This is a genomic window from Actinomadura formosensis NBRC 14204, from assembly GCF_001552155.1.
GTDB classification, from domain to species: Bacteria; Actinomycetota; Actinomycetes; order Streptosporangiales; family Streptosporangiaceae; genus Spirillospora; species Spirillospora formosensis.
Genome location: NZ_BCQQ01000009.1, coordinates 1 through 57,671, shown reverse-complemented (window position 1 = coordinate 57,671; position 57,671 = coordinate 1). Strand labels below are relative to the sequence as shown.

Below are 57,671 nucleotides of genomic sequence, written 5' to 3'. Positions count from 1 at the left end.
GATCAAGCACCTGGAGGACACCGGCCCGCAGCGGCGGCACATCATGATGGGGCAACGAAGCAGGGGCGGACGTGAAAAGCCCCCGGCCCGCGCACTCCGCACGGTACGGGGGCTCTTTCTCGTCTGGGTCAGGTCAGGTCGAGGGTGCCGCCCTTGATCCGGTCCGCGAACGCCTGCCATGCGGCCGGCTCGAAGATCAGCTTCGGCCCGTCCGGATCCTTGGAGTCCCGAACCGCCACCGCCGCCGCCAAGTCCGCCACCTCGACGCACGCACCCCCGGTGTCCGTACTGCGGCTGCTCTTCTGCCACTCAGCAGCGAAGATTGGCAGCATGGGCGCTACCTCGACGCACTGGTCCCCGGTATCAGTGCTGTAGCTGCTCTTCTGCCACCCTGACGGCACCAACATAACCTCAACGCACTGTCCGCCAGTGTCAGCGCTGTGGCTGCTCTTGCGCCATTGCACAGCCCACGGGTGCTGTGTGTTCATAGGCTCTCCAAGATCGTCCGGAGGAGGCTCAGGGAGTCCTCGGCTGTCATCGCCGAAGCCCTGATCAAATCGAAACGTACCCCATACTTCCGGACAGCCATAGGGTGATCGACGATCTGGCCACCTATGTGACCCTCGACGCGCACAGCACCCGGCTCCTCCTGGAAACCCAGGATTGTGAATGCACCAGGCAATCCCTCGTAGGCGCCCTTGGTGGTCGGGACAATCTGGATTGTGATGTCGGGCAGTTCCGCTAGCTCGATGAGGTGCTGGATCTGCTTTTTCATCACGTCCAGGTTTCCGATCGGACGACGGATGGCGCCCTCATCGAAGATTGCGACCACGTGGGGCGGGTTCTCCCGCCCAAGGATCTCCTGTCGCTCCATCCGAGTTGCAACGAGCTGCTCGACCGCGTCGGCTGTCTTCCCCAGCTTGAGCACCTCGCGTGCGTACTCGGGCGTCTGGAACAGCCCGGTGATGACCATGGTCTCGAAGATGTAGACCACCTCGGCCTCTCGTTCCCGCGCGATGAAGTCAGGGAAGCCCGGGGGCAGGACGGCGAGGCGGCCGAAGTCCTGGATCCACTCCCAGATGCGGTAGAAGGACCCGTTCGTCGTGAAGAAGGTGTCGCACGCCATGGCGAACTCGTCGGAAGGTGCGGAATTGCCCGATTCGATCTGTCCGATCCACTGCGGGGTGAATCCGAGCCTCTTGCTCAGCTGTGGCCGGGACAAATCGGACGCTTCGCGATAAGCCCGTAGTTCCGTACCGAAGTACTCGGCCGGCGAGGACGGGACACCGGGGTCGCGGGGGCGACGGGGCATGGGGAGCCTCCAAGATACGAAAGCGATGCGACTTGCCGATCGCATGCGGGGGGGGTTTCTTTCGCCTGACTTCTTGCTCTTACAGAAGATAACCCGATCACAGGAAGATTGGGGGCGGTAACGGAGAGAAATCACACCGAAAGTTCGTACTGATCATGGACACGCCCGCCAATCCCGCTGACCAGGCGTTGACTCGACTCCGCGAGGACTTCCCGGGTCACCGAATCTGGCGTACCACACGCCACGACGGAAGGCCCGGTTTCTGGGTTGCCGCTATGCGCTCCCCAAAGGCCGGTGTAGAGCCGACCGTTGTACGCAACACCGCAGAAGAACTCCGTAAGGCGCTCACCGACGAACTCCGTCGCGCGTCCAAGCGAAGGAAGTCGGACCCCAGTAAGTGGGTGCGTTGGTAAATGAAGCGGGTCGAACCGAAGAACCTGAACGCCGGTGCCCCGATTTCCCCCGTTACGGTCCACCTTGACCGACTTGCGCAAGAAGTCATCCGTGAAGGATGGAAGGCCGTCCCGCGCTACGACGGCCCGTTCCCGCTCCTCCGGGTCTTCGGCCCGGCCGTGCCGGACTTCGGCGAGAGCATCACGTCCGTCCCCGGAACGACACCCGACATCTGGTTGTACCGGTCGAGCACCGGCGAGGACCTCGCCCCGCACACTGAGCCCGTCCGCGCGGCCGAGCGGATCACCCGGATCCTCACCCCGTACGTGACGGCCGCCCTCGCGGCCCAGACGCACCAGCGGGGAACGACCGGCGCACCACGGCTCACTCCCCCGCCCGACTCGGCCCGGCCTTTCGCGACGGAAATCACCGAGTCGCAGGAGCGCTCCGGCGTCCTCTGCTGGTGGGGTGCCTGCACCGGGCAGTGGTGGGCGCTCATCCCCGGCGGGACGCAGCAGGAGATCATCAACGCATCTGACCCGGAAGCCCTGCTCGGGGACCGGACGCCGCGTGTCCGGAGACGGGCACGGGGGCCGGCGCACCGTTTCTGTTTCGGGGTGGTGAGAACCATGGTCACCACGGCGATCAATGGCGGAATGGGCCGGATGTCCAAACGCGCGGGCGTCAGTCCGGAAGTGGCCTTGGCGAAAGTCTCATATTGCGCAACAGAATGCCTTTATCCTGCTGCCCCACGCGAGTTACGGTTCTCGCGAAGGACGACGCGGGAGGACCCTGCATGGGGTGGCAGGTCGGCCGTGTGATGTCAGCCGTGCTGCTGGGGCAGATCGCCCTGCTGGCCATGGCCGGTGGTACCGCCGAGGCCGCGCCCACCCCCGATCCCACCGCGGACGGCAGCACCCTGTACTGCCTGAAATCCGAGAACGCACGTCCGCTTGTGGACGCCGCCGTCAAACTGGAGGCCGCCCGCAAGGCGGCGGACGGCGATCACCTCGTCCTGACGAGCGGGACCCCCGGGGAGGGCCTCACCGTGGCGCAGTGGCAGCGCAGTGATCCGGCGGGGTTCAGGCGCGCCTGCGCGGCGCTCACCGCCGAAAGGAAACTGCCTTCGCCCCGGTCCGTGTCCCCGCAGTGGTGGACCACCGGGTTCACGACGTTCCTCGGCCTGGTCTCCGCCGCCTTCGGCGCGATGCTCACGGTCGGGGTGAACAGGCTCGGGGCCGGGCACGCCGCCGCGGAACGGGCGGCCGCCGATCTGCACGCGGCGGCGACCTCCTACGCACGCGCCTGCCGGGCCTGCCTGCACGCCTGGCGCACCCGGCAGGGACGCGAGAAGGAACCGGCCATGGACGAGCCCCTGAGCGTGCTCACGGCGGAACTGCGGCGCACCGCGAACCGGTACCGGAAGTGGTGGCTGCCCAAGAGCCTGGGTGAGGACGTCGCGAAACTGGACGCGGACATCAGGCGAATGCGCTGGCCCGAACAGGCCGATCAGCGCGGCACGGCGGTGGACGAACTCCTCGCCCGGCTGGACAAGGCGCAGGAAGAGGCGCTGAAGATCGCCGCGGCCCTCGAACGTCCCCGGCGGCTCGGCAAGACCATGCGGCGTCCGGCATGACCGAGCCGGACGGGCGCGTCAATCCGCTCAGGCGACCGGAGAACCGGTTCCATGCCGCCCCCGCGCTGCAGTGCACGTGCGGAGGCGACTGCCAGAAGTGCCACATCGCCGTCGACAACACGGAACCGTGCTACGAGATCTTCCAGGAGGTCATGAAGGACCTGGGCACGCTCCAGGAGGCCGGCCTGTTCGCCGTGGCCCACGGGCCGTCGCGATGCGGCAAGACCTCGCTCCTCAACCGCTGCGCCACCAGCGCGGCGCGCGCGCTGAACGCGCAGGGGGTACAGGCGCGCGAGATCTCGCTCGCCCATGTCGGGCAGAGCCCGGACCTGACGACCAAGCAGCGCGTCGTCATGGTGGGCCGGCGGCTCGCCATCGAGGCCGCCAAGACCCAGGACGTGTTCGACTCCGGCCGGTACACCGCGCCCGCGGACAGCGGCGACGAGCCGCCGACGCTGGAGGAGTACATGCGCGCCGTCGGCGACGCCGTCCTGGACGGGCACGTCCTCATCGTGCGGACGCCGCGCGCCGAGCAGGCCACCGAGGTGGCCCAGTACTGGTCGGGCACCTCCAGAAAGCTCCTGATCTTCGCCGAGACCACGGCGGTGAACCTGCCGCACATTCCCGAGCAGCCGGTGGGCGAGGCGCATCCGCTCCGCCTTAACCTCGGCATCCTCAAGCGCGGTGACGTGGCGGAGTTCGCCCGCTCCCGAATCCACGTCCCGGGGTGCGGGCGGACGTTCCCGGACCTCGATATCGGCGCGCTCGAAACCTTCTACGGAGACCCGCCAATGGTGACAATAGGAGCTGTACAGAAATTACTGTACAATATCTATGAGCACTATTTACACAACCCCTGGCCCGATGGAAATATAATCAGGGCGGAAGATCTGTGGCGGTATGTCCGGGAGAATCCAGAGGGGCAGGAGGGTTGACCGTCATGAACGCGCCCGAAGCGCAGCGTCAGCGCCCGATCGACGACAACCCCTTCCCCGACCGGGCGGCCGCCGAGACCCAGGGGCTGGACGACGAGGTCACCAGCATCGACACCGAGGCCGTCCATACGGCGGTCACGCTGCTGGACGGCTATTTCCGGCGGACGGCCGACAAGGGCGCCGCGCTCGCGGTCTCCGGTGAGCACGGCACCGGCAAGACGCACCTACTCTTTCAGCTGCTCCGCCGGGCCAAACGCCACGGCCCGGACGCCCGGTTCGTCTATGTGGACGCCCATAAAGGCACGTTTCACAATCTGTACCGCAACAACTTCCTCATGCAGTTCGACCGGGACGACATGACCGACCGGGTCCGCGAGTACTACGCGAACATCGTCGCCGACTCCCTGGAGAACACCGGTTTCCCCGCCGACATCACCGAACGCCTCCGCACCACCGATATCGACCCGCAGAAATTCGTCCGCCAGTTCAACCTCGCCGAAAGCACGTTCCTGGCGGACCTGAACGCCGGCCTCGCCCGGGTCACCCGGAACGAGGAGTTCGGCGCCGCGCTCGTCCTGCTGCTGAGGGCCGACCTCCGCGACGCCGTGTGGGAATGGCTGCGCGGCGAGCAGCCGAGCCCGCTGCTGGTCGAACGCGGCATCGAGAGCCGCATCACCAGCGACGCCCAGGCGCTGGAGGCGATGGGCGTGATCGCGCTGCTCTACCGCGGCCGCGCCCGGCACCTCGTGCTGACGTTCGACCAGTTGGACAAGGTGCTCCCCGGCCCCACCCCGCCCAGGCCCGACACGGTGACCGCGCTGCAGCGGCTGATCGAGCTGATGGCCGCCCAGGGCATCTTCCTCGTCCTGTCCGGCCTGCCGGAGTTCCTCGGCGGCATCGGCCGGCACGGGCAGGACCACGGGCTCAGCGCGGCGATCAGCACCGAGGGCCTGTCACCCGCGGAGGTGCGCTCCTACATCGAGAAGAACATCGCCCGCACCGGCTACCGCGAGCCGCTCGGGCCGTTCTCGCCGCAGATCGTCGAGTTCATCGCCGAACTCGCCGGGCACAGCGCCCGCAAGATGATCCAGATATGCCACGCCTGCTACCAGGAGTCGCTGACGAGCCGCGAGGTCACCAGCGACATGGTCCTGCGGGCGGCCCGCAGCCGGGTCGAGGCGGAGAGCGTCGTCCGCGACCGGATCACCGCGGAACTGCACAAGCAGGCCCGCGAGTACCACGTGGACCACCCGGTGAACGGGACCGGTGACGGGCCGCGCGCACCGTACTGGGTCCCGGCCGCCGACACCGGCTGCGCGCTGTTCCTGCAGAACTCGCTCGTCGTGCCCGAGGACACCACCGACGTGATCGCGCACGCCGACGCCGTCCGGGCCGCCGCGCCGGGGGCGCGCACCGCGCTGATCGTCAACGGCTTCCTGTCGGAACAGGCCAGGGATGCGGTGGGCGGGCACTTCACCGAACCGCCGCTGATCTACGCCGCGGAACGGTTCCCCGACGAGTTCTCCTGGCTGATGCGCCGCATGACCGAGCAGCTGGAGGCGTCCGGCGACGACCAGATGCGGGGCGTCCGGGCGAGCGTCAGCCGGCTCGCCGAGGCGCAGGGCACCACCCAGAACTTCCTGGAGATGCTGGCGTACCAGGTCGAATCGATGCGCAGCGCGTCCGAGCAGCAGTACGCCGACCTGTCCCGGCGGCTCCAGTCCCTCGGCCGCGACGAGGACCCCGCACCGCTGCCGGACGAGGTGGAGCAGATGTTCGCCGAGGTGCTGACCACCCTGAAGGAGATCACCGACGTGCGGACGGCGCTCGCCGGCATGTTCGGCGAACGCTCCCCGGGCGTCGCCTCCGGGCTGCTGCTCCGCCTGCAGAACAGCGGTGTCGTGCGGGCGGTGGGAGCCGCCACCCTGGCCGAAACGATGATCGGCGCCCTGCACGAAGCGGTACGGGACTGGTACCGGCGGCTGGACGGCCCGCCCACCGCCGAGCAGCATGCCGCCCTGGACGCCCTCTGCCGGAACTACGAGACCGTCATGGAGTACCTGCCGATCCAGGTGCTCGAAACACTGGCGCGCCAGACCTCGGACCCGCTGCCCGGGGGATCAGTCACGCGGCGGGATGCGCTGGGCCTTCCACAGACGGACCTGTACACGCTGCTGAGCGATCTTGCGTACCGGATCCGCCGGCACTTCGGTCCGGGCGGGCTCGGTCACCTCCCCTGACACCGCCGCACCCGGGAGCGTCCGCGGCACGGACACCGCCTCGGCCGTCCGCGCCCGGTGGGCGTGGAGGCCGTTGGCCGCCAGATACAGCAGGTTGACCACCAGGATGGCGGGGGCGACGACCGCGACGGTGCCACCGAAGACCGGCTCCAGCAGCAGCGCCAGGATGATCGCGGTGATGCCGTTCTGCTGCGCGAACGCCAGCAGCACCTTGTCCTGCACGGACTGCGAGCGCGTGAGCGGCAGGCTCACCAGCGCGTGCGCCGCGAACGCCGCCACGCCGAGCACCACCCCGGGCAGCGGTGAGACGCCCAGCGACAGCACGACGCCGAGCAGCACCGCGGCCAGCAGGAACGCCACGTCGATCGACCTGTCGAGGATCCGGTCCACGGCGTGCGGGCGCGACCGCAGCACCGGCCGGATGCTCAGCCCCACGAGCGCGACGGCCAGCACCCACATCCGCCACGTCCCGACCGCGAACACCGCCGCCAGCACCAGGCACGCGACGGGGAACTCCCACCGCGGCGCCGCCCTGCGCACCAGCCGGTGCAGCAGGACGGCCGCGGCCGCCACCCCGAGATTGCCCAGCAGATCGACGGTGAACATGGACCCGCTGAATTCGGGATGTGCGGACACCCCGCCGTCCCGGAACGGCAGGGCCAGCGCCGCGGCGTAGATGGTGAGCAGCGTCGTCACCGGATCATCGAAGGACGCCCAGGCCAGCAGCAGACCCCGGCCGCGGCGCGACAGCCGCGACGACTCGCCGAGAGCGCTCACCGACAGGGGGTCGATCTGCGCCACCGCGACGCCCAGCACCAGGAACGCCGGATTCCGGAACACCGCCAGCATCACCGCGGTGATCAGGACGGCCTTGAGGAACACGCCCACGGTGACGGCGAGGACGATGGTACGCAGATCGGAGCGCAGATGCCGCAGGTCGATGGCGCGGGTACTGCCGTACAGCCCGAGAGCCAACAAAAAGGCCACAAATGGGGAATAAAACGGTCCGCCCAAAATGTCGGTGACATGTCCGGATAACCGGCCGATGATCACACCCACCGCCACCATGCCGAGCATGAAGGCGAACCTTATGGCCATTTGCCCTGCTTCCTGGGTAAGGGAACCTGCGACGCCGTCGCCCCGCCATGATCATAAATCGGGGCCGGGCCGCGAGCAATCACCATTGAGTACGGAACATCTCGCCGGACAGTTCGGCGGCCAGATCACCGATCTTCTCATCGGCCTGGCTCACCCGCTTCTGATTAAGGGTGACCCCCACCAGATATTCGGTCGGGCCGAGCCGGTAATGGTAAATGGCCCCCTGCTCGACGTCGAGGACGATCCGCAGCATCCGGCCGCGCATCGCCAGGCGGGCGATCTGCCCGAGCTGCCGCGCGTACAGGCCGCACTCCCCCGCCAGCCGCCGGTAGTACGAGCGTCTGCTCTCCGGGTCGTCCTCCGGCAGCCAGGTCTCGACGACCCGCTCGTGCGACCAGAGATCCGTCTCCTCCACCACCCGTCCGTCCCGGACCAGGGCCATATAGATCAGCTCCGCGGGGTTCAGCAGCGCGGCCATCCGGTCCGTGCACGCGCTCTCGGCACCCCAGCGGTGCGGCGAGGACAGGCGCCCGGTGCCCGCCGCCGGCTCGTCCGTCCCCGCGTCCTCCGGCTCGGGGCTCAGGGTGAGCCAGCCACCGGGGTTCTGCCGGGGCAGCCCCATCCGGTCGCGCAGGGCGTTGCCGAGCTCACTGACGACGACGTCGGCGTCCCGGACGAGGGCCACCCGGGGAAGCGACGGGGGCGCCCCGCCCTCCTCCGCCGCGGCCACGCCGAACACGATCCCCAGCACATAGTTCTTCGGCGTGACGGCGATGGAGAAGAGCGCGCCCTGCTCGGTGTGCAGGACCATCCGGATGAGCCGTCCCGTCTCGGCCTCGCCCAGCTCCCGGTCCAGGGCGGTCATCATGAAGGCGAGCTGCTGCTCCGCCGCCTGGTACCTCGATCGCCGGTCCGCCGAGGCGTCCGGCGCGGCGGCGGCCAGTGCCGGGTCGTCCAGCACGTCCACGGCGAACTCGTAGACACCCCGGTTGTACTTGGCCAGGTGATGCGGCGCGCCCTCGCGCCGGATGCGTTCGCGGAACGCCGCCGCGGTCCAGTCGTCGACCGTCCGCTGCTCCGACCACAGATGCACGTCCGGGAGCGGCAACGAAGCTCCTTCCATATCGGTCTCCTTCTTGCCTCGCCTGTCAGATGAACGGCACGTCCAGATAGACCCGCGCCTGCCGGGGCCGCTCTCGCACCGGCCGGATCGCCCCGCCCTCCCGGAGGAGTTCACCGGCCGCGGCCGTGTACGGGTGGTCGCGGCCCAGGAACTCCAGCGCGTCCGCCCGCGCCGCCTCCGCGCGCAGCCTCGCGTCGTCGGCACGGCCGAGCTCGGCCAGCGCCCACGCCTGGTGCAGGGCGGCCACGATCGTCCACGGGTGCTGCTCGCCGAGCGTCTCGGCGAGGGCGTCGCCGGCGTCCTGGAGGATGCCCAGCGCCCGCTTCGCGGCACCGCCCGCCTCCAGCGTGAACACCCCCAGATCGACCCGGCACAGCTGGACGATCGGATGATCGGGGGCGTACACGGAGGCGAACTCGTCGCAGCACCGCTCGGCGCGCTTGACGGCCGCCCGGTACGCGCCCGTCATCGCCAGCTCCACGCCCAGGCTCAGCTCGGTGGCGAGCGCGCTCGGATGGTCGGCGCCCAGCAGCCCGCGCAGCCCGCGCAGGGTCTCGGTGATCCGCTTGTGCGGAGGGCCGGAGTCGACGCCCCGGTCGCAGCGGATCGCCACCGCGAAGCTGCGCATCAGCTCCAGCGTCGCGATCTCGTTGGGCGTGTCCATCGACCGGGCCTCGCGGAGGCTGAAGTCCAGGTGCCGCCGCGCCCGCGGCCAGTCGCCGATCCCGCCCAGATAGTCGCCGACCCTCCGGGCCATCAGCAGCGCGGTCCAGTCGCGTTCGCCGGCCTCGGCCGTCCGCTGCCGCCAGGCCGCCTCGGCGGTACGGAGAGCCAGCGTGTACTGGCCCATGAGGAACGCCGATTCGGCGAGGTTGATCCTCGCCAGCCACGTTTCCCGGTGGTCATCGCCGAACATCCGCCGGAACTGCTCATAGACGCCCTGGATCTCGCCCAGCGACTCGGCGAAGCGCCCGAGCCCCCGCAGGTCGGCGGACCTGCCGCGCAGCTCGGCCAGCGCCCAGAACTCACCGGCCGCACCGAGCTCCCGCAGGGCCGTCAGGGCGCGCTCGCCGTTCCGGGACGCCGAGGCGAAGTCGCCGAGAACCCGGCAGACATTGGCCATCTGCCCCAGCGTCCTCGCCGTGACCAGGTCGTCCGGCCAGCGGGCCAGCGCGCGGTCGGCCAGGGCGAGCAGCTCCCGCGCGCCGGCCTCGTCGCCGGAGGCGTACTGGAAGCGCATCTGCTCGACGAACCAGCGCCGCGCCCACGGCTCGGTGCGCTCCGCGGCGCCCAGCGGGCCGATGTGCCGGAGCAGCTCGGCGAAGCGGTCCGCGTGCCGGCCGATCGGCCCGTCCACCACGGGCGGGACGGTCCTGCCCACGGCCTCCAGGACCTGGGCGTTGCGGGCCTCGGCCTCGCCGGTGTCGGCGAGCAGCCCGCGGATCAGCTCCTGAACCGACCGGTGCGTCCTGAAGAGGGGCACGCGTTTCCACAGGACCCGGCCCAGCCCGTATCTGGCGCAGATGTGCAGCAACTGGTCGAGGACCATGCTGTCGGCGTCGATGAGCGCCCCGTCCTCCTGGCCGGCGACCTTCTCCAGCATGGTCAGGAACGGCACCGTGGACAGCAGCTCATGGCTGACGCCCTCCGGGGACAGCCACGCGCACATTTCGAGCAGCCGCACGGCCAGCCGTTCGAGCGGGCCGCTCTCCTCCAGCGTCCGCAGGGTCAGCGCCAGGCACGCCGCGGTGATGTCCGGGCCGCCTTCCGCGACATGCCGTTCCACGCGCGCGGTGTACTCGGCGGCGGCCCACGCCGCCGCCTCCTCGGTGCCCACCGACCGCGCGGCGAGCCAATCGGCGGTCTCGGCGAGCCAGGCCGCGGCGAGATGGAGCGCCAGCGGCCGCCCGCCCAGCATCGCCACGACGCCCTGCGCCTGCTCGGCCGTGAGCCCGGCAACGCGCTCGCGCAGCAGCGCGGCGCCCGGCTCCGCCGCGAGCGCCGCCAGCCGGTCGCGGGCGTACGGCGTCCCGGCGCCCGGACCGGTTTCCGGCGCGGTCCGGGCGGTGACGAGCACGTGGCCGGGGCCGCCGGACGGGATGAGATCCGCCAGGCCGGCGAGGTCCTCCGCATCGTCGTAGATCAGCAGCCAGGGCCCGCGGGAGGCGCGCAGCTCCGCGACCGCGGCGGCCGCCTTGTCGCCCCGCGCCGGAACGCCCAGCGCGTCGGCCAGCTCGGCCAGCCCGCTCCGGACGAGGGGCATGGTGCGCGCCGAGACCCACCAGATCAGCCGGTAGTCGGACCGGAAGAGCCGCAGGTACTCCAGGACCATCGCGGTCTTGCCGATGCCCGGCGGCCCGTCCAGCACGTACGGTTCGCAGCCGTCGGTGTCGCTCATCAGCCGGTCGCGGAGCCGGGTCAGCTCCGCCACCCGCCCGGCGAAGGGCTGCCGGGCCGGCGGCGCGAAATTCGTCTGGAGCGGGCCGGCGTCCCGCTCCAGCGGGAAGACCGGCTCGAACACCCGGTGCCGGGCCGGCTCGCTCACCAGCCCCAGCCGGCCGAGCAGCCGCAGGCCCACCTGGCTCGGGGTGCCCTCGTCCAGCTCGATGAGCCGCATCACCGGCGGGACCGCGGCGGCGTCGGCTCCGGGCACCAGCAGCGCGATGTCGCCGGGGCGGTCGGGCAGGGGGCCCGCGAGCGCGCCGAGCAGGCGCTCGGACACGATCCAGATCGCGCGGCCGGGAGCCACGGCGGGCGCGCCGGACAGCACCGCGTCCGGGCCGGCGAGAACGGCCTCCGCGCCGCCCTCGCGGAGCCGGGCCCGCACCCAGTCGGCGTAACGCCGGTCGGGCCAGCGATGCACGATCGTGAACCGGCCCGTGTCCCGCGGGTCGTCCATGCCGAGGGCGGCGCGGTAGTTGCCGCGCAGTTCGGCGGGGAGCGCCGGCGGGCCGGTGACCGCGCCCCGGGTCAGCTCGGCCGCGAGCCGGGCGTAGGCGAGGACCCGGACGGTGCCCGGGTCGTCGGCGAGCGTGACGAGGATCTGCCTGGAGTCCCGTTCCGGGACGGACGGCACCCGCAGGATCGGGGGCTCCCCGTCCAGCAGGAAGTCGCCGAACCATTCGGCGACGAGCTCGGCGGACACGCGGCGGCGCGGCGGGCCGCCGTCGCGCGGCTCGACCTCCAGCGGCAGCACCCGCACGCCCGTGACCGCCCGGGAGGCGATCTTGTCGGCGATGTCGGCGGCGCCGGCGACCGACGGCCGGCTCGGTTCGAAGAGCACGACGGCCTGGTCCACGCCCCGCGCCACGACGTCGATGACGTCGTCGTCCGGGTCGGTCGGCGCGTCCACCAGGACGTAGTCGTACCGCGACGCGTCGATCTCGGCGCGCAGCCGGGCCACGGTGTCCTCGATCGGGTCGTCCCAGGGCAGGCTGGGCACGCCCGCTCCGTCGAGCGGCCGCGGGGCGACGAGGTCGATCGCCTCGATGTCGCCGGGCGGCTGGTACCGCGCGGCCTGCCAGCGGCCCCGGCGCTCCCGCGTCAGCTCGTCGAACCGCGCGGCGAGCGCCTCGGTCTCGCCGCAGGGGTCGGCTCCGAACCGCGCGAAGTAGCCGTCCGCGCCGGGTCTCTCCGCGCTCCAGTCGACGATCAGGACGCGGGCCCGCGCGCCGGCCAGGATCAGCGCGATGTTCGCCACCGTCGTCGTCCGGCCCAGCCCCGGGGTGCGCGCGACGAACGCCATGCATTCGACATGGCGTGATTCCCCTCCGGGTTCTGCGGCGCTCACTCGTCCTCCTCCTCCGCGGCCGATCGCCCGGGCTTTTCGGTACATGCCGTATTCATGAAACTGGCGTATCCCCAGCCTTCCCCATCTCGTTCGCGCCGCGCGCGTGCCAGCGCCTCTTCGAGGACAGAGCCGTCCGCAAGACGCAAAGCCGCGAGATCGATTTCGGAGAGATCGACCAGGTCCTGTCGCCCGGCTTCCGCCATGTCCTCACCGCCCGTGTCCAGACCGGCCACTATCGTAGGCATAGCATGTCTTTTTGGAACCATGTTCCGCCGGAATTGGCCGCGATCCAGTGTCACGGGACACAAAAACCACCTCAGGCCGGTCTAGACTCGATTCATGATCGACCGTCAAATTGGCCGACACCGGCCGAATGCGGCGGCGAATCCCTTTCGTCAGTTCATACTCAAGGTGCACAGCCGCTGCAATCTCTCCTGCCGCTATTGCTACCTGTACACGATGGCGGACCAGCGGTGGCGGCACCGGCCGCCGGCGATGTCCGCGGCGGTCGCGGAGGCGGCGGCGGCCCGGATCGCCGAGCACGCGCGCGGCCACGGGCTGCGCGAGGTCTCGATCGTCCTGCACGGAGGGGAACCGCTGCTCGCGGGCGCGGACCGGATCCGGCGGGTCGTCGACGCCGTCCGGGACCGGCTGGACGGCGTGGCCGGCGCGCATTTCTCCCTGCAGACCAACGGGACGCTGCTGACGCGCGGCTTCCTGCGGCTGTTCGCCGAACTGGACGTCCGGGTGGGGGTCAGCCTCGACGGAGACCAGGCCGCCCACGACCGGGCCCGGCCGGGACCGCGCGGAGGGAGTCACGGCCGCGTCGCGCGGGGCCTGGGCGAGCTGACCGCCCCGGAGTTCCGGCATCTGTTCGGCGGGCTGCTCTGCGTCATCGACCTCGACCAGGATCCTCTCGCCGCCTACGAGGCCCTGCTGGCCTTCGCACCGCCCGCCATCGACCTGCTGCTGCCGCACGCTACCTGGTCATCGCCGCCCGCCGGGCCGCCGGGCGCGTACGCGCGGTGGCTGATCCCGGTGTTCGACCGCTGGTTCGGCGCACCGGTCCGGCGGACCCGGATCCGGCTGTTCGAGGAGATCATCAACGTCCTGCTGGGCGGCGGATCGTCCGTCGAGGGCATCGGGACGACGCCCGCCGCGATGCTCGTGGTGGAGACCGACGGCCGGATCGAGCAGTCCGACATCCTCGCCGTCGCCTACGAGAACGCGGCCGACCTCGGCCTCGACGTGTTCCACGACGACTTCGACTCGGCGCTCCGGCATCCGCGCACCGTCGCGCGCCAGATGGGGGCGCACGGAGTGCCGTCCGAATGCCGCCCGTGCCGCTGGGCGCGGACCTGTGGCGGCGGTCTTTATCCGCACCGTTATCGCGCCGGGTCGGGCTTCGATCATCGCTCGGTCTACTGCACGGATCTCGATGCGTTGTTCCGCCACATCCACGCCGCCCTCACCAAAGAGATCACGGCTCTCTCGGCGAAACCGACCTAGTGCGTGGAAGAGCCGCAAATCAGGACGAGTCGGAAAAATCTTGGTCTGTGATGTTAGGTCGGGGATGTGGCGGTTAGGCCATGTCGCGAGGCGATATAACCGACCGGGTCCGGCCGGGATCGCCGAGCCGCAGGGACGACGAGAGGAAGGGAGCAGACCCATGACCACTCATCCCGCGGGAGGCATCGAGCAGCACCCCGACATCATCGAGATGCGCGCCCGGTACGAGGCCGCGGCGGAGACCCCCGTCGCGCAGGGCGTGAACGGTCTCATCGCCCTCACCGGCCTCTACCTGGCGGCGTCCCCCTGGATCGTGGGATTCGGCGGGCGGACCAACCTCACGGTCAACAACCTGATCATGGGGGTCGCGCTGACCCTGCTGGCCGCCGGATTCGCGTCCGCCTACGGCCGCACCCACACGATGAGCTGGGTGACCCCGGTCATCGGGATCTGGACGATCATCGCACCGTGGGCGGTGGCCGGCGACATGGCCACGACCTCGACCATCTGGAGCAACGTCGTGACGGGGGCGATAGCGCTCGTCCTCGGCATGGCCGCGATGGGCGTGGCGATGATGCGCGGGCGCGTCTAGGGCGACCGGTCCGGGCCGGCGCCGGGCGCCGGCCCGGACCCATGTCCGCGGAGGATCGGCGAAAGGCCGACGCGGCCCGGCCGGGCGTGGCATGATCGGCCGGTCCCCCTGAGATCGGAGGCGGCGGTCGTGGAGCCATCGAGTCACGTCCCTTACGGAAACGGCGGCACTCCCTACGGCGCACCGCCGAACGCGCCCCATGGCACGTCTCAACCCGGGCCCTATGGCACACCTCAAGCGCCCTATGGCACGCCCCAAGCCGCGCACTATTCGGCGCCGCCGCAGAATGCGCACCGGGGTGCTCCGCAGGCGCCGCCGCAGCCGACGCCGTACGGGACTCCGCAGGTCGTCCAGTGCCGTTTCTGCGGCTGCGTGCCCGCGGCCGACACGACCTTCCGCGGCCACCGCGGAATGATCGTCGTTATGTCCTTCTTGCACGTCAAGGGACCGTTCTGCCGGAATTGCGGCCTGTCGGTGTTCCGGGACATGACGGCCAAGACCCTGATCGGCGGCTGGTGGGGTTATGTCTCCTTCATCATCACGCCGATCACCGTGCTGATCAATCTGACCCGGCACGCCAAGGTGGCCGGCCTCGCCGCCCCGATGCCGCCGCCCGGCGGGCTGCCGTACCAGCGGCCCGCCGACCCGGGCGCCCCGCTGCTGACCCGGCCCATCGCGATCATCGGCGCGATGGTGCCGCTGCTGCTCCTCGTCCTGGTCATCGCGGTCAATCTGGGCGGCTGACCTTTTAGGGCCTGAGCCGCCCCGGGTGGTCTCGGTTCAGGCCCGCTTGCAGCCGTTGCCGCCGCCCGCCCGCCTACTCGGGTTTCGGGTGGGACGCGACGAGAGGCGTGTCCACGCCGAGCGCGCCGAGTTTGGTGGCGCCGCCGGGGGCGCCGAGCGGCTCGCCGCGGCCGGGCAGGGGCTCGGCGAAGAACCGCGCGTTGTCCTCCCGGTACGGCTCCAGCGCCGCCGGCAGGTCGTCCTCGTAGTAGATCGCCTCCACCGGGCAGACCGGCTCGCACGCACCGCAGTCGACGCACTCGTCCGGATGGATGTACAGCGAGCGCTCGCCCTCATAGATGCAGTCGACCGGGCATTCGTCGACGCAGGCGCGGTCCAGCACATCGATGCACGGCTCAGCGATCACGTAGGTCACGGCAGGTCTCCTCAGCGACGTTGTGACGGCCCCTATTTTGCACTACTGTCCCTGTATAAACAATCCGAGCTTGGATAAATCCAGGGAGGTGGGTCCGACGACCACGGCCGATCCGCCCGCCACGGACCAGGATCCGGTGGCGGCACTGACCCGCCTGCTCTCCCGCGCGGTCCGCGCGCTGGGGCAGGCGGGCCACCCCGGCGACGCGAGCCGCCTGGCCGCCGACGGCTGGGTGGCGCTCCGCCACGCGCGTCCCGCGGAGGCCGAGCGCCTCAACGGCGTCATGCACTACCTGGCCCGCCTGCCCGACGACCGGCAGAACGACACCCCGAAGGAGACCGACATGACCGCCGAGGACCGTCCGCTCGACGTCCGCTCCGAGGCCCCCGCGCGCCGCCACACCCTGATCTTCGAGACGTGGACGTCGCTCAGCCCGGGCGAGGGTTTCGTGCTCATCAACGACCACGACCCGAAGCCGCTGTACTACCAGTTCGCCGCCGAGCACGAGGGGGCGTTCACCTGGGACTACCTGGAGGAGGGGCCGGAGACGTGGCGGGTCCGCATCGGCCGCACCGCCGCCGCCTAGCGGGGGGCGGGCGGCCCGGTCGCCGGGCCGCCCGTCCGTCCTGCGGATCAGGGCCGCACGCCCTGGCACACCCAGCCGTCGGGCGTCCGGCCGGAGGCGATGAACCGGTGGAGCCGATCGGCCGCCTCGGGCGCCAGCACCGCGTCGGCCTGCGGGTAGAGGATCGGCTCCTCCTTGGAGTTGTGCCGATCCAGCATGCCGAGCAGCTCGTCGCACAGGCGCCGCACCTCATCGGCCCCCGTCCCCTCGGCGGCCTCGGCCTCCAGCCGGTCCATCGTCCGCCACAGCTCGCCGTGCTCGCGGAGCATGACGAAGACCGGCGCCATCAGGCCCGCCTCCCGCAGCGGCGGGAACAGGAACTCCTCTTCGAGGTAGATGTGGCGGCGCAGTCCCTCCAGCGCCCGCTTGAGCGGCGCGGTGTCCCGCCCGCCCTGCGTCAGGCCGGCCGCGAAGACCTCGATCCCCTCGTCTATCTCCCGGTGTTCACGCTCCAGCACCGCGGACAGCGTCTCGCTCCCCATGCGCTCTCCCCTGTTCATTCGGATATCCCTTGTTTTTATATGACACCGCCTGTAAAAACTAATGATATGGGGAACCAGCCGGCGCGTCGGACGGCCGGCGCCGGTGCGGACGGGCGCCGGCGCGCGATGCTGTCCGGGGTGAGCCGCAGCGCGGTGCTGGAGACCCTGCGGGCCGCGCAGTCCCCGCTCTCGGTGGCCGAGGTGGCCGCCCGGGTCGGCCTGCACCCCAACACCGTCCGGCGGCATCTCGACCGGCTGACCGCGGACGGCCAGGCGGACCGCACCACGGAGAGCCGGAACCGTCCCGGCCGGCCCCGGCAGCTCTACACGGCGCGGGCGGGGGCGGGCGACCCCGCGTCCGACGAGGCGGCGGAGTCGGGGTACCGGCTGCTCGCCGACATCCTCGCCGGGCATCTCACCGGCATCAGCCCCGACCCGGCGGCCGCGGCCGGACGGGCGGGCCGCGTCTGGGGCGGCTACCTGATCGGCAAGCCGCCGCCCTTCACCCGGATCAGCCCGGAGCAGGCGGCCGAACTGCTCACCGAGCTGCTCGGCGAACTCGGCTTCGCCCCCGCCCCGGACCCCGCGGGCGGCGGCATCACGCTGCACGCCTGCCCGTTCCGCGAGGTCGCCGAGCACCACCCGGACGTGGCCTGCGGAGTCCACCTCGGGCTCATGCAGGGCGCTCTCGCGGAACTCGGGACGCCCGCGAGCAGCGTCCGGCTGGAGCCGTTCGCCGCGCCCCGCACCTGCCGGGCCCGCATCGAGACGGACCCCGGCGCACCCCCCGACGGAAAGGACGCACACCAGTGAGCGAGCGCGGCACCGTAGACCCCGCCGGCGACCGGGCCGGCCTGCCGGTGACGGCATGGCTCGCGGACGCCCCCGACACGAGCCTGCTCCGCGAGATGCTGCGCGAGGTCCTGGACCCGGAACTCGGCGTCAACATCATCGACCTCGGCCTCGTCTACGACGTCGGCGTGACCGACGGGGTGGCGCGGGTCCGGATGACCATGACCACCCCGGCGTGCCCGCTCAGCGGCTATTTCGAGGACACGATCCGCGCCGCGCTGTGGGGCGCGCCCGGCGTCGACGACGTCGAGACCGAGATCGTGTGGGAGCCGGTCTGGGAACCGGACATGATGAGCGACGCCGCCAAGGAGGCCCTCGGCTGGCGCGGGTGACCGCTCCGCGGCGAACCGGCCCTGACCCCCTACCGATCCGACCGCCGTTGACCGCCATTCGTTGGGTTTTGGGGGGGTTCAGCAGACCCACGGTTCGCGCGACAACACTGAGCTCCTTGGATACCCTGGGAGCGGACCGCCGGGGATGATACGGCGCGGTCGAGGTACTTCCGCGCATTTCGGCGGACGATGGTGCAGAGGCGTTTTCGGTGAAGGATGTTGTTGTGGTGCATGTGGGCAGGATCGCGCGGTTCGACGAAGTTCGCGGTTATGGATTCATCACGCCCGACGAGGGTGGTCCCGACGTCTTCGTTCATGTGAACGACCTGAACGACGACAAGAGTCTGATCACCACGGGGACGTCCGTCGAATACGAGCTCATCGACGGCGAGCGCGGTCTGAAGGCGTTCGACGTCAGCGTCATCGGCGACCGCTCCGTCCCCTCCGTCGCCGGTCCCGGGCGGGCCTCCACGGCGGACGACGAGGGCCTGTGCGACGTCCTCACCGAGACGGAACTGCGCATCGAACTCACCGAGCTGATCCTCGAAACCGTGCCGGAACTGACCGGAGCCCACCTGATCAAACTGCGCGAAGGTCTGCTCACCTTCGCCCGCAAGCACGGCTGGAGCGAGGACTGATCTCCCCGCCCTTTTCTCCCTGTGCCATTGGGCAGGGCGTGCAGATCCCGAACTGACCGGCCCGTGAATCGGAATCGCGTCAGCCGCCGTCGTAGACGAGGAGGCCGTCGTCGCGGAGGCGGGCGCCGGAGGTCGGGGTGTGGCCGGTCAGGCGGCCGTCGTGGGCCAGGTGCAGGACGGGTCTGCCGCGGGCCAGGACCGCGTAGTCGGCGATGATGCGGCGGTGGCAGCGCCACCAGAGCGACTCGCCGCACATCACGGCCGTGCGGGTGCCGGCGGCGTCGCGGAGCAGGTCGTCCATGGCGGCCAGGAAACCGGGGTCGCGCGTGTATTCGGCGTATCCGCGGAAGGAATCGTTGCGCCAGAAGGTGTCGGGTGCGTCCGGCGCGGGCCGCCGGAACCCGCCGAGGCGCTTCTCCCACCGGTAGCCGATCCCCGCGGCGGGCAGCCATTCCCGCAGGGCGGTGCGATGCACGTCCGGGTTGCGGCGGCTGCCGGGCGCGGTGCGCACGTCCACCACGGAGCACACCCCCGCGTCGCGCAGGAGACGGGTCAGCTCCTCGCGCCCCGCGGTGCCGTGCCCGAACGTCAGCAGCGGCTCCACATCGTCCAGGCTTCCCGGCAGGGACGGCGGAACACCCGCATGCGCTCCTTCGGCCGTTGCGGAGACGCCGTACGACCGTCAAGATCCCTGGGCGGGGCCGCGCGCGTGGGAGCCTTGTGCCCGTGACGTCGTCCAGTGCGGAGCCCGGTGCGCGGCAGGTCATGGGCCGGCCCCGCGTGACCTCGCGGGACGCCTTGGAGCGGCTGGCCTTCGAGTTGTTCGCCCGGCAGGGGTTCGACAAGACCACGGTGGACGACATCGCGGCGGCGGCGGGCATCGGGCGGCGGACGCTGTTCCGCTACTTCGCGTCCAAGAACGACCTGGTGTGGGGGGACTTCGACCGGCAGTTGCGGAAGCTGCGCACCCTGCTGGCCGGGGCCGATCCGCGCACGCCGATCCTGGAGGCGGTGCGCGCGGCCGTGGTGGAGTTCAACCGGTTCGACCCGGAAGAGGTCCCCTGGCACCGGCAGCGGATGGAGCTCATCCTGACCGTGCCGACCCTGCAGGCCGACTCGACGCTGCGCTACACGGCCTGGCGCGACATCATCGAGGAGTTCGTGGCCCGGCGCACCGGGCTGCCGGCGACGGCGACGCCGGTCCGGCTGGCCGGCAACGTCCTGCTGTCCGCGGCGGTCACCGCCTACGAGCAGTGGCTGTCCAGCCCGGACGTGGCGCTGCCCGACCTGCTGAACGAGACGATCCGGCAGGTGGGGGCCGGGCTGGCGGAGACGCTGGAGAACGCGTCCTAGACGGCCGGGTCCCGCCCGGACGGCCCTACGAGGCCGTCAGGTGGTCGTCGAGGTACCAGCCGTAGGGTCCCGGTGCCGTGCCCGCCGCCGAGCGGGGGGCGTAGTGCCGGGCATAGATCGCCGCGACGAGTTCGCCGCGGCTGCGCACCCCGGTCTTGGCGAACACCGCCTTGAGGTGGTCCTGCACCGTGAACGGGGAGATGCCGAGGGCGGTGGCCATCTGCCTGGTGCTGTGCCCCTGGGCGGCGAGCCCGGTGATCTGCCGTTCCCGGGGCGTCAGCCCGTACGCGCCCGCGATCACCTCGCTGAGCACCGCGGGCCTGGCCCCCTCGATGATGACCGCGACGCGGTCCCCGGGTCCCGGTCCGCCGGACGCCGGTGAGCCGTGCAGCACCACCCAGCGCCCGTCCCGGGCCGGCAGCGCCGCCCGGGCCAGGCCGTCGCCGGAGGCGGCGGCGGCCGCCACGGCCCGCAGCACGCTCGGCAGCCGCCCCCGGTCGTCGATGGCCTCCAGCCAGGCCCGCGCGTCGGCACTGCTGACCTCGACCTCGCCCGATCCGGTCACCAGCAGCATGCCCGGCGGGTGGTCGAGCGCGTCGGGGACGGCCAGCGCGGCGCGCAGCAGCGTGAGCCGGAACAGGTCGGCGATCGGCGTGGAGACCCCCGCCAGCAGCGCCAGCTCGTCCTCGGTGAACGGCGGCGCGGGCGCGCGCCGGTAGAGGGTGAGCGAGCCCCAGCAGCCCTCCCGCGAACGCAGGATCACCCGCGCCTCGTCGATGATGTCCAGCCCGCGCAGCAGGAGCCGGTAGCGCCGGGCGCGGGACAGGTCACCGCCGGTGGTGCGGTGCAGGCTCGCGACGGGCACGTCGGCCGCCGCCAGCTCGGCGTAGCCGTTGAGATCTCCGCCCTGGAACTCCAGGCCGAACAGGACCCGCTCGCGCTCGGCCGCTCCCTCCGGGTCCAGCCCGCTGACGAAGCAGCTGGTCCACAGCAGCGTCGCCGGGTCGACCGTGGAGACGGCCGCGATGTCGTATCCGACCGCGTGCCGCAGCAGGCGGTCGACCTCGGCGCGCACCCGGGTCAGATCGTCACCGCGCGCGGCCAGCCGGTGGATCCGGTCGAGGAGCTCCATGCCCTCCAGCATCGCGGCCGGCGCCCCGGGCCGCCACCCCCAGAATCTTGGGATACGCAGGTCAGCGCCCTCGGCCCTACGTTCGTGACGGCCGCCGAGCCCGCCCGGGGCCCGGCGCACGGCAGGACACGACAGGAGAAGACGAACCGTTATGGACGACGAGCGCCCCGAGGGCCGCGACGACCTGTTCACCCACATCCACAAGGCGCTCCGCAGCGGGCTGTTCGCGGTCACCGTCCAGGCCGGCGCCACCGACTGGAACGACGCCGCCGAGGTCGCCGGGCTCGGGGAGCGGTGGCGGCGGCTGCTGGCGCTGCTGCGCAGCCACACCGAGCACGAGGACCGACACATCCTGCGGCTGCTGGACCCGTACGAGCCCGGCTCCGCCGAGCCGACCGAGGAGCAGCACCGGGACCTCGACGACCTGCTCGACGACCTCGCCGGGCGGTTCGAGGCCGCGCTGGCGGCCCCCGACGCGGTCACCGGCCTCGGCATCTACCGGGATCTGGCCCGCTTCACCACCGCCTACCTCCCGCACCTGCACGAGGAGGAGACGATGATCATGCCGCGGATCTGGGCGCACTGCGACGACGCCGAGATCGGCGCCGCCCGGGCGGCGTTCATGGCCGCCACCCCGCCGGAGATCACCGCCACCACCCTGGAGCTGATGCTGCCGGCGCTGGACCGGCCCACCCGGGAAGGGCTGGTCGCCGGGATGGCGCGGACGGCTCCGCCCCAGGTCGTGGCGGGGGTACTGGCCATCGGTGACCGGGTGCTGCCCGCCGCGGCGGCGAACTCGCTGCGCCGGGCCGCCGGTGCCGCCGCGCAGGCCGGCTCCGCCGCCTGGACCCGCTAGCCGCGGCGGCAGGCGTCGGCGATGAGTTCGCCGACGAGGACGGCCGCGGCGGCCGGGCCGCGCAGCGGCGCGGCCGGCAGGATCGAGGTGTCGGCGACGCGCAGGCCGGTCAGGCCGTGCACCCTTCCGCTCGCGTCGACCGCGGCGTCCGGCCCCATCGGCACGGTGCCGCAGGTGTGCTGGGAGGTCCCGATGCGGGCGCGTATCCACCGGTCGAGGAGGCGGTCGTCGTCCAGCGGCGGCCTGTCCACCAGGCCGCCGCTCACCTCGGCGAAGGCTTGGGTGGACGCCACGGCCGCCGTCGCCCGGACCGCTTCGCGCATCCGGCGCCGGTCGTCCCCGGTCCGCAGATAGCCGTAGTCGATCTCGGGCGGGACCTCCGGGTCGGGTGAGATCGTGCGCAGTGCTCCGCCCGCCGCGGGCGTCTGGACGGACACGAGGAAGGCCAGGGGCGCACCGGGCACGGAGGTCCTCGCGTCCCGCAGGCCCGCGAGCGGCACGAGGGACTGCAGGATCTCCAGGTCGCCCGCCTCGTCACCGCCCTGCGAGGCCAGATGCAGGACTCCGCCGAGCCAGGACCCGGACGGCTCGTCCAGCGGCCGGACGGGCGCCCATTCGACGGCGACGCTCGGGTGGTCGCTGAGCCTGGCCCCGACGGCCGGAAGGTCGTGGACGGCGCGGATACCGGCGCGTTCGAGATCCGCCGCGGGCCCGATCCCGGACACGTGCAGCAGGTGCGGTGTGGCGAGGGAGCCGGCCGACAGGACGACCTCTCCCGCTTCCAGGACCGTCCACCGGCCGCCGTGGCCGGCGACGACCCCGGTCGCCCGTCCCCGGCGGACGAGCACCGACCGCGCCGGGCGGTTCCCCAGCACGGTGAGGTTGGGGCGGCCGGCGGCGGCACCCAGCAGGTAGGCGATCCCGGTGTTGATCCGCCGGCCGCCGACCGTGTTGGACGGAACGGGGCCGAATCCGGGCGGGTCCTGGGCGTTCTTGTCGGGGTCCTCCGGATACCCGAGTTCCCGGGCGGCGGCCTGGAACGCGGCGGCGGCGGGATGCCCGAGGCCGGTGCGGCGGACGGGAACCGGGCCGTCGCCGCCGTGCAGCGGCCCGGCCCCATGGTCGAGGTCGGTCTCCAGCCGGCGCAGGAACGGCAGCACCCGCTCGTACGACCAGCCGGGGTCGCCGGCGGCGGCCGACCAGCGGGCGAAGTCCGCGCGCCGCGCCCGGACGAAGTAGCCGCCGTTGATCGTGGTCGAGCCGCCGAGGAAGCGGCCCCGCGCCGCCCGGTACGGCACGCCCGGCATGAGCCGCACCGGGTACGTCCAGGCGGCGGGGTGCCCCGGCTGCGCGCCGGGGACGAGGCGCGCGTCGAGCAGGTCGGCGGGGAAGCCCGCGGCGTTCCCCGGCACGGACCCCGCCTCCACCAGGAGGACTTCGCAGCCGGGGTCCTCGCTGAGCCGGGCCGCCAGGGCGGCGCCCGCGGCGCCCGCACCGACCACCAGGACATCGGGACGCCGCGCACCGGGCTTGGCCACGGCGGTGCCCCCTTCCTTTTTGGCACTCGATGCATTTAGTATCCGGGCAGGCCGCACGGCCGCAACACCCTCCCCGCGGGCGGGGCGCGGCCGAATACGCGAACGCAGGAGGACGGCATGGACGCCACCCCATCCGAGACCCAGGCCACCGCCCAGACCAGGGACCACGCCGAGGACATCGCCGAGGACGCCGCCGACTCCCTGATCGAGGAGGTCTCGATCGACGGCATGTGCGGCGTCTACTAGGCCGCCGCCATGCCCGGAATCGACATCGACCGCGCCTGGGACCTGCACCCGCGGGTCTCGGTGCGGCCGGAACCGTTCGGCGCGCTGCTCTACCACTTCGGGACCCGCAGGCTGTCGTTCCTCAAGGACCGCCGGCTGCTGGACGTCGTGCGGAACCTGCGGGACGCGCCCACCGCCCGGGACGCCTGCGCGCGGGCCGGCGTCCCGGTGTCCGACCTGCCCCGGTACGGCGCGGCGCTCGGCGCCCTCGCCCGGTCCTCGATGCTCGTGGAAAGGACGCCTTGACCATGACCGCGGGAACCCCGGCGGCGACCCGGCTGGCCGACCTGTTCGAGTACGGGCTCGACGCGCCGATCTGCCTGACGTGGGAGCTGACCTACGCCTGCAACCTGTCCTGTGACCACTGCCTGTCCAGCTCGGGGCGGCGCGACCCCCGCGAGCTGAGCACGGCGGAGGCCAAGGCCGTCATCGACGAACTGGAGGCCATGCAGGTCTTCTACGTCAACATCGGCGGCGGCGAGCCGACGGTCCGCCCCGACTTCTGGGAGCTGCTCGACTACGCGACCGCCCACCACGTGGGCGTCAAGTTCTCCACCAACGGCGTCCGGATCACCCCGGAGGCCGCCCGGCGGCTGGCCGCCAACGACTACGTGGACGTCCAGGTCTCCCTGGACGGCGCGACCGCCGAGGTCAATGACGCGCTGCGCGGCCCCGGCTCGTACGACACGGCCGCGCGCGCCATGCGTCATCTCGCCGACGCCGGTGTGCGGGGCTTCAAGCTGTCGGTGGTGTGCACCCGGCACAACATCCCGCAGCTGGACGCCTTCAAGGCGATCGCCGACGAGCACGGCGCGCAACTGCGGCTGACGCGGCTGCGCCCGTCCGGCCGCGGCGCCGACGTGTGGGACGAGCTGCACCCCGCCCCCGGCCAGCAGCGCGAACTGTACGACTGGCTGCTGGCCCACGGCGACCGGGTGCTGACCGGCGACTCCTTCTTCCACCTGTCGGCCTACGGCGAGGCGCTGCCGGGCCTCAACCTGTGCGGTGCCGGGCGGGTGGTCTGCCTCATCGACCCGGTCGGCGACGTGTACGCCTGCCCCTTCGCGATCCACGACGAGTTCCTCGCCGGGAACGTCCGGGAACCGGGCGGTTTCACGGGCGTCTGGCGGGAGTCGGAGCTGTTCCGGGGGCTGCGCGAGCCGCAGACGGGCGGCGCGTGCGCGGCCTGCGGTTTCCACGACTCGTGCAAGGGCGGCTGCATGGCGGCCAAGTTCTTCACCGGCCTGCCGCTGGACGGACCCGACCCCGAGTGCGTCCAGGGGCACGGGGAGGCGCTGCTGGCCGGACGTTCCGCGGACCGCTCCGGCCTCCCCAGGCCGCGTGCCGACCACTCGCGCCGGGCCGCACCGCCCCGGCGCGGCCCGGTGCCGGTGAAGCTGACGCGCCGCGCGGACCTGGACCGTCCGCCGGTGAGCGCCTGCGAGGAGAACCCGCTGGCCGGGCTGCGGCTGCCCTGAGACCGCCCGCCGCCCGATCCGCGCGCACCCGCCCCGTGCGGGCGGCCCTTCCTTCCGGGAGACACCGAGATGTTCAAGAACCCGTGGTTCGAAACCGTGGCCGAGGCCCAGCGCCGGGCCAAGCGGCGGCTGCCGTACATGGTGTACGGGGCGCTGCTCGCGGGCTCCGAGCGCGGCCGGACGGTCGGCGACAACATCGCGGCCTTCGGCGAACTCGGCTTCGCGCCCCGCGTCGCCGGGCACAAGGCGCAGCGCGACCTGTCCACGACCGTGATGGGCGTGGAGACGTCCTTTCCCGTCCTCATCTCCCCCACCGGCGTGCAGGCCGTTCACCCGGAGGGTGAGGTGGCCGTCGCCCGGGCCGCCGCGAACCGGGGCGTCATCATGGGTCTCAGCTCGTTCGCGAGCAGGCCGGTGGAGGAGGTCGCCGAAGCCAACCCGAGCGTCTTCTTCCAGATGTACTGGAGCGGCGACCGCGACACGATGCTCCAGCGCATGGACCGGGCGCGGAAGGCCGGGGCGAAGGGGCTGATCGCCACGCTCGACTGGTCGTTCGCCAACGGCCGGGACTGGGGCAGCCCCCAGATCCCGGAGAAGATCGACCTCAGGACGATGGCGAAGCTGGCGCCCGGCGTCCTGCCCCATCCCGGATGGCTGTGGCGGTTCGCCAGGACCGGCCGCCTCCCCGACCTCACCACGCCCAACCTCACGCCGCCGGCCGGCCCGGCGCCGACCTTCTTCGGCGCCTACGGCGAGTGGCTGCAGACCCCGCCGCCCACCTGGGACGACGTGAAGTGGCTGCGTGAGCAGTGGGGCGGGCCGTTCATGCTCAAGGGCGTCACGCGGGTGGACGACGCCAGGCGGGCCGTCGACGCCGGCGTCACGGCGCTGTCGGTGTCCAACCACGGCGGCAACAACCTCGACACCACCCCCGCGACCATCCAGGTGCTGCCGTCCATCGCCGACGCGGTCGGTGACCAGGTCGAGGTCCTGCTGGACGGCGGCGTGCGGCGCGGCGGGGACGTCGCCAAGGCGCTCGCGCTCGGTGCCCGCGCCGTGCTCATCGGCCGCGCCTACCTGTGGGGGCTCGCCGCCAATGGGCAGGCAGGGGTGGAGAACGTGCTGGACATCCTGCGCGGCGGCCTCGACTCGGCCGTTCTCGGGCTGGGGCGCTCCAGCGTCCACGAGCTGTGCCGCGACGACCTCTGCGTCCCGCCCGGCTTCTGCCTGACGCTGGGCGGCGGGACGGACCCCGCCGGGCCGGCGGGCTGAGGTGACCGGTGCCGGGGGCCGGGATCTGGGGGGCGCCGCCTGGCCGGACGTCGGGGCGGCGCCGCTGGTCCTGCTGCCGACCGGGTCGACCGAGCAGCACGGGCCGCACCTTCCGCTGTCCACCGACACGCTGATCGCCCAGGCCGTGGCCGACCGGGCGGCGAAAGCACTGAGCGCGGGGGCACTGAGCGCGGGGGCGGGCCCGGTGGTCGTGGCCCCGGCGCTGCCCTACGGCGCCAGCGGCGAGCACGCCGGTTTTCCCGGCACGATCTCGATCGGGCACGAGGCACTGCACGCCGTGCTCGTCGAGACGGTCCGCTCGCTGGCACTCTGGGCCGGGCGAGTCGTGCTGGTCAACGGGCACGGCGGGAACGTCCGCACGCTGGACGCCGTCGTCGGCCGGATGCGCGCCGAGGGGCACGACGTCGCCTGGGTGGGGTGCGGTGTCCCCGGCGGTGACGCGCATGCCGGGTTCACCGAGACCTCCGTCATGCTGCATCTGGCTCCGGATCTCGTCCGCCCCCACGACGGAGTGACCGGCGAGACCCGGCCGCTCGCCGCGCTCATGCCCGACCTGGTCGCCCGCGGCGTCCGCGCGGTGTCCCCGTCCGGTGTCCTCGGCGACCCGGCCGGGGCCTCGGCGGAGCGGGGCCGGGAGATCCTGGAGGCGATGGCGGCGTCCGTCGTGCGCCGGATCGGCGGCGGATCGTGACCGGCCCGGCGTTCCCGCTTCCGCCGGGCTTCCGCATCGCCCTGGACCGGGGGACGTCCTTCTGGTCGGACGGGCGGGCCGCCGCCGGCGGCACCCCCTGGAAGGTGGTGCGGTTCGCCGACGCCGCCCGCCCGTACCTGGCGGAACTGCGCCGGGCGGGTGCGCCCGGCCTGGCCGGCCGCTCCCCCACCGGGCGGGCGCTGGCCCGCCGGCTCCTCGACCACGGCTTCGCCCATCCGGTCCTCGCACCGCGCGCCGGCCCGCATGGCGTCACGGTCGTGATCCCGGCGTTCGGGCGGCCCGGCGAGCTGGAGCGGTGCCTGGCCGCCGTCGGGGACGTGCCCGTGATCGTCGTGGACGACGCGTCCCCCGACCCGGGTCCGCTGCGCCGGGCCGCCGCCGCGCACGGCGCCCGCCTGGTGCGGCACCCCCGCAACCGGGGTCCGGCCGCCGCGCGCAACACGGGACTGCGGCTGGCCGGGACCCCGTTCGTCGCGTTCGTGGACTCCGACTGCCGTCCCCGGGACGGCTGGCTGGACGTCCTCATGCCGCACTTCGACGACCCCCGCGTCGCCGCCGTCGCCCCGCGGATCGTGCCGGCCGGCGGCGGCACCCGGCTGCTGGCGCGCTATGAGGCGGTCCGGTCCGCCCTCGACATGGGCGCCCGGCCCGCGCTGGTGCGGCCGGGCGGGCGGCTCGGTTTCGTCCCCGCGGCGACCCTGCTGATCCGGGTGGCGGCCGTGGCGGGGGCGGAGGGGAGCGCCTTCGAGGAGAACATGCGGCTCGGTGAGGACGTCGACTTCGTCTGGCGACTGGGCGACCTCGGGTGGAACGTCCGCTATGAGCCGCGTGCGCACGTCGAGCACACCTCGCGGCTGCACCCGGTCGCGTGGGCGCGGCGGCGGCACGAGTACGGGACGTCCGCCGCCGATCTGGCCCGGCGGCATCCCGGCCGGCTGGCCCCCGCCCGCCCGTCGCCGTGGAGCCTCGCCGTGCTCGGCCTGCTCACCGGGGGACGGCCGGGCGCGGCCATCGCGTGCGCGGGGGCCGCCGCCGCCCTGCTGGCCAGGCGTTTCGCGTGGCTGCCGGCCGGGAAGGGGCTGGCCGCCACGATCACCGTCAGGAGCGTCGCCGCCGACGCCGCCGGCCTCGGGCACGCGCTGCGCCGCGAATGGTGGCCCGCCGGGCTGCTCGCCCTGGCCGCCGCCCCGCGCAGCCGCCCGGCCCGTGCCGCCGCCACCGCGATGCTCGCGCCCCTCGCGCTGGAATGGGCGAGGCGGGGACGCACCGTCGATCCCGTCCGCTACACCGTCCTGCGGCTCGCCGAGGACATCGCCTACGGGTCGGGGGTGACCGCCGCGTCGGTCCGCGCCCGCTCGGCCGCCGCGCTGCGCCCGGACGTGCGGTTCCCGCGAACGCTCCGGTCCGGGCGCGGCTGAGCGCCGGCCGGGCCCGCCGACCCGGCCGCACCGCCCCGCCCGGCGGTCACGCCGGGCCCGCGAGCTGGGCGATGTCCTCGCTCGCGACCCCGAGCAGCCGGTCGGCCAGGTCCGCGAGCGCGCGGCCCACGGCCAGCTCGTCACCGATCTCCGGAACCTCGCGGTCGATCGGGTTGCGGCGTGCCCGCCCGTAGCCGAGGGTCCTCTCCTCGCTTCCGCTGAACAGCACCGCGCGTGCCAGAGTGTCGGTGCCGTCCTCGCTGATGTAGATTTCCACGCTCCACTGCTTGGTCTTCATGGCGAGCCCCCTTCGCTCAGTGCGTTCACCTCCATCGTCGGAAGGCGGGCGAGCCGCGGTCCAGGGGCGGAGGTCCCAACCTCAAAAGGCCCAACGACCTGCGACAACGAAGCTCTGCGGGGCTAGCGGCCCGGCGGGGCCAAAGACCCGGCGGGAAGGGCACTTCGGCCCTGCCGGTCCGGCCGGTCACCGCGTAAGCCTGGTAGTGGCGGCAGGAGGTTGCCATGAAGCAGACGTTCAAGTTCGGGACGATCCGCGGCATCCCGGTCGGAATGCACTGGTCGGTCCTGGTGATCATGGTGCTGATCACCGAGATCCTCGCCCGGTCGGTCCTGCCGGCGGCCGATCCGGCGGCGTCCGCCGGCGCGCGCTGGGCGATGGCCGCGGCGGCCGCGGTGCTCTTCCTCCTCTCGCTGGCCGCGCACGAGCTGGCGCACGCGCTCGTCGCCCGCCGGTACGGCGTGCGGGTCGGCTCGATCACGCTGTGGATGCTGGGCGGCGTCGCCGAACTCCAGGACGAGCCGCCCGACGCCCGCGCGGAGCTGCGCATCGCCGGCGTCGGCCCGCTGACCAGCGCGGCGGCGGCCGCCGTGTTCGCCGGGGCCTGGACGGCCGGGGCCGCGGCCGGTGCCCCCGCCGTCATGACCGCCGCGCTGGGCTGGCTCACGGCGAGCAACGCGCTCATCGCGCTGTTCAACCTGCTGCCGGGTGCGCCGCTGGACGGCGGGCGCGTCCTGCACGCGCTGCTGTGGCGCAGGCGCGGTGATCGCGCGAGCGCGACCCACGCCGCCGGCCGCGCCGGGCTCGTGCTCGGCCGCACCATGATCGCCGCCGGGCTGCTGATCATGGTGCTGGTGAGCTGGTTCAACGGGCTGTGGCTGGCGCTGGTGGGATGGTTCATCTCCAACGCGGCCCGCGCCGAGGAACGCTGGACGGATCTGCGCGAGGCCGCCGAGGGCCTGCACGTCGCCGACATCATGACGCCCGACCCGGACCACGGCTGGACGTGGCAGCCCGTCGGCGTGTTCATCGAGGACGTGGCCCTGCGGTCCCGCCAGTCGGTCTTCCCCGTCCTGGACGTGTCCGGTGTCCCGGTCGGCGCCGTCGCGGTGGACCGGCTCGCCGTCGCCCCGCGCCGGGACGGCGGTGCCACGCTCGGCGGCATCAGCGTCCCGCTGGAGCCGGACCGGGTCGTCGGCCCGGGCGCGCCCGTGGCCGCGCTCCTGCAGATGGCACCGGTCGTGGGCGGCCTCATCGCGGTCGTCGTGTCCGACCGGCAACTGCTCGGGATCGTCACCACCGAGGACGTCCAGCGGGTGCTGCGGCGCAGCCGGCTCCGGGTCGGCAGCCCGGTCCGGACGGCGTGAGCCGGACCGCCCGCGGACGTGGACAGATTTTGATAGACTTTGGCGCACTTTAACGGACTTTGGCGGGTTTCCAGCGGGACCATCGTCCCTATTCTCGGGCCGGGCTTTGGCGGAGCCTTGAGGGGACCGGAAGGCCTGGGAGGGAACCGATATGGGCGACTGCACCAGTTGGCCGGACACGACCGTACGGCTCACCACGGCGAACACCGCCGAGGAGGGTGGTCCGACGCGCGCCGTGGTGACCGGCGAACTGGACATCGCCACGGCCGCCGAGTTCGGTGTCGAGCTGGCCCGGCTGATCGACGAGCGAACCCCGGACGTGGTGCTCGACGTGTCCGCCCTGACCTTCTGCGACGCGCGCGGCCTGGCGGCGATCATCGCCGCCGACGAGCTGGCCCGCAGCCGCGGCGGCGCCGTCACGCTGACCGGCGCCCGGCCCCAGCTCGCGCGCATCCTGCGGATCACCGGCCTCGACCGGCGCTTCCCCCTCCCCCGCATGCCCTTCCGGCGGCGGGGCACACGCCCCACGGTCCGTCGCTGCCGCTGACCCGCCACCCCGTCGACAGAACCGGGCCAGGCCGAGTACGTCGGCCTGGCCCGGTTCTCTGTCCGCGTGCTCGTCAGCCGGCGCGCCGGGGGACGATCGCGACGGTGCCCGGGGCGTGCTTGAGCAGCGCGTCGCTGGTGGCGCCCAGCGTGAGGGCCCCCACCGTGCCGGCGCCGCGGGCGCCGGTCACCATGAGGGTGGCCTCCTGCGCGGCCTCCAGCAGCGCCTCACGCGGGGGTTTGAGGACCAGGGCGGTGGTGGCCTGGACATAGGGGTACTTCACCCGCCACGGCGCGACCGCGCGCTCCAGGACCGCGCCGCACACCCGGCGCAGCTTGTCCTCATCGCCGAACAGCGACAGGTCGCCGCCGGGGGCGGCGCCGGGCTCCCAGCAGCCGTACACCGCGCGCAGCCGCCAGCCGCGCAGCGCCGCTTCCTCGAAGGCGAACGCCAGCGCCGCGTCCGCGCCGGCCGACCCGTCCACGCCGACGACCACCAGCCCGTCCCGGGTCGCGGCCTGGCGCACCACCACGACCGGACGCTCGGCCCGGGCCGGGACGCGCAGCGCGGTCGAGCCCACCGGCATCTCGTCGGGGGCGTGCGAGCCGACCACGATGACGTCGGCGTCGCCCGTCTCGGCGAGCAGGGCGGGGGCGGCGCTGCCGTCCTTGAGCCGCTTGCGCACCGTCACCTCGGGCACGGCCTCCCGGGCCAGGGTGACACCGTGGTCGAGGAGGTGCTCGCCCATCCGGCGGACGATGGCCACACCCTCGTAGTCGATGTAGCTGATCGGGTAGGGCCAGCGCCAGGCGTGGCAGACCGTCAGCGGCACCCGCCGCAGCCGGGCCTCCTCCACCGCCCACCGCAGCGCCCGCTCGCTCTCGCTGGTCCCGTCGTATCCCACGACCACGTCGCTCATGACGTCCTCCTCCTGCAGATGGCTGAGGGGCACCCCGCCGTCTCACCCCCACTCAACCCCCGCCCCGCCCGGCGCCCTAGGTCCGTTCGGACCACGACCACGGGGACCAACGTCCCCGCGCCGGTCAGCCGGCGTTTTCGGCGGGCTGCCAGGACGGCGGGACGATCGCGACCGTGCAGGGGGCGTGGTGGAGCATCGCCGAACTGGTCGCGCCCAGCAGCAGCGGCTCCAGCGTGCCCGTACCGCGGTCGCCGACCACCAGCAGATCGGCGTCGGCGGCGGCGCCCAGCAGTGCTTCGCGGGGCCGCTCCAGCAGCAGCGACGTCCGCACATAGACCTTCGGATGGCGCTCCCGCCAGAGGGCGACGACCTCCTCCAGCATCGCCGCCCGCGTGCGCAGCAGCCTGTCGGTGTCGGTGAACAGGGGCAGTTCCCAGTCGGGGACGGCGCCGGGCTCCCAGGCCCCGTAGACCACGCGCAGGTCCCATCCGCGCAGCGCGGCCTCCTCGATGGCGAAGCCGAGCGCCGCGTCCGCGCCGGACGAGCCGTCCACTCCGGCGACCACGAGCCCGCGCGGCCCGCCCGTCCCCCGGACGGCGATCACCGGCCGGTGCGTCCGCGCCGGGAGCCGCACCGCCGTCGACCCGGGGGGCAGCCGGTGCCGCTCGTGCGAGCCGACCACGATCAGCTCCGCGTCGCGGGACTCGTGCACCAGCGTCTCGCAGACGGGTTCCTGCCTCAGCACCGTGCGCACCACGCCCCTCGCCCCGAGGTCGCGTGCCCGGCGCACGCCCTCGCGCAGGAGGTTCTCCCCCGCCCGCCGAAGGATCTCCTGGACGCTCTCGTCCACATGGTCGGCCGGGTACGGCCAGTGCCAGCAGTGGCACATCACCAGATCGAGCCCGCGCAACCGGGCCTCCCCGACGGCCCAGCGCAGCGCCGGGTCGTTCTCCTCGGTCCCGTCGTAGCCGAGGAGGATGGTCGACCGCCGGGTCCGTGTCAGTGCGATCATCGACCGGCCCCCCTCCCTGAACACAGCCCCGATTCCAGTCTCGACCGGCCGGGGGCGGCTCATGGAGGGGCGAAGGTCCCGCCGGCGCGAAGCCGTCCGGTACCGCCCGGCCGGTGAGAACGTGGCCGCGCCGGGAATCCTCACCTGACCGGACCCGGGACGACGACAGTCTGAGGGGACACCATGAGCCGGTGGATCCTGGCCTTCGATGGCTACGAACCCGAGGCGGAGGGCCTGCGGGAGGCGCTCTGCACCCTCGGCAACGGTTACCTCGCCACCCGCGGGGCCGCTCCCGAGTCGCCGGCCGACGGCGTCCACTATCCGGGGACCTACATCGCGGGCTGCTACGACCGGCTGGCGACCGAGGTCGGCGGGCGGCACGCCGACAACGCCGACCTGGTCAACATGCCGAACTGGCTTCCGCTGACGTTCCGCGCCGCCGGCGGTGAGTGGTTCGACCCGGACGACGCCCGCCGGGAGGGCCGGCTCCTCTCCTACGAGCAGGAACTCGATCTCCGGCGCGGTGTCCTGACCCGCCTGGCGCGCGTCCGCGACCGGGCCGGACGGACGTTCCGCATGGCGCAGCGCAGGATCGTGTCCATGCACGACCCGCACCTGGCCGCCCTGGAGACCACGATCGTCGCCGAGGACTGGTCCGGCGAGCTGCAGATCCGCTCGGCGCTGGACGGGCGCGTCCTCAACGCGGGCGTGGAGCGGTACCGAGACCTGCCGGGCGCGCACCTGACCCGCGAGAAGCCGCCCCCGCAGAGCGATCCGGAACTGCTGCTCCTGCGCGCCTCGACGGTCTCCTCGAAGATCGGCGTCGCGGTGGCGTCCCGCACCCGGACCTCCGTCCCGGCCGAGCACACCCGCCTCGCCGAGGACGGCTGGGCCGTGCAGGACCTGACCGTCGGCGTCCGGGAGAACGCGCCCATCACCGTCGAGAAGATCGCCGCCGTGTTCACCTCCCGCGACCGCGCCATCGAGGAGCACGGCGAGGCGGCGCTGGCCGCGGTCACCGGCGCGGGCGACTTCGACGCCCTGCTGGAAAGGCACACGCTGGCGTGGAACCGGCTGTGGCAGCGCTGCCAGCTGAGCGTCGACCACGTCGAGGTGCAGCGCATCCTCAACCTGCACATCTTCCACCTGCTGCAGACCGTGTCGGAGCACATCGTCGACCTGGACGTCGGCATCCCCGCCCGCGGGCTGCACGGGGAGGCCTACCGCGGCCACGTCTTCTGGGACGAGCTGTTCATCCTGCCGTTCCTCATCATGCGGTTCCCCGAGATCGCCCGCGCGCTGCTGCTGTACCGGTGGCGGCGGCTGCCCGCGGCGCGGCGCGCGGCGGCCGCGGACGGGCACCGCGGCGCGATGTACCCGTGGCAGAGCGCGGCCGACGGGCGCGAGGAGACCCAGCGCGTCCACCTCAACCCGCGGTCGGGCCGGTGGCTGCCCGACCACACGCATCTGCAGCGGCACGTCGGGCTCACGATCGGGCTCAACGTCTGGCGTTTCTACGAGGCGACCGGCGACGTCGAGTTCATCGCCGAGTACGGGGCCGAGATGATGCTGGAGGTCGCGCGGTTCTTCGCGGACCTGGCCGGCTACGACCGCTCCACCGACCGGTACGCGATCCGCGGCGTCATGGGCCCCGACGAGTACCACGACGCCTACCCGGGACGGGACGAGCCGGGCCTGGACAACAACGCCTACACCAACGTCCTGACGGCCTGGCTGCTGCGCCGCGCCCTGGACGCGCTCGCCCTGCTGCCCGAGGACCGCCGCACGGAGCTGCGCGAGCGGCTCGCGCTGACCCGCGAGGAGATCACCCGGTTCGAGGACGTGGCCCGCAAGATGTACGTCCCGTTCCACGACGACGTGATCAGCCAGTTCGAGGGGTACGGCGACCTGGCGGAGCTCGACTGGGCCGGCTACCGGGAGCGGTACGGCGACATCCGCAGGCTGGACCGGATCCTGGAGGCCGAGGGCGACTCCCCCAACCGCTACCAGGCGTCCAAGCAGGCCGACGTCCTCATGCTGTTCTACGTGCTCTCCCCCGGCGAACTCGACGACGTCCTGCGGCACCTCGGCTACGAGCACGGGCCGGACCTGGCGGCCAGGACGATCGAGTACTACCTGCCGCGCACCTGCGACGGGTCGACGCTGAGTTCACTCGTGCACGCCTGGATCATGGCTCACATCGACGGTGACGAGGCGTGGCGGATCTTCCTGGAGTCGCTGTTCAGCGACATCATCGACACCCAGCGCGGCACCACCGGGGAGGGCGTCCACCTCGGCGCGATGGCCGGCACCGTCGATCTCGTCCAGCGCTGCCACGCCGGGATCAGCACCCGCCGCAACGCGCTCCGGCTGGAGCCGCGGCTGCCCGCCGCGCTCGGTGAGCTGCGGCTCGGGCTGCGCTACCGGGGCCACTGGGGCATCGACCTGACCTGCCGGCAGGACCTCGTCCGCGTGGCGCTGCGGCCCAGCGCGGCCTCCCCCATCCGTGTCTCCTACGGCCCCGAGGACATCGAGATCCAGCCCGGCACGTCCTGGGAGGCGCCTCTCCTGGACGGCCGGCGGACGCCGCGGTGACCGGCCGCCGGTTCAGTCGCCGGTGAGGTCCCGGCGCTCGAAGAGCACGAAGCCGCCGATGCCGAGCAGCACCGCCACGAGGACCATGACGGCCGCGGCGGGGGCCGCGAACGGTTCCGCCGGGACGTTCGCGAGATGGTGGAACGGCGACAGGTTCAAGATCGGGTCCGGCCAGTTCAGCGCGGGCCCGATCATCTCGATCAGGTAGCAGGTGACGGTCGCCGCGACCGAGGCGGGGACGGTCAGCCGGGGCGCCCCGCCGAACAGCAGCACCGCCAGGCCCATGGCCAGGGCCGCGACCGGAAGCGGGTTGAGGTTCGCGGCGAGCGTGTCGGCCGGCCCGATCCCGGCGTCCGTCATGGCGGCACCGGCCCACATCGCGACCGCGGAGGCCAGCGCGAGCAGCACCGCCGAGGCCAGTGTCAGCAGGACGTGACCGCCCAGCCAGCGGCGCCGCGTGACGGGCCGGACCAGGACGTGGTCCAGCCGCCCCGCGGCCTCCTCGGCCCGGGCCGCGCCGATCCGCCAGCACGTGTACAGGGCGATCAGCAGGCCCATGAGAGTGCCCATGAACCCCACGAAACCCCTGGCGAGGTCGGCGGCGTCCCACCCGAGCGACTCGCGGAGCCGCTGGTAGCCGGGATTGTCGGCGGCGAAGTCGAGCACGGTCGCGGTCAGCGCGCCCATGACGAACGCGTATCCGGCGATGCCGAGCAGCCAGCCGGCCAGCATCCCGCGGGTGCCGCGCCACGCGAACGCCACCGGGCCGCCGAGCAGCCGCAGCCGGGCCCGGGCGTGGTCCGCCTCGGTGATCAGCGCGCCGCCGGTGTCGCGGCGGGTCCGCAGCGCGAGGGCGACCCCGCCGAGGACGACGGGCACCGTCAGCGACACCGCCAGCGCCGGCCGGCTCGGGTCGCGGTAGGGATGCAGCTCCTCCAGCCAGCCGAACGGGGTGAACCAGCGCAGCCAGCCGCGCGAGCCGGCGCTGTCGGCCGCCATCCGCAGCAGGAACAGCACCCCGAACACGGCCGAGGACGCCGCCGTCACCCGCCGCCGCACCTGCAGCAGCTGCGCGATCACGGCCGCGACCGCGGCGAACGTCGCGGCGAGGCCGGCGAGCCCGAGCCCGAACAGCACCGAGCCCGCGACACCCGTCCCCAGCACCGCCAGCGGCACGGCGACGGCGGCGCCCAGCACGGCCACGGCGCCCGCCAGCACGGCCAGTTGCACCAGCACGACCCGGGCCGGGCGCACCGGCGCGACCAGCACGAGTTCGGCGCGGCCGGACTCCTCCTCCCCGCGCAGCAGGCGCCCCGCCACCAGCATCGCCCAGATGCCGACGATCGCGGCCAGGATCCAGCCGGCGTCCCAGACGACGAAGCCGCCGGACGTCTCGACCGCGTGCGGGACGCCCTGCAGCATCCGCATGGCCGGATCGTCCGACAGCGTCACGAGCTTCATCCGCGACGCCATGTCGGGATATGTCCGCTCATAGGTGAGGACTTCGATCACGAGGTAGCCGGCGAGGGCCAGCGCGAGCCAGCTCACGCCGCGCCGGATCAGGCGGGCGGTCAGCCGCGCGACCTGGGCGTCCGCCCAATGGCGCCGTTCCCGCCTCGGGTACGCGGTGACCTCGCGCACCGGCACGGTCCTGGTCATTTCTCCGCCTCGTAGTAGCTCAGGAAGATCTCTTCCAGCGTCGGCTCGTGGCTGCGGAGCCGGACCAGCGGCACCGTGCTCAGCCGGGCCAGCGCGGGGGACGGCGAGCCGGTGATCGACACGCGCACGCCGCCGTCGACGGCTTCCACGCCCGTCACCCCGGGCACCCCGGCGAGATCGGGAAGGGGGCCGTCCGCGATCGCCTCCAGCACCGTGCCGCCCAGCCCGCGCAGCTCCTCCAGCTCGGCGACCTCGGCCAGCCGTCCCGCCCGCAGGATCGCGACCCGGTGGCAGACGTCCTGGGCCTCGTCGAGGATGTGGGACGACAGGAACACCGTCTGCCCGCGGCCGGCGGCCTCCCTCGCCAGCGCCTGGAACTCGGCCTCCATCAGCGGGTCGAGCCCGGACGTCGGCTCGTCCAGCAGCAGGACGTCCGGGCGGGTCATCAGCGCGGCGATCAGCGCGAGTTTCTGCCGGTTGCCCTTGGAGTAGGAGCGCGCCCGCAGGCCGGGGTCGAACCGCAGCCGCTCGATCAGCTCGTCCCGGAACGGCACGTCCACGTGTCCGGACAGATGCCCCAGATACGTCAGCGTCTCCAGCCCGGTCAGCTGCGGCCACACCGCCACGTCCCCGGCCACGTACCCGACATGCCGGTGGGAGCGTTCGACGTCCCCGGCGGGCACGCCCATGACCCACGCCTTCCCGGCCGTCGGCCGGACGAGGCCGAGCAGCAGCCGGATCGTCGTCGATTTCCCGGCGCCGTTCGGGCCCAGGAAGCCGAAGATCTCCCCCTGGCGCACGTCCAGGTCCAGGCCGTCCACCGCGACCACCTGCCCGAAACGTTTCGTCAGTCCCTCGGTCCGTATCGCCGATCCGGCCACGGCGCACCTCCTCGCCATCCGCCACCGACGCTAGACACCTGATCAGCGCGTGTCAGCGGGCCGAAAGTCCCCCGGACATCCGCCCTTCGGCAGATGGCCCGGCATCGCGACCGCCTTCTCCGCGTGCATCGCGGCCCGGTTCCCTCAGGTCGCCGGGAGGACCGAACGTCCCTGCCGGAAGGGGACCTTTGCACGTACTGGCGCCGGACGCGCGGCACAAGCCTGGGATCAAGGGCTTCTCCTGAAGAAGGTGAGTGCTATGCGGGCAAAGGTGCTCGTTCTCGGTGGCAATTTCGGTGGCCTGACCGCCGCGATCAGCGTCAAGCACGCCCTCGACGAGGACGTCGATGTGACCGTGGTGTCGGCGTCCGACCGGTTCCTGTTCAATCCCTCGCTCATCTGGGTGCCGTTCGGCAAGCGCACCGAACGCGACATCACCTTCCCGCTCGCGCCGACCTTCGACGCGCACGGCGTCGAGTTCGTGCACGGTGAGGCCACGGCGATCGATCCCGCCGCCAAGCAGGTGACCACGACGGCGGGCACCTACGGCTACGACTACCTGGTGGTCGCCACCGGCTACCGCAACAACATGGCCGTCCTGCCCGGCCTTGAGCCCGCCAACGGCGTCCACACCATCACCACGCTGCCCGACGCCGAGGAGGCCGGCGAGGGATGGCGCCGCTTCCTGGACGACCCCGGCCCGGTCGTCGTCGGCGCCACCCAGGGAACCGGCTGCTTCGGCGCCGCCTACGAATTCCTGTTCAACACCGCCTACCAGCTCAAGAAGGCCGGGCTGAAAAAGCGGGTTCCGCTCACCTACGTGACCGCCGAGCCGTTCCTCGGCCACTTCGGGATGGGCGGGCTCCCCGGCGGCGAACGGCTCCTGAAGATGTTCCTCAAGAAGGAGGGCATCCAGGCGATCACCGGGACGGCGCTGGACGAGGCGTCCGCCGGCCGGCTCCTGCTGGACGACGGCGGCAAGCTCGACTTCGCCTACGCGGTGATCATCCCGCCGTTCCTCGGCCAGGAGGTCGTCGCCGCCACCCCCGGCCTCGCCGACGCCAAGGGCTTCGTCCCGGTGCACGACACCTACCAGTCGACCGCGTACCCCGACATCTACGCCGTCGGCATCGCCGCCGCCGTGGCCGTCCCGTGGACCACGGCGGTCCCGCTCGGCGTGCCCAAGACCGGGTTCCCCACCGAGGTCCAGGCCCGGGTCGCCGCCGACAACATCGCCGCCCGGATCCGCGGCGAGGAGCAGACACGCCACAAGAGCTTCGGCGACATCCCGGCGGTCTGCGTCATGGACGCCGGCAACAACGGCGTCATGATCCTCGCCGACCACCTGCTGCCGCCGCGCAAGGGGGGCATCCTCATCCCCGGCCCGCAGGCCCACGCCGCCAAGCTCGCCTTCGAGAAGTACTTCCTCTGGAAGGCCCGCAACGGCTACGTCCGCCTGCCCTGACCCGGCCCCGCCGCCGCACGGCACGCGCTGGATCACTCCACCGCGTGCCGTGAAGGCCGGCTCCAGGAGATTCATACGCCTTTGTGGAGGGGGTGGGCTTAGGCTGTCCGCCGTGACGTCTGGGCAACAGGTGATCGACGGCCGTTTCGAACTGCGCGGACGGCTCGGCAGCGGCGGGATGGGCGCGGTCTGGCGCGCGTTCGACCTCGCCCTGGAACGCGAGGTCGCGTTGAAGGAGGTGCGGCTCGCCGGCACCGACACCTCCGAACTGGACCCGGACGTCGCGCAGATGCTGCGCGAGCGGGTGATGCGCGAGGCCCGCGCCCTCGCCCGCCTCCACCACCCCAACGTGGTGACCATCCACCACATCGTGGACTCCCCCGAGATGCCGCACCCGTGGCTGGTGATGGAACTCGTCCGCGGGCAGTCCCTCCAGGAGCGGCTGGCGCACGGGCCGCTGCCGCCCGCCGAGGCCGCCGCGCTGGGGCGCGGGCTGCTGGCGGCGCTGCGCGCGGCGCACGAGGCCGGCATCTGCCACCGCGACGTCAAGCCCGCCAACGTCCTGCTGCGCACGGACGGGACGCCCGTCCTCACCGACTTCGGCATCGCGGTCCTGGAGGAGACCCCCCGGCTCACCCAGACCGGCGGGCTGGTCGGCTCCCCGGAGTACATCGCGCCCGAACGGCTGCACGGCCACGAAGGCGACCCCGCCTCGGACCTGTGGTCGCTCGGCATGCTGCTGTACACGGCGGTGGAAGGCCGCCATCCGCTCCGCCGTCCCACCACGGCCGCGACACTGGCCGCCGTCATGACGGCCCCGATCCCGCCGGCCGGCCACGCCGGCCCCCTGGCACCCGTCCTGCAGGCGCTCCTGGCACGCGAACCCGCCGCCCGCCCCGCCCCCGAACAGCTCGACCATATGCTCGCCCAGGCCGCCGACCCGGGCGCCGTCCCCGCCTCCACCCCGGTCCCGCCACCCCCGCCGCCCCCGGCCTTCGCGGCGATGCCCGGCCCCGGGACCGCCCCGGCCCCGTTCCCGATGCGGACGACCGAGCCCGCGCTGAAGCGGTCACACCGATCCGGCCTGAGCCCGGTCCTGATCGCCGCCGGCGCGGTCGGCGCGGTCGCGGTTCTGCTGGCGGCCCTCGTCGTCGTCCTCCCCAAGGTCTCCGGCGGCGCCGGGCGGACGGGCGGCGCCGGCACCCCTCCCGGCGCCGCCCCCACCGGCGCCCCCACCGGCGTCCGTACCGGATCCGGCGCGAACGGCGGCGGCAGGAACGGCGGCGGCACCTCGCAGGTCACGACCCTGCTGACCCCCGCCGCCATCCGCGACGTGATCAAAAAGTTCGAGGAGGCGTCGGGCAGCAAGAAATTCGCCCAGTTCACGGTGTACGAGGACCACGCGTCCGCCGACGCTCCCGTGCCCCGGCGCCGCGCCGCCTTCGACAACTACACCTACCGGAAGGGCGCGGACGCGGCCGTACGCAGCGGCCCCAGCATCGCCATCACCACCGGCGACGCCAAAGTCGACCTCGGCGCCTTCAACTGGGACGTTCTGCCGGCGCTGATGCGCCGCGCCGACCGCACCCTCAAAGTGCCCAAGCCGACCCTCAGGTACATCATCGTGAGGGCCTCCTGGACCTTCAACGGCGGCCGGCCGACCATGTTGGTCTACCTCACCGACGACTACGGCGGCGGCTATCTCGCCGCCAACACCAAGGGCCAGGTCATCAGCACCGTCCCGTCCGATTCCTGACGCGCCCCCCGACTTCCGGCTCCGCGCGGCTTTGCAGGTTTCCCACAACTGGAGCCGCTCAGCGTGCGATGTCTGCGACATGGCGCTACGGGCCGGTAGACGGAAGGGTTGAACATCGTCCGGGGGTCGTCGTGCCGCCGCGGCGCGCACAACGCAGGTCTACAGGAGGGCTCGGTCGGTGTTCAGTCGTGTCGCCATCGTCAACCGGGGTGAGGCCGCCATGCGACTCATCCACGCCGTACGGGACATCGCAGCGGAGACCGGGACGAGGATCGAGACGGTCGCCCTGCACACCGACGTCGACCGCACCGCCACCTTCGTCCGCGAGGCGGACCTGGCCTACGATCTCGGTCCCGCGTCCGCGCGCCCGTACCTCGACCTGGAGGTGCTGGAGCGCGCGCTGGTGGAGACCGGCGCGGACGCCGCGTGGGTCGGCTGGGGCTTCGTCGCGGAGGACCCGGCGTTCGCGGAGCTGTGCGAGAAGGTCGGTGTCACCTTCGTCGGGCCGAGCGCGGAGGCCATGCGCAAGCTCGGCGACAAGATCGGCGCGAAGCTGATCGCCGAGGAGGTCGGCGTGCCGGTCGCGCCGTGGAGCCGGGGCGCGGTCGAGACCCTGCAAGAGGCCGTGGCGGCGGCGTCCGAGATCGGCTACCCGCTGATGCTGAAGGCGACCGCGGGCGGCGGCGGACGCGGCATCCGCGTGATCAGGAGCGAGGCCGAACTCGCCGACGCCTACGAGCGCACCAGCCAGGAGGCCGCGCGGGCCTTCGGCAGCGGAGTCGTGTTCCTGGAGCGCCTGGTCACCGGGGCCCGGCACGTCGAGGTCCAGGTGATCGCGGACGGCCAGGGAACGGCGTGGGCCCTCGGCGTCCGCGACTGCTCGGTGCAGCGGCGCAACCAGAAGATCATCGAGGAGTCGGCGTCGCCGGTGCTCGGGCCCGAGCAGGCGGCCGAGCTGAAGGCGTCCGCCGAACGGCTGGCCGTCGCGGTCGGCTACCGCGGCGCGGCCACGGTCGAGTTCCTCTACCACCCCGGCGACGAGCTGTTCGCGTTCCTGGAGGTCAACACCCGCCTGCAGGTCGAGCACCCGATCACCGAGGCCACCACCGGCTTCGACCTGGTCCGGGCGCAGTTGCACGTGGCGTCCGGCGGGCGGCTCGAAGGCGGGCCGCCGGCGGAGCGCGGGCACGCCGTCGAGGCCCGGCTGAACGCCGAGGACCCCGACCGCGACTTCGCGCCCGCCCCCGGCCGCATCGCGCGGCTGGACCTGCCCGCAGGTCCCGGCATCCGGGTGGACACCGGCGTCCGGGAGGGCGACACCATCCCCGCCGACTTCGACTCGATGATCGCGAAGATCATCGCCTACGGCCGCGACCGGGACGAGGCGCTCGGCAGGCTGCGCCGCGCGATGGCGCAGACCACCGTGATCATCGAGGGCGGCGCGACGAACAAGAGCTTCGTCCTGGACCTGCTCGACCGGCCGGAGGTCATCGACGGCAGCGCGGACACCGGCTGGATCGACCGCGTCCGCGCCGAGGGCGGGCTCGTCACCCACCGGCATTCCGCCGTCGCGCTGGCCGCCGCCGCCATCGAGGCGTACGAGGAGGACGAGCGCGCCGCGCGGCAGCGGCTGCTGGCGACGGCCTCCGGCGGACGCCCGCAGGTGCGGCACGAGAGCGGCCGGCCGCTCGACCTCAAGCTGCGCGGCGCCGGCTACCGGGTGCGCGTCGCGCGGGTCGGCGCGCACCGGTTCCGCGTCGGCATCGAGGCGGGCGGCCTGGTCCGCACCGCCGACGTCGAACTCGACCGCTTCGACCGGCACACCGGGCAGATCGTCGTCAACGGCGCCCGGTACCGGCTGCTCACCGGCACGCACGGGCCGGTCCACCTGGTCGAGGTGGACGGCGTGACGCACCGGGTCAGCCGCGACGAGGGCGGCGTCGTCCGCTCCCCGGCGCCCGCGCTGGTCGTCGCCACGCCGCTGGAGGCGGGCGCCGAGGTCGAGGCGGGCGCGCCGGTGCTGGTGCTGGAGAGCATGAAGATGGAGACGGTGCTGCGGGCACCGTTCAAGGCGCGGCTGAAAGAATGCGTGGTGTCCGTGGGCAGCCAGGTGGAGACCGGCGCCCCGCTGCTGCGGCTGGAGCCGCTCGCCGACGACACCGCCGAGGACACCGCGTCCGCCGGGGAGGTCGAGCTGGACCTGCCCGCCGCGCCCGGGACGGTCCCGGCGCGCAGGCGCGCCGCACGCGGCCGGGAGGACCTGCGCAGCCTGCTGCTGGGCTTCGACGTCGACCCGCACGACGAGCGCCGGGTGCTCGACGACTACCTCGCCGCGCGCCGGGCGGCCGCCGGGGACGGCCATCGGCCGCTGGCCGAGGAGCTCGCGCTCATCGACGTGTTCGCCGACCTCGCCGAGCTGAGCCGCAACCGGCCGGCGGGCGGCGACGGCGGCGGCGGTGAGGGCCACCTGCACAGCCCCCGCGAGTACTTCCACACCTACCTGCAGAGCCTGGACGTCGAGCGGGCCGGGCTGCCGGAGGCGTTCCAGGCCAGGCTCGCCAAGGCGCTCGGCCACTACGGCGTCCCCGAACTGGAGCGCTCCCCCGAACTCGAAGCCGCGGTGTTCCGGATCTTCCTCGCCCAGCAGCGCGCGTCCACCGACGCCGCGGTCATCGCGACGCTGCTGCGCGCCTGGCTGAGTGAGCCGCCGCCGGTCGAGGCGCTGCGCGAGCCCGCCGGTCTCGCGCTGGAGCGGCTGATCGCCGCGACCCAGGTCCGCTTCCCCGTCGTCTACGACCTCGCGTGCGGTGTGGTGTTCGCCTGGTTCGCCCAGCCGCTGCTGCGCCGCAACCGCGCCCGCGTCTACGCCGACATCCGCCGGCACCTGCGCCACCTGGACGCCCGCCCGGACGCGCCGGACCGCGCCGAGCGCGTCGCCGAGATGGTGCGCAGCACCGAACCGCTGGTGCGGCTGCTCGGCCAGCGGCTCTCCCGCGGCAACCCCGACAACGCGGTCATGCTGGAGGTGCTGACCCGGCGGTACTACGGCAACAAGGGGCTGACCGGCGTCCACACCAGGCGGATCGGGGGCTGCACGTTCGTCGTCGCCGAACGCGAGGGCTCGTGCCTGGTCTCCGCCGCGGTGAGCTTCGAGGCGCTCGGCGGGGCGCTGCGCGGGCTCGCGGAGCAGGCGGGCGACGGCGACGGCGGCGCCGTCGACGCCGACATCTACCTCTCCTGGGAGGGGCAGCCGGAGGACTTCGACGCGATGGCGGCCGCGCTGCACGAGGTCGTCAACGCCCACCCGCTGCCGGACCGGGTCCGCCGGCTCACCACCACCGTCGCGGGCAGCAGCGGCGCGGTGATGCACCACCACTTCACGTTCCGCCCGTCCGCCACCGGGATGACCGAGGAGCGGCTGATCCGCGGCCTGCACCCCTACATCGCACAGCGGATGCGGATGGAGCGGCTCGGCAAGTTCGACCTCACCCGGCTGCCGTCGTCGGACGAGGAGGTCTACCTCTTCCAGTGCGTGGCGCGCGACAACCCGTCCGACGACCGCCTCGTCGCGTTCGCGCAGGTGCGCGACCTGGCCGGGCTGCGCGACCACGACGGCAGGCTGCGCACGCTCCCGACGGCCGAGTACACCATCGCCACCTGCCTCGACTCGATCCGCCGCGCGCAGTCGCGGCGGCCGTCGAAGAAGCGCTTCAACACCAACCGGATCGTGATCTACGTCTGGCCGCCGAGCGACCTCACCCGCGCGGAGCTGGAGATGCTGGTCGAGCGGATGCTGCCGACGACCGCGGGCGCCGGGCTGGAGGAGATCGAGTTCATCGCGCGGCGGCGCGACCGGAAGACCGGCGAGCTGACCAAGGTCACCGTGCGCATCTCGTTCGACGCCACCGGCGGCACCAGCCTGACCGTCGGGGAGCCGTCCGCCGAACCGATCGAGCCGGTCGACGGCTACCGGCAGAAGGTGCTGCGCGCGAGCAGCCGCAACACGGTGTACCCGTACGAGCTGACCGAGGTGCTCGGCGACTTCGCCGAGTACGACCTCGATGACGACCACGCGCTGGTGCCGGTCGACCGGCCGAAGGGCCGCAACAGCGCGGCGATCGTCGCGGGTGTCGTCACCACGCCGACCCCGCGCCACCCGCGGGGCGTCACTCGGGTCGTCCTGCTCGGCGACCCGACGAAGTCGCTCGGCGCGCTGTCGGAGCCGGAGTGCCGCCGGGTGATCGCCGCGCTGGACCTGGCCGAGCGGATGCGGGTGCCGCTGGAGTGGTACGCGCTGTCCGCCGGCGCCCGGATCTCCATGGAGTCGGGCACCGAGAACATGGACTGGGTGGCGGCGGCGCTCAAGCGGATCGTCGAGTTCACGCAGGACGGCGGCGAGATCAACGTCGTGGTCGCGGGCATCAACGTCGGCGCGCAGCCGTACTGGAACGCCGAGGCGACGATGCTCATGCACACCAAGGGCGTCCTCGTGATGACGCCGGACTCGGCGATGGTGCTCACCGGCAAGCAGTCGCTCGACTTCTCCGGCGGTGTGTCGGCCGAGGACAACTTCGGCATCGGCGGCTACGACCGGGTGATGGGCCCGAACGGGCAGGCGCAGTACTGGGCGCCGAACCTGGTCGCCGCGCGGGACGTGCTGATGTCGTACTACGACCACACCTACGTCGCGCCCGGCGAGCAGGCGCCGCGCCGCGCGACGACGACCGACCCCGTCGACCGCGACGTCTCCGACTTCCCGCACACCGTGGAGGGCAGCGACTTCACCACCGTCGGCGAGATCTTCTCCGCCGCGGCCAACCCGGACCGCAAGAAGCCGTTCGACATCCGGGCCGTGATGCGGGCGCTCTCCGACCAGGACCATCCGGTCCTGGAACGCTGGGCGGGCATGGCCGACGCGGAGACCGCGGTGGTGCAGGACGTGCATCTCGGCGGCATGCCGGTGTGCCTGCTCGGCATCGAGTCGCGTGCGGTGCCGCGGCGCGGTTTCCCGCCCACCGACGGCCCGGACGCCTACACCGCGGGCACGCTGTTCCCGCAGTCGTCGAAGAAGGCCGCGCGGGCGATCAACGCGGCCAGCGGGAACCGGCCGCTGGTGGTGCTGGCGAACCTGTCGGGCTTCGACGGCTCGCCGGAGTCGCTGCGGAAACTGCAACTGGAGTACGGCGCCGAGATCGGCCGCGCGATCGTGAACTTCCGCGGTCCCATCGTGTTCTGTGTGATCTCCCGGTACCACGGCGGCGCGTTCGTGGTGTTCTCCAAGGCGCTGAACCCGAACATGACCGTCCTCGCGCTGGAGGGCTCGTTCGCCTCGGTGCTCGGCGGCGCGCCCGCCGCGGCGGTGGTGTTCTCCGGCGAGGTCAACGCCCGCACCGCGGCCGACCCCCGCGTCCGGGACCTGGAGGCCCGGGTCGCGGCCGCCACCGGTCCCGGCCGCGCCGCGCTGACCGCGGAACTCGACGAGCTTCGCGCCTCGGTCCGCGCGGAGAAGCTCGGCGAGGTCGCCGCGGAGTTCGACCGCGTGCACGACATCCGGCGCGCGGTCGAGGTCGGCTCCGTGGACGCCGTCATCCCCGCCGCGGAACTGCGCCCGCGGATCATCGAGGCCATCGAGGCCCGCCTGGGCTGACGATCGAGACCTTCGGCCCCGAGGCGGCCATGGCCGGGCTGAAGTCGCCGTCCACGAACCCGGCGTCGCCTTGCAGGCGAAATATTTCGCCTGCAAGGCGACGCCGGGTTACCGTGGAGGCATGTCGGACCCACGCGACCCGGTCGCTCAGGAAATAGCCGAGATCCCCGGGCGGATCCGGCGGCTGCGCAGGCGGCACGGGTGGACGCTGGAACGCCTGTCGGACGCGACCGGCCTTTCCAAGGCGTACCTGGGACGCCTGGAGAGCGGTGAGCGGCAGCCCTCCCTCGCGGCGTTGATGAGCCTGGCACGGGCGTTCGGCGTCGCCGTGTCGGAACTGGTGGGCCGGGACGAGGCGGGCGGCGGCTTCGTCGTGCGCGGCACCCGGGTCCGGGAGGAACACGGCAACGGGCTGCGGTTCCGGCCGCTCACCCCGCCCGCGGCCGGCGGCGGGCTGGAGGCCATGCGGGTGACCGTCCCGGCCGGACACAAGCCGGACCAGATGTACGAGCACGCGGGCCAGGAGTGGCTGTACGTCCTGTCGGGACGGCTGTCGCTGTCCCTCGGCGGCGGGAACGAGGTACTCGATCCCGGTGACGCGGCGCAGTTCGATGCGCAGATCCCGCACCGGCTGGCCGCCGCCGGCGCCGCGGACACCGAGTTGCTGCTGGTCGCGGCCCCGGTGGCCGCGCCGCTGTTCGACTCCTACCTACGGAGGACGTGATGGAGGCTCGATCCGGTGCCCGGGTCCTGACCGTCAGTGCCGGTACCGCCGGGGACCTCCCGTACCGGGGCCGCACCATCCGCAGCGCGTTCGCCAAGAAGCCCATCGACGCGCCGGTCATGGTCACCGCGCTCGGTCTGGCGGGCGACGAGCAGGGCGACCGCGTCAAGCACGGAGGACCGGACAAGGCGGTCTGCGTCTTCCCTTCCGAGCACTACCGCCACTACGAGCGGCTGCTCGGCCGCCGTCTCGACCGGCCGGCCTTCGGCGAGAACCTCACCACCTCGGGGCTGGACGAGCACGAGGTCTGCATCGGCGACGTGCTCCGCGCCGGCGGCGCCGTGCTCCAGGTCAGCCTTCCGCGCAACCCCTGCTACCGCCTCGCCGCCCGGTACGGCGCCGGGGAACTGCCGCTGTGGTTCGAACGCTGCGGGCGGACCGGTTTCTACACGCGGGTCCTCCAGGAGGGCCGGGTCCGCGCGGGAGACCGGATCGACCTGATCGACCGCCTCCACCCGTCGGCCACCCTCGCCGAGGCCAACCGCCTCATGCACCACGACAAACGCGACCTGCCGGCCATCCGGGCGCTCCTCGTGCCCGAACTCGGCCACAACTGGCGCCGCACCTTCGAGAACCGGCTGGGCGGCACGATCGAGGACCCCACCCGCCGCCGCTTCGGCCCGGCGGGCCCACCCTCCTGACCTGCCGAAAAGGTTCACCGGATCGTCATGCGCCTGCTGAACGCCCCCGCGCGGGCAGCCGCCCGGCCCTCACCCGCGCCACCGGTGAACCCTCCGAGGTCGCCGGCTACCGCGGAGTCGCCCGGAAACCCTCCGCCTGCCGAAGCCCGCCGGCGGCCACCAAAACCACGACTCGCCGGACCCTGCGCTTTCAACCTGGTTATCATCTTTGGCGCTCCCCGAACTTGCGTCGATTCGGAGGTCAGTTGCCCATCGACGACCACGGCCCGGCAGGTCACACCGCCTCTCCGCCCGAACAGGCGGATTCTGCGCCCGACACCGACGAGCAGTCCGCAGCGGCGGCCTGCGAGCCCCACTTCCACGATCCGGAAGAGTTCTTCGTCGAGTTCCTGGCCCCCATGTACCGGCGAAGGGTCGGGGACAAGTTCCGGTGGTGCGCGCAGTGGTGGAAGCACGCCGAGGCGATCTTGAGGATCACCGCGCTGTGGGAGACCTGGGAGCACTACCGGCATGAGGGGGCTCTGGGGATGTCCACCTGGCTGACCCACCACGCCACCCCCCACATGGACGTCCTGCTGTCCTCCGACGGCCCGTTCGCGACGTGCAGCCCCGAGTACCACGATCAGCAGGCCCCGCTGCCCTATCGGCTCGCGCCCGACGGCCTCTGGGCGAGCACCGCCTTCAGCGACCCGGATCGTCCGCGCCGCAAACCTCTGCCGCCGTGGTCGGACGGCCGGGACGACCTGCCGGGGGCCCGCGAGCCGGGGAGCCGCGAGGACGTGGGAACGCTCCTGCGGGAACTTGAGCAGATGATCGGCCTCGCGGGGGTCAAGGGTCAGGTCAGCACCATCGTCGATGCCATCGAGGTCGGTTTGCAGCGGTCCCGCCTCGGCCTGCGCGTGCCCAACCCCGGGCACCACCTGGTGTTCACCGGCCCCCCGGGGACCGGCAAGACCACCGTCGCGCGGCTGTACGGCCGCATCCTGGCGGCGCTCAAGGTCGTCAGCAAAGGCCATATCGTCGAGGTCGCGCGTCCCGATCTGGTGGGCCAGTACATCGGTGAGACCTCCAGGAAGACAAGAGAGAAGTTCGACAGCGCGCGGGGCGGCGTCCTGTTCATCGACGAGGCGTACGCCCTGGCCCGCTCCGACTCCGGCCGCGACTTCGGCCGCGAGGCGATCGATGTCCTGGTCAAGCTCATGGAGGACCACCGCGACGACGTCGTGGTCATCGTCGCCGGCTACGAGACGGAGATGCAGGACTTCCTCTCGTCCAATCCGGGGCTGCGCTCGCGGTTCACGCGCACCATCGCGTTCGAGGACTACACCTCGGCGGAACTGGTGGAGATCGTCGGCCTGCACGCCGCCCGCGACGGCTACTTCCTCACCCCGGAGGCCAAGAGCGGGCTGTTCTCCTACTTCGAGCTGGAGAACCGCGACGCCTCCTTCGGCAACGGACGCGCCGCACGGCAGGTCTACGAGGCCATGGTCGAACGCCAGGCGGGTCGTCTCAGGGCATCGGGACGCGCACTGTGGGAGTTGGAGCGGCAGGAACTCTCCCTCCTCACCCTCATCGACATCTCCTGAGCCGCCCGGCAGCGGATTTCCGCGGGCAGCCCTGGCGTCACGGGCGGAAGGCGGTGCTGTTCCCTGCCCGGCAGGGGGCGCGGTTCGAGACGCCCATCGGCCACGAGCGCCTCGCAGCCGTGGAGGCCGGTGTCCGTCGTATTGCCCGGCCTCATGATCCCGTCGACGAAGCCGCCAAGGCCGACTCCCAGCACGATCCCCGGCAGTCGCAGGCTGGCCGGTCCGGCGTTGGCGGCGGCCCTGGCCCCTCCCCCTCCGGACGCGAGTGCGGTGGAGCTTCGCTTCGGGACGGTGGCGAGGGGCGCGTCACCGAGAGCGGACACACGAAATGTGCGGTTCGCTCGCCAAGCTCAGGAGCCGCTCAAGTTGCCCACGCATCACCTCAGAGCTGCCCACCTGTCGCCGGAGTACGTGGTCACTCAACACGAAGAGGAGCCACGGCGCGTCCGCTCGGGTCAACAGCGCCTGGCGCTCCATGCGGACTGTAAGCAGTTCCTCGAACTTCTCAGCCCGTTGCCCCACCTCCAGAACCGTTCGGGCGTACTCGGGCGTCTGCAACAACCCGGGGATGAGCAAGGGAGCGAATGCCTTCACCGAGGACGCCTCGTGCTCAGCCTCGGCATAGGGCCGAAAGCCGGGGGCAGGACCTGGAGCTTGCCGAGCTCCTGGATCACTCCCAGATGCGGAGGAACGTCCCGTTCGTCTTGAAGAAGCCGTCGCAGTCCCGGGCGAATTCCTCGGAAGGTGCGTATTTGCCCGCCTCGATCTGGCCGATCCACTGAGGGCTGTAGCCGATCCTCTTGGCGAGCTGTGGACGGGACATACCGGCGTTTTCCCGATATGCACGTAGCTCGGTACCGTAGTACTCGGTCGGCGAGGAGGGAACGCCGGGGTCGCGGGGGCGACGGGGCATGAAATCCTCCAAGATCATAAAGCAGCACGGTTTTCCAACCGCACGCGGGGGAGTTTCTTTCGCTGTGCGTCTTGCTCTTCCAGACGATAACCCGATCACAGCAAGCTTGGGGGTGGTAACGGAGAGAAATCGCACCGAAAGTTCAATCGATCATGGACACGCCAGACCACCCCGCTGACCAGGCGTTGGCCCGACTCCGTGAGGAGTTCCAAGGGCACCGCATCTGGCGCGCAACACGCTACGACGGAAAGCTCGGCGATTGGGTCGCCACTCTGCACGACCCAAAGGCCGGTGTGGATCCGACCGTCATACGCAACACCGCAGAAGAGCTTCGCGAGGCGCTCACCGTCGAACTCAATCGCGCATCCGTCAAGAGGACATCGACCTCCACTGAGCGGGGGCGTCAGTAATGGGATTGATCGAGGCCAAGCTCTGGATGCCCCCGGCCGTTCCCTTTTCCTCCATTACGGTGCATCTCGACCGACTTGCGGAGGAAGTCGCCCGCAAAGGCTGGAAGCCCGTCCCCCGATACGACGGGCCGCACCCGCTCCTCCGCGTGTTCGCCCCGGACGTCCCGCAGTTCGGCGAGAGCATCACGCTCGTGCCCGGACTGACACCCGACATCTGGTGTTACAGGTCGAGCACGGGCGAGTACCTCGCGCCGCATACCAGGCCGACCAGCGCGGCCGAGCAGATCACTCGGATCCTCATCCGGTACGTGACCGCCGTACGCGCCGCCCGGTCACACCAGACGCGAGCGGGCGGGGTCCCCTCCCCCACTCCCCCGGCCGAACCGGACCCGTCCCACGCGCCGACGATCGCCGAGGTGCAACAGCGGTTCGCGGGTGTCATCTGCTGGTGGGGTCCCCTCACCTGCGCATGGTGGGCGATCGTCCCCGACGAACCCCAATGGAGGATCGTCAGCGCCGAGACCCCGGACGCCCTCATCCGGACGATCCTCAAGGCCCGGACACGCCGATGACCCGAAGCCGCCGCGCGGCGGGGAGGCTCCCCCGTGCCTCCCCGCCGCGCGGCTTCCATCTGCCCAGGCCCCGGCCTTCTTGTGCCCGCGCCCCTTCACCGGCGGACGACCGTCCACGAAACCAGCACGGAGCGGACGCCGCCGGGGCGGCGAAGGTCACGCGCGCCCGCCGGCGGGCGCCGACGCGGAGGTCGGCTCGTCCAGGATGAGCAGTTCCGGCTCGTGCATGAACGCCTGGACCAGGCCGACCTTCTGCCGGTTCCCCTTGGACAGTTTGCCGATCCTCCCTCCCGGGTCGAGGCCGAGGAAGCCGAACACCTCCCCCGCGTGGACGTCGAGGGACAGCCCGTCCAGCGCGCGATGGTCCAGACCATGCTCGAAGCCGCGGGCGAGGACACCCCCGCCGCCCGGCGCCTCACCGAGATGCGCGACTTCCACGGGTTCATGTTCCGCGAGTTCCCCGCCCTCATCGACCGCTGGCACGCCCAACGCGACCGGCCGCCGTCCTGATCGCGGTCATGCGGCACCGTCCCGGTACCGGACTGGCCGGAAGCGGTCATTTCAGCGCCGCCTCATGCGGAGACAACCCGGCCCCGGGCAGCCCACCACCATCGGGATATCCCCCCACCGCCGGCATAGCCCCGTCGACCCCTGCCACTCTATCGGCAGGTCAATGACAGGCATCCTTACGCATTCATCATCTGTAGTCAGCCGAAGAAAATAATTCATCTTCCGCCAAGCGGAGTTCGGCAAGGCTCACCTTGCGAAGATGAAGGCATTTTCATCTAATTCTCACCGGTTCGGTGTCTTTTGCTGCAAAACTGGCCGAATGAGGTCTCGTAAGCGCGGTTTGGTGATCACCGCGATCCTCCTTCATGTGCCGCTCGCGGGGACCACGGGTTTCCTGGACAAACGGCCGGCCCCGCCATCGCCGTTCGGCTCGGTCGTCGTGCTGTCAGGTGACATGGGCGGCCCCAACGTTGCCCCGCCGGACCGCCGCATACCGCTGCGGGAGGCGTCCGCTTCGCCGGAGCCGCAGTGCTCCCCACCGGCGAACCGGCCGTCGCGGCATTCGACGACACCGGCCCTGAGCCAGTGGAGACGGCCGATACCGCCCCCTTCCTGTCCACCGTCTCCGAGCCGGACGCTGCTGGTCAGGGGCGGTGGCGATGTCATCCATAACGGCTGAGCGGGTACTCAGGTGGCCGGTGAGCGCGCGCGTCCGGATCGTCGGATGGATGCTGCTGCTGGTCGGGGCCTCTCTGGTGGTGTCCATCGTGGGCAGCGCGGTGATCCTGAGCGGCCAGCTCGACGCCCGGGTGGTGGCCGAGCTGCGCCAGGAGGCCGATGAGTTCCGCCGTTTCGCGGTCACCACCCGCGACCCGGTGACGGGCCGGCGCTACGCCACGGGCGCGGGCCTGATCGCCGCGTTCCTGGCCGCTCATCTGCCGAGCCGGAGCATGACGTTCTTCAGCATCGTGGACGGGCGGGTGGACCGGCGAAGCCTCCACGCGCCGTCCCCGAGACTGGACAGGGACAAGGCGGTGGTGGCGCGGTTCGCCGCGGTCCGGGGCACGCAGCTCGGCTGGCTCGACTCGCCCGCCGGACGCGTCCGGTACGCGGTGATACCGGTGCAGATCAGCGGCGATCCGCATGACGCCCGGCTGGTGCTCATCTCCTTCTGGAACGGCCGGCACGACGAAGTCCTGCAGGCGACGCGGGTCTTGGCGCTCACCGGTTTCGGTGCGCTGGGAGTGGCGGGGGCCATCAGCTGGAGCGTGGCGGGCCAGGTGCTGGCACCGATCCGGCTGGTCCGCAGGACGGCCGAGCGGATCGGGGAGTCATCGGATCTGACCCGGCGGCTGGAGATCAGCGGAAGAGACGATGTCGCGGCGCTGGCGCGCACGTTCAACCACATGCTCGACAGGCTGGAACAGGCGTTCACCGTGCAGCGCCAGTTCATGAACGATGCCGGGCATGAGCTGCGCACACCGATCACGGTGATCCGCGGGCATATCGAGCTGATGGGCGAGGACCCCCGTGAGCGTGCCGCGGTGCAAGAACTGGTTCTGGACGAGCTGGACCGGATGGGACGCATCGTCGGCGACCTGCTGATGCTGGCCCAGGCGGAGCGTCCGGACTTCCTGACCCCCGAGGTGGTGAACCTCACCGACCTCACCGTCGAGGCCCTCGCCAAGGCGCATGCGCTCGGCTCGCGGAAATGGCGGCTGGCCTCGGTCGCCGAGGGGGACATCATCGCGGACGGGCAGCGGCTCACCCAGGCCCTGATGCAGTTGGCGTTCAACGCGGTGCAGCACACCCGCGACGGCGACCGGGTGGAGATCGGCTCCGCCACGCGGGACGGCCGGGTACTGCTGTGGGTCCAGGACGAGGGGCCGGGAGTGGAACCGGCGGACCGGGAACGCATCTTTGAACGTTTCACCCAGGCCGGGGCCCGCGGCGACTCGTCAAACCACAATGGCACGGGCCTTGGTCTGGCCATCGTCCGGGAAATAGCCACCGCCCATTCAGGCACCGTCCGGGCGGATGCAGCCGAGGGGGGCGGGGCGCTCTTCGTCCTGGACATCCCATGGGTGGCTCCGGCTCGAAAAAGCGAACATCGACGTGCGCGCCGCCGTCGGCGGCGGTGAGGCCCACCGAGGACGGGCGATGCCGTGGTCCCGGGGACCGATAGCGGGGGGGTTGGTCGACCCGGGACCACGGCGGTCAAAGAGACCGCCTCACAGGCGGTGGAAGGTGGTGCCGGTGGCGTCCAGCCCCCACACCGTCCCGCTGTCCACCTCGTAGTACCAGCCGTGGATCCGCAGCCGTCCGTCCTCAATCGCGAGCCGGACGTGCGGGTAGGCGTACAGCGTCTTCACCTGGGCGATCACGTTCCGCTGCACCGACTCGGGCAGCGCCGGATCGCTGGGGCTCGTGCCCAGCACGCCGTTCAGGCCCGGCTTGGCCTGCTCCAGCCAGCCGGCGACCTCGGGTAGCCCGGACAGGTCGTCGCCGCGGACGAGCGCGCCCACCGCTCCGCAGTGGGAGTGGCCGCAGACCACGATGTTGCCGACCTTGAGCACCTGGACCGCGTACTCGATGGTGGCGGCCTCCCCGGTGGGGACGCGGGGGCGGTAGGGCGGCACGATGTTGCCGGCGGTCCGCAGCTCGAACAGCTCACCCGGCCCCACGCCGGTGATGTGCGCGGGGACCACCCGCGAGTCCGAGCAGGCGATGAACAACGCCTTGGGGGACTGGCCGGACGCCAGTTTGGCGTAGTGCTCCCGGTTCCCGCCGATCCGGTGACGGAACGCCCGGGCCCCTTCATAGATCTCTTTCATACCTCTGTCCCGACTCGTAGGTAGTCGTTTGCCACCTCCAGAACGTGGCCGGGCGAGATAAGCCTGTGATGAGCCATGGATGAGGATTCGCTCATCTCGAACGGGGCCGCCATCGAAAACCCGCTCTCACCATGACCTCAGCAAAAAAATGACTCCATGCATTTCAGATTGTGAGACCCCATGTTGAGGTCACCGAAACTGTACGGACCGTGGTCGGCGCAGCTAGCACCCATTTTCCCGGGCTTCGCACATTCCAGATGAAGACGCTCTCATCCCGGATTCACCGCCGGTTCATCTTCCGCACCCAAGGTGCAGGAACGGTGAATCGGCCACCACGTGAAGCAACAAGGAAAAGGAGCATGCATGTCGACCTCCCCGCAGAGCGCCGGGCGCCACGCCCACCCCAGAGCCGGGAATCGAAATACTCCGGGGGCTGATTCGGACAAGCCGAGCAGAGCGTCGGTGCTGGGCACGGACTTCGCCGCCTCCATCGTCGTCTTCCTGGTGGCCCTGCCGCTGTGCATCGGCATCGCCGCCGCGTCCGGCGTCCCACCGGCGCTCGGCATCATCACCGGCATCGTCGGCGGCCTGATCGTCGGGTTCCTGCCGGGCAGTTCCCTCCAGGTCAGCGGGCCGGCCGCGGGTCTGGCCACGCTGGTTCTGGAGACGGTCACCAAGCACGGTGTGGGGGCCATCGGCCCCATCGTGCTCGCCGCCGGGGTGCTGCAGATCATCCTCGGAGTCTGCAAGGCCGGCCGGCTGTTCCAGGCCATCTCGCTCTCGGTCGTGCTGGGCATGCTCGCCGGCATCGGCCTGCCGCTGCTGCTCAGCCAGACCTACGCGATGGCCGACTCCAAGCAGCACGGATCCCCGCTGGCGAACTTCACCAGCCTCCCCGGGCTGGCCTCCGACGTCCTCAGCAACCCGTCCCAGCTCACGGCGCTGGCACTGGGCCTCGGCACGATCGCCCTGTGCAGCCAGTGGCACCGGGTCCCCAAGCCGGTCAGCAAGTTCCCGGCCCCGCTCGCGGCGGTCATCCTGGGGTCGCTGATCGCGGCGATTCCCGGCGTCGAGGTGCACCGGGTGGTGGTCCACAACGTGTTCGCCTCGATGCAGCTGCCCGGACTCTCCGACTTCACGGGCCTCGCCCACCCCGAGATGATCACCCTGGTGATCACCTTCACCGTGATCGCCTCCGCGGAGAGCCTGTTCAGCGCGTCCGCCGTGGACCGGATGCACAACGGGCCGCGCACGCGTTTCAACGCCGAGATGATCGCCCAGGGGGTCGGCAACACCATCGCGGGACTGCTCGGCGCGCTGCCCCTGACCGCCGTGATCGCCCGCAGCACGACCAACGTGGTCGCCGGCGCCCGGACCAAGCTGTCGCGCATCCTGCACGGCGTATGGCTGCTGGGGTTCGTGCTGCTGCTCCCCGGCCTGCTCGGCCTGATCCCGCTCGGCGTGCTCGCGGGCATCCTGGGGCACGTCGGCTGGAAGCTGTTCAACCCGAAGGCGTTCGCGAAGATGTGGCAGACCGACCGCGGCGAGGGCGCCGTGATGATCATCACCACGGTCGTCATCTTCTTCACCAACCTCCTCGAAGGCGTGATGGCCGGCCTGGCCGTCGCGGTCATCCTCGCCGCCCTGCGGCTGTCGCGGATCAGCCTGCACAAGACCATCGACGGCGACGGCGCCGCCTGGCTGGTGATGCGCGGTAACGGGACGTTCATGCGGCTGCCGCACCTGGCCGACGCCCTCGCCTCGCTCGAAGGGCATCCCCGCACCTACATCGACCTGGCCGGGGTGTCCCATCTCGACCACACCTGCCGCAACCAGGTGGAGCAGTGGGCCGACCAGCAGCGCAAGAACGGCGTCGAGCATGTCGAAGTGCTGCTGCCCGAGGATCAGCCCGAACCGGAATCACCGATGGCGGCCCGGGTCCCCCAGCGCGCCGCCTCCGGATGACACCCCCATCACGTCCGGCCAGGCCGCGGGGGCGGCGCCCCGCCGCCCCCGCACCGGCCGCCGGACACCGGCACCGGCCTCACCGGCCGACCGGATCGCGCACGTGGCGGGCCGACGCCAGACCGCTGCCCTTCACCACCGGCGGACCGGCTGCCGGGGTGCCGCAGACGGTCCCCCCACGACCACGATGAAAGGTCGCAGCCATGACCGGCTCCCTGAGCGAACCGTTCAGGGAGCCGGCCGCGGCCGTACTGATCTGTAGCACCGGCCATGTCCAACCCGGTGACCTCGGCCGCGAACGCCACCGCCCGGCCCGCTCCATGCCCGCCTCGGCCACGCGGCCAAGCCGCAGATGCCGCTTGCGGCATCGTCCTCGACCGGGCCCGCCTCCCCCGCCAGCTGCGCGTCACGGCGAACACCGCCCAGGTCTTCGCGATCACCCATCAGGGCTGGGAAGGCCCGGACTCGCCCCACCCGCCCCCCTCCCCCTGACCGGCAGGGGGCCGCTCTGGCGCACGGCCCCCTGCCC

General features: G+C 72.2%; 50 protein-coding genes and 2 pseudogenes. 31 read left to right on the top strand and 21 right to left on the bottom strand.

Features of this window, described 5'->3' with window-relative positions; all coding sequences use genetic code 11:
* Nucleotides 1-128: 128 nt before the first annotated feature.
* From AF1_RS36135 to AF1_RS03865, 3 genes and pseudogenes are all read right to left on the bottom strand, one after another.
* Nucleotides 129-332: a DUF397 domain-containing protein gene (locus AF1_RS36135; protein ID WP_242608888.1), complete on the bottom strand. Its 204-nt coding sequence runs from the start codon at nt 330-332 to the stop codon at nt 129-131.
* 3 nt (nt 333-335) lie between these two features.
* A pseudogene (locus tag AF1_RS36130) lies at nt 336-488 on the bottom strand (DUF397 domain-containing protein); the annotation flags it as partial.
* Entirely contained in the window at nt 485-1,312 is an 828-nt protein-coding gene (locus tag AF1_RS03865) for a helix-turn-helix domain-containing protein (protein WP_084262420.1), read from the bottom strand. The gene AF1_RS03865 and the pseudogene AF1_RS36130, both read right to left, overlap by 4 nt.
* 413 nt (nt 1,313-1,725) lie before the next feature.
* On the opposite strand from AF1_RS03865, the gene AF1_RS03860 reads away from it, so the two are divergent.
* The 4 genes from AF1_RS03860 to AF1_RS03845 are packed head-to-tail and all read left to right on the top strand — an operon-like array spanning nt 1,726 to nt 6,516.
* Nucleotides 1,726-2,526, top strand: coding sequence for a hypothetical protein (locus AF1_RS03860; protein WP_067793597.1), 801 nt, complete (start codon nt 1,726-1,728; stop codon nt 2,524-2,526).
* Nucleotides 2,502-3,341, top strand: a complete 840-nt coding sequence (locus AF1_RS03855) for a hypothetical protein (protein ID WP_067793596.1) — start codon at nt 2,502-2,504, stop codon at nt 3,339-3,341. The genes AF1_RS03860 and AF1_RS03855 overlap by 25 nt, the downstream gene beginning before the upstream one ends.
* Nucleotides 3,338-4,276: a hypothetical protein gene (locus AF1_RS03850; RefSeq protein WP_067793595.1), complete on the top strand. Its 939-nt coding sequence runs from the start codon at nt 3,338-3,340 to the stop codon at nt 4,274-4,276. Before AF1_RS03855 ends, AF1_RS03850 begins: the two co-directional genes overlap by 4 nt.
* Nucleotides 4,277-4,281: 5 nt before the next feature.
* Nucleotides 4,282-6,516 (top strand): P-loop NTPase family protein, encoded by a 2,235-nt coding sequence (locus tag AF1_RS03845; protein WP_067793594.1) that lies wholly within the window; start codon nt 4,282-4,284, stop codon nt 6,514-6,516.
* Here AF1_RS03845 and AF1_RS34095 read toward each other — a convergent pair.
* The 4 genes from AF1_RS34095 to AF1_RS03830 form a co-directional block, all read right to left on the bottom strand.
* Nucleotides 6,397-7,503, bottom strand: coding sequence for a cation:proton antiporter (locus AF1_RS34095; RefSeq protein ID WP_131732740.1), 1,107 nt, complete (start codon nt 7,501-7,503; stop codon nt 6,397-6,399). The genes AF1_RS03845 and AF1_RS34095 overlap by 120 nt on opposite strands.
* A 190-nt stretch (nt 7,504-7,693) precedes the next feature.
* Entirely contained in the window at nt 7,694-8,737 is a 1,044-nt protein-coding gene (locus AF1_RS03840) for a hypothetical protein (RefSeq protein WP_131732741.1), read from the bottom strand.
* A 25-nt stretch (nt 8,738-8,762) separates the two neighbouring features.
* Entirely contained in the window at nt 8,763-12,527 is a 3,765-nt protein-coding gene (gene fxsT / locus AF1_RS03835) for an FxSxx-COOH system tetratricopeptide repeat protein (RefSeq protein ID WP_131732742.1), read from the bottom strand.
* The gene (locus tag AF1_RS03830; protein ID WP_131732743.1) at nt 12,524-12,760 is read right to left on the bottom strand and encodes a hypothetical protein; all 237 of its coding nucleotides are present in this window, start codon (nt 12,758-12,760) and stop codon (nt 12,524-12,526) included. Before AF1_RS03830 ends, fxsT begins: the two co-directional genes overlap by 4 nt.
* 106 nt (nt 12,761-12,866) lie before the next feature.
* Here AF1_RS03830 and AF1_RS03825 point away from each other — a divergent pair, with 106 nt between their 5' ends.
* The 3 genes from AF1_RS03825 to AF1_RS03815 all read left to right on the top strand — a co-directional run bounded on the left by AF1_RS03825 (nt 12,867) and on the right by AF1_RS03815 (nt 15,372).
* Nucleotides 12,867-14,036, top strand: a complete 1,170-nt coding sequence (locus AF1_RS03825; protein WP_067793590.1) for an FxsB family cyclophane-forming radical SAM/SPASM peptide maturase — start codon at nt 12,867-12,869, stop codon at nt 14,034-14,036.
* Between the two features lie 160 nt (nt 14,037-14,196).
* Nucleotides 14,197-14,628 carry an SPW repeat protein gene (locus AF1_RS03820; protein WP_067793589.1) on the top strand — a complete coding sequence of 144 codons (432 nt, stop codon included), beginning with the start codon at nt 14,197-14,199 and terminating at the stop codon, nt 14,626-14,628.
* 423 nt (nt 14,629-15,051) lie between these two features.
* Nucleotides 15,052-15,372, top strand: coding sequence for a hypothetical protein (locus tag AF1_RS03815; protein ID WP_067793588.1), 321 nt, complete (start codon nt 15,052-15,054; stop codon nt 15,370-15,372).
* 73 nt (nt 15,373-15,445) lie between these two features.
* On the opposite strand, the gene fdxA is transcribed toward AF1_RS03815, so the two are convergent.
* Complete coding sequence (gene fdxA, locus AF1_RS03810) at nt 15,446-15,787, bottom strand: ferredoxin (protein WP_067793587.1); 342 nt, start codon at nt 15,785-15,787, stop codon at nt 15,446-15,448.
* An 88-nt stretch (nt 15,788-15,875) separates the two neighbouring features.
* Between fdxA and AF1_RS35730 the strand changes: the two genes are divergently transcribed.
* The gene (locus AF1_RS35730; RefSeq protein ID WP_207394095.1) at nt 15,876-16,373 is read left to right on the top strand and encodes a DUF2249 domain-containing protein; all 498 of its coding nucleotides are present in this window, start codon (nt 15,876-15,878) and stop codon (nt 16,371-16,373) included.
* 47 nt (nt 16,374-16,420) lie between these two features.
* Here AF1_RS35730 and AF1_RS03800 read toward each other — a convergent pair whose 3' ends face one another.
* Complete coding sequence (locus AF1_RS03800; protein WP_067793586.1) at nt 16,421-16,894, bottom strand: hemerythrin domain-containing protein; 474 nt, start codon at nt 16,892-16,894, stop codon at nt 16,421-16,423.
* A 66-nt stretch (nt 16,895-16,960) separates the two neighbouring features.
* Between AF1_RS03800 and AF1_RS03795 the strand changes: the two genes are divergently transcribed.
* The 3 genes from AF1_RS03795 to AF1_RS03785 all read left to right on the top strand — a co-directional run bounded on the left by AF1_RS03795 (nt 16,961) and on the right by AF1_RS03785 (nt 18,716).
* Nucleotides 16,961-17,707, top strand: coding sequence for a helix-turn-helix transcriptional regulator (locus AF1_RS03795; protein WP_067793585.1), 747 nt, complete (start codon nt 16,961-16,963; stop codon nt 17,705-17,707).
* A complete protein-coding gene (locus AF1_RS03790; protein WP_217999800.1) occupies nt 17,704-18,078 on the top strand; it encodes a metal-sulfur cluster assembly factor in 375 nt (124 codons plus the stop codon). The genes AF1_RS03795 and AF1_RS03790 overlap by 4 nt, the downstream gene beginning before the upstream one ends.
* Before the next feature lie 209 nt (nt 18,079-18,287).
* Nucleotides 18,288-18,716, top strand: coding sequence for a cold-shock protein (locus AF1_RS03785; RefSeq protein ID WP_242608889.1), 429 nt, complete (start codon nt 18,288-18,290; stop codon nt 18,714-18,716).
* 79 nt (nt 18,717-18,795) lie between these two features.
* Here AF1_RS03785 and AF1_RS03780 read toward each other — a convergent pair whose 3' ends face one another.
* A complete protein-coding gene (locus AF1_RS03780; protein WP_207394096.1) occupies nt 18,796-19,320 on the bottom strand; it encodes a DUF488 domain-containing protein in 525 nt (174 codons plus the stop codon).
* A gap of 122 nt (nt 19,321-19,442) precedes the next feature.
* Here AF1_RS03780 and mftR point away from each other — a divergent pair, with 122 nt between their 5' ends.
* Nucleotides 19,443-20,069: a mycofactocin system transcriptional regulator gene (mftR, locus tag AF1_RS03775; protein ID WP_242608890.1), complete on the top strand. Its 627-nt coding sequence runs from the start codon at nt 19,443-19,445 to the stop codon at nt 20,067-20,069.
* Between the two features lie 25 nt (nt 20,070-20,094).
* Here mftR and AF1_RS03770 read toward each other — a convergent pair whose 3' ends face one another.
* Nucleotides 20,095-21,201, bottom strand: coding sequence for a helix-turn-helix transcriptional regulator (locus AF1_RS03770; RefSeq protein ID WP_084262418.1), 1,107 nt, complete (start codon nt 21,199-21,201; stop codon nt 20,095-20,097).
* 151 nt (nt 21,202-21,352) lie between these two features.
* Here AF1_RS03770 and AF1_RS03765 point away from each other — a divergent pair, with 151 nt between their 5' ends.
* On the top strand, nt 21,353-22,057 hold the full coding sequence (locus AF1_RS03765) for a hemerythrin domain-containing protein (RefSeq protein ID WP_067793581.1): 705 nt from the start codon (nt 21,353-21,355) through the stop codon (nt 22,055-22,057).
* On the opposite strand, the gene mftG is transcribed toward AF1_RS03765, so the two are convergent.
* Nucleotides 22,054-23,595 (bottom strand): mycofactocin dehydrogenase MftG, encoded by a 1,542-nt coding sequence (gene mftG / locus AF1_RS03760; RefSeq protein ID WP_067793580.1) that lies wholly within the window; start codon nt 23,593-23,595, stop codon nt 22,054-22,056. The two genes, AF1_RS03765 and mftG, sit on opposite strands and share 4 nt — an antisense overlap.
* A gap of 117 nt (nt 23,596-23,712) precedes the next feature.
* On the opposite strand from mftG, the gene mftA reads away from it, so the two are divergent.
* From mftA to mftF, 6 genes are all read left to right on the top strand, one after another.
* Nucleotides 23,713-23,841: a mycofactocin precursor MftA gene (gene mftA / locus AF1_RS34090; protein ID WP_131732745.1), complete on the top strand. Its 129-nt coding sequence runs from the start codon at nt 23,713-23,715 to the stop codon at nt 23,839-23,841.
* A gap of 9 nt (nt 23,842-23,850) precedes the next feature.
* Nucleotides 23,851-24,126, top strand: a complete 276-nt coding sequence (gene mftB / locus AF1_RS03755) for a mycofactocin biosynthesis chaperone MftB (protein ID WP_067793579.1) — start codon at nt 23,851-23,853, stop codon at nt 24,124-24,126.
* Between the two features lie 2 nt (nt 24,127-24,128).
* Complete coding sequence (gene mftC / locus AF1_RS03750; protein WP_067793578.1) at nt 24,129-25,358, top strand: mycofactocin radical SAM maturase; 1,230 nt, start codon at nt 24,129-24,131, stop codon at nt 25,356-25,358.
* 69 nt (nt 25,359-25,427) lie between these two features.
* Nucleotides 25,428-26,630: a pre-mycofactocin synthase MftD gene (mftD, locus tag AF1_RS03745; protein ID WP_067793577.1), complete on the top strand. Its 1,203-nt coding sequence runs from the start codon at nt 25,428-25,430 to the stop codon at nt 26,628-26,630.
* Nucleotide 26,631: 1 nt separating this feature from the next.
* The gene (gene mftE / locus AF1_RS03740) at nt 26,632-27,342 is read left to right on the top strand and encodes a mycofactocin biosynthesis peptidyl-dipeptidase MftE (protein WP_067793576.1); all 711 of its coding nucleotides are present in this window, start codon (nt 26,632-26,634) and stop codon (nt 27,340-27,342) included.
* Entirely contained in the window at nt 27,339-28,781 is a 1,443-nt protein-coding gene (mftF, locus tag AF1_RS03735) for a mycofactocin biosynthesis glycosyltransferase MftF (RefSeq protein ID WP_067793575.1), read from the top strand. The genes mftE and mftF overlap by 4 nt, the downstream gene beginning before the upstream one ends.
* Nucleotides 28,782-28,827: 46 nt before the next feature.
* Here the strand turns inward: mftF and AF1_RS03730 are convergent, their stop codons facing one another.
* Nucleotides 28,828-29,079 (bottom strand): DUF1876 domain-containing protein, encoded by a 252-nt coding sequence (locus tag AF1_RS03730; protein ID WP_067793574.1) that lies wholly within the window; start codon nt 29,077-29,079, stop codon nt 28,828-28,830.
* A gap of 224 nt (nt 29,080-29,303) precedes the next feature.
* Between AF1_RS03730 and AF1_RS03725 the strand changes: the two genes are divergently transcribed.
* Together AF1_RS03725 and AF1_RS03720 are read left to right on the top strand one after the other, a co-directional pair.
* Nucleotides 29,304-30,446: a site-2 protease family protein gene (locus AF1_RS03725; protein WP_067793573.1), complete on the top strand. Its 1,143-nt coding sequence runs from the start codon at nt 29,304-29,306 to the stop codon at nt 30,444-30,446.
* 151 nt (nt 30,447-30,597) lie between these two features.
* A complete protein-coding gene (locus AF1_RS03720; RefSeq protein WP_067793572.1) occupies nt 30,598-30,993 on the top strand; it encodes an STAS domain-containing protein in 396 nt (131 codons plus the stop codon).
* Between the two features lie 73 nt (nt 30,994-31,066).
* Here AF1_RS03720 and AF1_RS03715 read toward each other — a convergent pair whose 3' ends face one another.
* On the bottom strand, nt 31,067-31,912 hold the full coding sequence (locus AF1_RS03715) for a universal stress protein (protein ID WP_084262429.1): 846 nt from the start codon (nt 31,910-31,912) through the stop codon (nt 31,067-31,069).
* 124 nt (nt 31,913-32,036) lie between these two features.
* Nucleotides 32,037-32,924, bottom strand: a complete 888-nt coding sequence (locus AF1_RS03710) for a universal stress protein (protein ID WP_084262428.1) — start codon at nt 32,922-32,924, stop codon at nt 32,037-32,039.
* Nucleotides 32,925-33,107: 183 nt separating this feature from the next.
* Between AF1_RS03710 and AF1_RS03705 the strand changes: the two genes are divergently transcribed.
* Complete coding sequence (locus AF1_RS03705) at nt 33,108-35,519, top strand: glycoside hydrolase family 65 protein (RefSeq protein WP_067793569.1); 2,412 nt, start codon at nt 33,108-33,110, stop codon at nt 35,517-35,519.
* A gap of 12 nt (nt 35,520-35,531) precedes the next feature.
* On the opposite strand, the gene AF1_RS03700 is transcribed toward AF1_RS03705, so the two are convergent.
* Both AF1_RS03700 and AF1_RS03695 read right to left on the bottom strand, forming a co-directional pair.
* Entirely contained in the window at nt 35,532-37,178 is a 1,647-nt protein-coding gene (locus AF1_RS03700; RefSeq protein ID WP_067793568.1) for a hypothetical protein, read from the bottom strand.
* Entirely contained in the window at nt 37,175-38,059 is an 885-nt protein-coding gene (locus AF1_RS03695) for an ABC transporter ATP-binding protein (RefSeq protein ID WP_242608643.1), read from the bottom strand. Before AF1_RS03695 ends, AF1_RS03700 begins: the two co-directional genes overlap by 4 nt.
* Before the next feature lie 259 nt (nt 38,060-38,318).
* Here AF1_RS03695 and AF1_RS03690 point away from each other — a divergent pair, with 259 nt between their 5' ends.
* The 6 genes from AF1_RS03690 (at nt 38,319) to AF1_RS03665 (ending at nt 49,938) form a co-directional block, all read left to right on the top strand.
* A complete protein-coding gene (locus tag AF1_RS03690; protein WP_067793567.1) occupies nt 38,319-39,524 on the top strand; it encodes an NAD(P)/FAD-dependent oxidoreductase in 1,206 nt (401 codons plus the stop codon).
* Nucleotides 39,525-39,636: 112 nt separating this feature from the next.
* Complete coding sequence (locus AF1_RS03685; RefSeq protein ID WP_242608642.1) at nt 39,637-41,280, top strand: serine/threonine-protein kinase; 1,644 nt, start codon at nt 39,637-39,639, stop codon at nt 41,278-41,280.
* A 178-nt stretch (nt 41,281-41,458) separates the two neighbouring features.
* Nucleotides 41,459-46,927 carry an ATP-binding protein gene (locus AF1_RS03680; RefSeq protein ID WP_067793566.1) on the top strand — a complete coding sequence of 1,823 codons (5,469 nt, stop codon included), beginning with the start codon at nt 41,459-41,461 and terminating at the stop codon, nt 46,925-46,927.
* Between the two features lie 121 nt (nt 46,928-47,048).
* Entirely contained in the window at nt 47,049-47,651 is a 603-nt protein-coding gene (locus AF1_RS03675; protein WP_067793565.1) for a helix-turn-helix domain-containing protein, read from the top strand.
* On the top strand, nt 47,651-48,352 hold the full coding sequence (locus AF1_RS03670) for an MOSC domain-containing protein (RefSeq protein WP_067793564.1): 702 nt from the start codon (nt 47,651-47,653) through the stop codon (nt 48,350-48,352). Before AF1_RS03675 ends, AF1_RS03670 begins: the two co-directional genes overlap by 1 nt.
* A gap of 245 nt (nt 48,353-48,597) precedes the next feature.
* The gene (locus AF1_RS03665; RefSeq protein ID WP_067793563.1) at nt 48,598-49,938 is read left to right on the top strand and encodes a DUF4913 domain-containing protein; all 1,341 of its coding nucleotides are present in this window, start codon (nt 48,598-48,600) and stop codon (nt 49,936-49,938) included.
* Nucleotides 49,939-50,244: 306 nt separating this feature from the next.
* Here AF1_RS03665 and AF1_RS36975 read toward each other — a convergent pair.
* Both AF1_RS36975 and AF1_RS33000 read right to left on the bottom strand, forming a co-directional pair.
* Nucleotides 50,245-50,559: pseudogene (locus AF1_RS36975) on the bottom strand (DUF5753 domain-containing protein); the annotation flags it as partial.
* Nucleotides 50,560-50,608: 49 nt separating this feature from the next.
* Nucleotides 50,609-50,869, bottom strand: a complete 261-nt coding sequence (locus AF1_RS33000) for a helix-turn-helix transcriptional regulator (protein ID WP_084262415.1) — start codon at nt 50,867-50,869, stop codon at nt 50,609-50,611.
* 451 nt (nt 50,870-51,320) lie between these two features.
* On the opposite strand from AF1_RS33000, the gene AF1_RS03655 reads away from it, so the two are divergent.
* A complete protein-coding gene (locus AF1_RS03655) occupies nt 51,321-51,833 on the top strand; it encodes a hypothetical protein (RefSeq protein ID WP_131732428.1) in 513 nt (170 codons plus the stop codon).
* A 156-nt stretch (nt 51,834-51,989) separates the two neighbouring features.
* Here the strand turns inward: AF1_RS03655 and AF1_RS36905 are convergent, their stop codons facing one another.
* Nucleotides 51,990-52,271 (bottom strand): ATP-binding cassette domain-containing protein, encoded by a 282-nt coding sequence (locus AF1_RS36905; RefSeq protein WP_306303151.1) that lies wholly within the window; start codon nt 52,269-52,271, stop codon nt 51,990-51,992.
* Between the two features lie 770 nt (nt 52,272-53,041).
* On the opposite strand from AF1_RS36905, the gene AF1_RS03645 reads away from it, so the two are divergent.
* A complete protein-coding gene (locus AF1_RS03645; protein WP_207393967.1) occupies nt 53,042-54,484 on the top strand; it encodes a sensor histidine kinase in 1,443 nt (480 codons plus the stop codon).
* 90 nt (nt 54,485-54,574) lie between these two features.
* Here AF1_RS03645 and AF1_RS03640 read toward each other — a convergent pair whose 3' ends face one another.
* A complete protein-coding gene (locus AF1_RS03640; RefSeq protein ID WP_067793559.1) occupies nt 54,575-55,177 on the bottom strand; it encodes a carbonic anhydrase in 603 nt (200 codons plus the stop codon).
* A 462-nt stretch (nt 55,178-55,639) separates the two neighbouring features.
* On the opposite strand from AF1_RS03640, the gene AF1_RS03635 reads away from it, so the two are divergent.
* Nucleotides 55,640-57,142 carry a SulP family inorganic anion transporter gene (locus tag AF1_RS03635; protein WP_067793558.1) on the top strand — a complete coding sequence of 501 codons (1,503 nt, stop codon included), beginning with the start codon at nt 55,640-55,642 and terminating at the stop codon, nt 57,140-57,142.
* Nucleotides 57,143-57,671 lie beyond the last annotated feature (529 nt).

Coding starts and splice junctions, on each gene's coding strand:
- AF1_RS03675 (WP_067793565.1), top strand. CDS start 47,049: ATGTCGGACCCACGCGACCCGGTCGCTCAGGAAATAGCCGAGATCCCC.
- mftC (WP_067793578.1), top strand. CDS start 24,129: ATGACCGCGGGAACCCCGGCGGCGACCCGGCTGGCCGACCTGTTCGAG.
- AF1_RS03815 (WP_067793588.1), top strand. CDS start 15,052: ATGTCCTTCTTGCACGTCAAGGGACCGTTCTGCCGGAATTGCGGCCTG.
- mftA (WP_131732745.1), top strand. CDS start 23,713: ATGGACGCCACCCCATCCGAGACCCAGGCCACCGCCCAGACCAGGGAC.
- AF1_RS03820 (WP_067793589.1), top strand. CDS start 14,197: ATGACCACTCATCCCGCGGGAGGCATCGAGCAGCACCCCGACATCATC.
- AF1_RS03795 (WP_067793585.1), top strand. CDS start 16,961: ATGGGGAACCAGCCGGCGCGTCGGACGGCCGGCGCCGGTGCGGACGGG.
- AF1_RS03725 (WP_067793573.1), top strand. CDS start 29,304: ATGAAGCAGACGTTCAAGTTCGGGACGATCCGCGGCATCCCGGTCGGA.
- AF1_RS03690 (WP_067793567.1), top strand. CDS start 38,319: ATGCGGGCAAAGGTGCTCGTTCTCGGTGGCAATTTCGGTGGCCTGACC.
- AF1_RS03715 (WP_084262429.1), bottom strand. CDS start 31,912: ATGAGCGACGTGGTCGTGGGATACGACGGGACCAGCGAGAGCGAGCGG.
- AF1_RS03825 (WP_067793590.1), top strand. CDS start 12,867: ATGATCGACCGTCAAATTGGCCGACACCGGCCGAATGCGGCGGCGAAT.
- AF1_RS33000 (WP_084262415.1), bottom strand. CDS start 50,869: ATGATCTTGGAGGATTTCATGCCCCGTCGCCCCCGCGACCCCGGCGTT.
- AF1_RS03730 (WP_067793574.1), bottom strand. CDS start 29,079: ATGAAGACCAAGCAGTGGAGCGTGGAAATCTACATCAGCGAGGACGGC.
- AF1_RS36135 (WP_242608888.1), bottom strand. CDS start 332: ATGCTGCCAATCTTCGCTGCTGAGTGGCAGAAGAGCAGCCGCAGTACG.
- AF1_RS03710 (WP_084262428.1), bottom strand. CDS start 32,924: ATGATCGCACTGACACGGACCCGGCGGTCGACCATCCTCCTCGGCTAC.
- AF1_RS03670 (WP_067793564.1), top strand. CDS start 47,651: ATGGAGGCTCGATCCGGTGCCCGGGTCCTGACCGTCAGTGCCGGTACC.
- AF1_RS03860 (WP_067793597.1), top strand. CDS start 1,726: ATGAAGCGGGTCGAACCGAAGAACCTGAACGCCGGTGCCCCGATTTCC.
- mftD (WP_067793577.1), top strand. CDS start 25,428: ATGTTCAAGAACCCGTGGTTCGAAACCGTGGCCGAGGCCCAGCGCCGG.
- mftB (WP_067793579.1), top strand. CDS start 23,851: ATGCCCGGAATCGACATCGACCGCGCCTGGGACCTGCACCCGCGGGTC.
- AF1_RS03800 (WP_067793586.1), bottom strand. CDS start 16,894: ATGGGGAGCGAGACGCTGTCCGCGGTGCTGGAGCGTGAACACCGGGAG.
- AF1_RS03720 (WP_067793572.1), top strand. CDS start 30,598: ATGGGCGACTGCACCAGTTGGCCGGACACGACCGTACGGCTCACCACG.
- AF1_RS03855 (WP_067793596.1), top strand. CDS start 2,502: ATGGGGTGGCAGGTCGGCCGTGTGATGTCAGCCGTGCTGCTGGGGCAG.
- AF1_RS03705 (WP_067793569.1), top strand. CDS start 33,108: ATGAGCCGGTGGATCCTGGCCTTCGATGGCTACGAACCCGAGGCGGAG.
- AF1_RS03840 (WP_131732741.1), bottom strand. CDS start 8,737: ATGGAAGGAGCTTCGTTGCCGCTCCCGGACGTGCATCTGTGGTCGGAG.
- AF1_RS03765 (WP_067793581.1), top strand. CDS start 21,353: ATGGACGACGAGCGCCCCGAGGGCCGCGACGACCTGTTCACCCACATC.
- AF1_RS03640 (WP_067793559.1), bottom strand. CDS start 55,177: ATGAAAGAGATCTATGAAGGGGCCCGGGCGTTCCGTCACCGGATCGGC.
- AF1_RS03845 (WP_067793594.1), top strand. CDS start 4,282: ATGAACGCGCCCGAAGCGCAGCGTCAGCGCCCGATCGACGACAACCCC.
- AF1_RS03850 (WP_067793595.1), top strand. CDS start 3,338: ATGACCGAGCCGGACGGGCGCGTCAATCCGCTCAGGCGACCGGAGAAC.
- AF1_RS03865 (WP_084262420.1), bottom strand. CDS start 1,312: ATGCCCCGTCGCCCCCGCGACCCCGGTGTCCCGTCCTCGCCGGCCGAG.
- AF1_RS03770 (WP_084262418.1), bottom strand. CDS start 21,201: ATGGAGCTCCTCGACCGGATCCACCGGCTGGCCGCGCGCGGTGACGAT.
- AF1_RS03700 (WP_067793568.1), bottom strand. CDS start 37,178: ATGACCAGGACCGTGCCGGTGCGCGAGGTCACCGCGTACCCGAGGCGG.